Annotated in this window: 66 protein-coding genes and 1 pseudogene (1 of these 67 running past the window's edge); 47 read left to right on the top strand and 20 right to left on the bottom strand. The window is 70.5% G+C overall.

Annotated features, from left to right (window positions below; genetic code table 11):
- The 8 genes from ACFCV8_RS08150 to ACFCV8_RS08115 form a co-directional block, all read left to right on the top strand.
- Window positions 1–1428: the 3' portion of a hypothetical protein gene (locus ACFCV8_RS08150; RefSeq protein ID WP_376684453.1), read on the top strand. 1026 nt of this gene lie to the left of the window's left edge; 1428 of the gene's 2454 nt are visible here — the last part of the coding sequence; its start codon lies off the left edge, out of view; the stop codon is at window positions 1426–1428.
- A gap of 22 nt (window positions 1429–1450) precedes the next feature.
- Complete coding sequence (locus ACFCV8_RS08145) at window positions 1451–1612, top strand: hypothetical protein (protein WP_376684452.1); 162 nt, start codon at window positions 1451–1453, stop codon at window positions 1610–1612.
- Between the two features lie 123 nt (window positions 1613–1735).
- Window positions 1736–2215 carry a hypothetical protein gene (locus ACFCV8_RS08140; protein WP_376684451.1) on the top strand — a complete coding sequence of 160 codons (480 nt, stop codon included), beginning with the start codon at window positions 1736–1738 and terminating at the stop codon, window positions 2213–2215.
- Window positions 2212–2520, top strand: a complete 309-nt coding sequence (locus tag ACFCV8_RS08135; protein WP_376684450.1) for a hypothetical protein — start codon at window positions 2212–2214, stop codon at window positions 2518–2520. Before ACFCV8_RS08140 ends, ACFCV8_RS08135 begins: the two co-directional genes overlap by 4 nt.
- Window positions 2521–3079: 559 nt before the next feature.
- Window positions 3080–4807, top strand: a complete 1728-nt coding sequence (locus ACFCV8_RS08130; protein WP_376684461.1) for an ATP/GTP-binding protein — start codon at window positions 3080–3082, stop codon at window positions 4805–4807.
- Window positions 4808–4829: 22 nt separating this feature from the next.
- Window positions 4830–5249: a conjugal transfer protein TraB gene (locus ACFCV8_RS08125; RefSeq protein WP_376684449.1), complete on the top strand. Its 420-nt coding sequence runs from the start codon at window positions 4830–4832 to the stop codon at window positions 5247–5249.
- 85 nt (window positions 5250–5334) lie between these two features.
- Complete coding sequence (locus ACFCV8_RS08120; RefSeq protein ID WP_376684448.1) at window positions 5335–7482, top strand: chromosome segregation protein ParM; 2148 nt, start codon at window positions 5335–5337, stop codon at window positions 7480–7482.
- A gap of 82 nt (window positions 7483–7564) precedes the next feature.
- Window positions 7565–7753, top strand: a complete 189-nt coding sequence (locus ACFCV8_RS08115; RefSeq protein ID WP_376684447.1) for a hypothetical protein — start codon at window positions 7565–7567, stop codon at window positions 7751–7753.
- Here the strand turns inward: ACFCV8_RS08115 and ACFCV8_RS08110 are convergent, their stop codons facing one another.
- Complete coding sequence (locus tag ACFCV8_RS08110) at window positions 7754–7930, bottom strand: hypothetical protein (protein WP_376684446.1); 177 nt, start codon at window positions 7928–7930, stop codon at window positions 7754–7756.
- A 134-nt stretch (window positions 7931–8064) separates the two neighbouring features.
- On the opposite strand from ACFCV8_RS08110, the gene ACFCV8_RS08105 reads away from it, so the two are divergent.
- The 21 genes from ACFCV8_RS08105 (at window position 8065) to ACFCV8_RS08005 (ending at window position 20673) form a co-directional block, all read left to right on the top strand.
- Window positions 8065–8619, top strand: coding sequence for a hypothetical protein (locus tag ACFCV8_RS08105; protein WP_376684445.1), 555 nt, complete (start codon window positions 8065–8067; stop codon window positions 8617–8619).
- Window positions 8620–9076: 457 nt separating this feature from the next.
- Complete coding sequence (locus tag ACFCV8_RS08100; protein ID WP_376684444.1) at window positions 9077–9283, top strand: hypothetical protein; 207 nt, start codon at window positions 9077–9079, stop codon at window positions 9281–9283.
- A 193-nt stretch (window positions 9284–9476) separates the two neighbouring features.
- Window positions 9477–9941, top strand: coding sequence for an RRQRL motif-containing zinc-binding protein (locus ACFCV8_RS08095; RefSeq protein ID WP_376684443.1), 465 nt, complete (start codon window positions 9477–9479; stop codon window positions 9939–9941).
- A gap of 121 nt (window positions 9942–10062) precedes the next feature.
- Entirely contained in the window at window positions 10063–10572 is a 510-nt protein-coding gene (locus tag ACFCV8_RS08090; protein WP_376684442.1) for a hypothetical protein, read from the top strand.
- Window positions 10572–10739, top strand: a complete 168-nt coding sequence (locus tag ACFCV8_RS08085) for a pRL2-8 (RefSeq protein ID WP_376684441.1) — start codon at window positions 10572–10574, stop codon at window positions 10737–10739. Before ACFCV8_RS08090 ends, ACFCV8_RS08085 begins: the two co-directional genes overlap by 1 nt.
- Window positions 10740–10807: 68 nt before the next feature.
- The gene (locus ACFCV8_RS08080) at window positions 10808–11791 is read left to right on the top strand and encodes an AAA family ATPase (RefSeq protein ID WP_376684440.1); all 984 of its coding nucleotides are present in this window, start codon (window positions 10808–10810) and stop codon (window positions 11789–11791) included.
- An 86-nt stretch (window positions 11792–11877) separates the two neighbouring features.
- Window positions 11878–12684 (top strand): hypothetical protein, encoded by an 807-nt coding sequence (locus ACFCV8_RS08075; RefSeq protein ID WP_376684439.1) that lies wholly within the window; start codon window positions 11878–11880, stop codon window positions 12682–12684.
- A 196-nt stretch (window positions 12685–12880) separates the two neighbouring features.
- Complete coding sequence (locus tag ACFCV8_RS08070; RefSeq protein ID WP_376684438.1) at window positions 12881–13201, top strand: hypothetical protein; 321 nt, start codon at window positions 12881–12883, stop codon at window positions 13199–13201.
- 120 nt (window positions 13202–13321) lie between these two features.
- Window positions 13322–13552 (top strand): hypothetical protein, encoded by a 231-nt coding sequence (locus tag ACFCV8_RS08065; protein ID WP_376684437.1) that lies wholly within the window; start codon window positions 13322–13324, stop codon window positions 13550–13552.
- A gap of 16 nt (window positions 13553–13568) precedes the next feature.
- A complete protein-coding gene (locus ACFCV8_RS08060) occupies window positions 13569–14480 on the top strand; it encodes a hypothetical protein (RefSeq protein ID WP_376684436.1) in 912 nt (303 codons plus the stop codon).
- A gap of 64 nt (window positions 14481–14544) precedes the next feature.
- Window positions 14545–14844, top strand: coding sequence for a hypothetical protein (locus tag ACFCV8_RS08055; RefSeq protein WP_376684435.1), 300 nt, complete (start codon window positions 14545–14547; stop codon window positions 14842–14844).
- Window positions 14845–14933: 89 nt separating this feature from the next.
- Window positions 14934–15656, top strand: coding sequence for a GGDEF domain-containing protein (locus ACFCV8_RS08050; protein ID WP_376684434.1), 723 nt, complete (start codon window positions 14934–14936; stop codon window positions 15654–15656).
- Complete coding sequence (locus ACFCV8_RS08045) at window positions 15653–16096, top strand: hypothetical protein (protein ID WP_376684433.1); 444 nt, start codon at window positions 15653–15655, stop codon at window positions 16094–16096. The genes ACFCV8_RS08050 and ACFCV8_RS08045 overlap by 4 nt, the downstream gene beginning before the upstream one ends.
- Entirely contained in the window at window positions 16093–16362 is a 270-nt protein-coding gene (locus tag ACFCV8_RS08040) for a hypothetical protein (RefSeq protein WP_376684432.1), read from the top strand. Before ACFCV8_RS08045 ends, ACFCV8_RS08040 begins: the two co-directional genes overlap by 4 nt.
- 15 nt (window positions 16363–16377) lie before the next feature.
- Window positions 16378–16560: a hypothetical protein gene (locus ACFCV8_RS08035; RefSeq protein ID WP_376684431.1), complete on the top strand. Its 183-nt coding sequence runs from the start codon at window positions 16378–16380 to the stop codon at window positions 16558–16560.
- Between the two features lie 182 nt (window positions 16561–16742).
- A complete protein-coding gene (locus ACFCV8_RS08030; RefSeq protein WP_376684430.1) occupies window positions 16743–17012 on the top strand; it encodes a hypothetical protein in 270 nt (89 codons plus the stop codon).
- On the top strand, window positions 17009–17704 hold the full coding sequence (locus tag ACFCV8_RS08025) for a hypothetical protein (RefSeq protein ID WP_376684429.1): 696 nt from the start codon (window positions 17009–17011) through the stop codon (window positions 17702–17704). Before ACFCV8_RS08030 ends, ACFCV8_RS08025 begins: the two co-directional genes overlap by 4 nt.
- Window positions 17701–18228 carry a hypothetical protein gene (locus ACFCV8_RS08020; protein ID WP_376684428.1) on the top strand — a complete coding sequence of 176 codons (528 nt, stop codon included), beginning with the start codon at window positions 17701–17703 and terminating at the stop codon, window positions 18226–18228. Before ACFCV8_RS08025 ends, ACFCV8_RS08020 begins: the two co-directional genes overlap by 4 nt.
- 734 nt (window positions 18229–18962) lie before the next feature.
- Window positions 18963–19589 (top strand): hypothetical protein, encoded by a 627-nt coding sequence (locus ACFCV8_RS08015; RefSeq protein ID WP_376684427.1) that lies wholly within the window; start codon window positions 18963–18965, stop codon window positions 19587–19589.
- Window positions 19580–20482, top strand: a complete 903-nt coding sequence (locus ACFCV8_RS08010) for a hypothetical protein (protein ID WP_376684426.1) — start codon at window positions 19580–19582, stop codon at window positions 20480–20482. The genes ACFCV8_RS08015 and ACFCV8_RS08010 overlap by 10 nt, the downstream gene beginning before the upstream one ends.
- Window positions 20479–20673, top strand: coding sequence for a hypothetical protein (locus ACFCV8_RS08005; protein WP_376684425.1), 195 nt, complete (start codon window positions 20479–20481; stop codon window positions 20671–20673). The genes ACFCV8_RS08010 and ACFCV8_RS08005 overlap by 4 nt, the downstream gene beginning before the upstream one ends.
- An 82-nt stretch (window positions 20674–20755) precedes the next feature.
- Here the strand turns inward: ACFCV8_RS08005 and ACFCV8_RS08000 are convergent, their stop codons facing one another.
- The 4 genes from ACFCV8_RS08000 to ACFCV8_RS07985 all read right to left on the bottom strand — a co-directional run bounded on the left by ACFCV8_RS08000 (window position 20756) and on the right by ACFCV8_RS07985 (window position 24822).
- Window positions 20756–21340: a YrhB domain-containing protein gene (locus ACFCV8_RS08000; protein WP_376684424.1), complete on the bottom strand. Its 585-nt coding sequence runs from the start codon at window positions 21338–21340 to the stop codon at window positions 20756–20758.
- 425 nt (window positions 21341–21765) lie between these two features.
- Window positions 21766–22911 (bottom strand): ParB/RepB/Spo0J family partition protein, encoded by a 1146-nt coding sequence (locus ACFCV8_RS07995; RefSeq protein WP_376684423.1) that lies wholly within the window; start codon window positions 22909–22911, stop codon window positions 21766–21768.
- The gene (locus ACFCV8_RS07990; RefSeq protein WP_376684422.1) at window positions 22908–24146 is read right to left on the bottom strand and encodes a ParA family protein; all 1239 of its coding nucleotides are present in this window, start codon (window positions 24144–24146) and stop codon (window positions 22908–22910) included. The genes ACFCV8_RS07995 and ACFCV8_RS07990 overlap by 4 nt, the downstream gene beginning before the upstream one ends.
- A 328-nt stretch (window positions 24147–24474) precedes the next feature.
- Window positions 24475–24822, bottom strand: a complete 348-nt coding sequence (locus ACFCV8_RS07985; protein WP_376684421.1) for a hypothetical protein — start codon at window positions 24820–24822, stop codon at window positions 24475–24477.
- 134 nt (window positions 24823–24956) lie between these two features.
- Here ACFCV8_RS07985 and ACFCV8_RS07980 point away from each other — a divergent pair, with 134 nt between their 5' ends.
- Entirely contained in the window at window positions 24957–25217 is a 261-nt protein-coding gene (locus ACFCV8_RS07980; protein WP_376684420.1) for a hypothetical protein, read from the top strand.
- An 11-nt stretch (window positions 25218–25228) separates the two neighbouring features.
- Complete coding sequence (locus ACFCV8_RS07975) at window positions 25229–26248, top strand: ATP-dependent DNA ligase (RefSeq protein ID WP_376684419.1); 1020 nt, start codon at window positions 25229–25231, stop codon at window positions 26246–26248.
- Between the two features lie 21 nt (window positions 26249–26269).
- Here ACFCV8_RS07975 and ACFCV8_RS07970 read toward each other — a convergent pair whose 3' ends face one another.
- Window positions 26270–26575 carry a hypothetical protein gene (locus ACFCV8_RS07970; RefSeq protein WP_376684418.1) on the bottom strand — a complete coding sequence of 102 codons (306 nt, stop codon included), beginning with the start codon at window positions 26573–26575 and terminating at the stop codon, window positions 26270–26272.
- A 338-nt stretch (window positions 26576–26913) separates the two neighbouring features.
- Here ACFCV8_RS07970 and mobF point away from each other — a divergent pair, with 338 nt between their 5' ends.
- The 5 genes from mobF to ACFCV8_RS07945 all read left to right on the top strand — a co-directional run bounded on the left by mobF (window position 26914) and on the right by ACFCV8_RS07945 (window position 32918).
- The gene (mobF, locus tag ACFCV8_RS07965) at window positions 26914–28821 is read left to right on the top strand and encodes a MobF family relaxase (protein ID WP_376684417.1); all 1908 of its coding nucleotides are present in this window, start codon (window positions 26914–26916) and stop codon (window positions 28819–28821) included.
- Between the two features lie 1384 nt (window positions 28822–30205).
- Complete coding sequence (locus tag ACFCV8_RS07960; protein WP_376684416.1) at window positions 30206–31444, top strand: replication-relaxation family protein; 1239 nt, start codon at window positions 30206–30208, stop codon at window positions 31442–31444.
- Between the two features lie 110 nt (window positions 31445–31554).
- Window positions 31555–31839, top strand: coding sequence for a hypothetical protein (locus ACFCV8_RS07955; RefSeq protein ID WP_376684415.1), 285 nt, complete (start codon window positions 31555–31557; stop codon window positions 31837–31839).
- Window positions 31840–32004: 165 nt separating this feature from the next.
- Window positions 32005–32619: a 2'-5' RNA ligase family protein gene (locus ACFCV8_RS07950; protein ID WP_376684414.1), complete on the top strand. Its 615-nt coding sequence runs from the start codon at window positions 32005–32007 to the stop codon at window positions 32617–32619.
- Window positions 32616–32918, top strand: coding sequence for a hypothetical protein (locus ACFCV8_RS07945; RefSeq protein WP_376684413.1), 303 nt, complete (start codon window positions 32616–32618; stop codon window positions 32916–32918). The genes ACFCV8_RS07950 and ACFCV8_RS07945 overlap by 4 nt, the downstream gene beginning before the upstream one ends.
- A gap of 118 nt (window positions 32919–33036) precedes the next feature.
- On the opposite strand, the gene ACFCV8_RS07940 is transcribed toward ACFCV8_RS07945, so the two are convergent.
- From ACFCV8_RS07940 to ACFCV8_RS07925, 4 genes are all read right to left on the bottom strand, one after another.
- Window positions 33037–33537, bottom strand: a complete 501-nt coding sequence (locus ACFCV8_RS07940) for a hypothetical protein (RefSeq protein WP_376684412.1) — start codon at window positions 33535–33537, stop codon at window positions 33037–33039.
- A 126-nt stretch (window positions 33538–33663) separates the two neighbouring features.
- Window positions 33664–34215, bottom strand: coding sequence for a DUF6233 domain-containing protein (locus ACFCV8_RS07935; RefSeq protein ID WP_376684411.1), 552 nt, complete (start codon window positions 34213–34215; stop codon window positions 33664–33666).
- Window positions 34216–34254: 39 nt separating this feature from the next.
- Window positions 34255–34491: a hypothetical protein gene (locus ACFCV8_RS07930; RefSeq protein WP_376684410.1), complete on the bottom strand. Its 237-nt coding sequence runs from the start codon at window positions 34489–34491 to the stop codon at window positions 34255–34257.
- 114 nt (window positions 34492–34605) lie between these two features.
- Window positions 34606–35193 (bottom strand): hypothetical protein, encoded by a 588-nt coding sequence (locus ACFCV8_RS07925; RefSeq protein ID WP_376684409.1) that lies wholly within the window; start codon window positions 35191–35193, stop codon window positions 34606–34608.
- Between the two features lie 174 nt (window positions 35194–35367).
- Between ACFCV8_RS07925 and ACFCV8_RS07920 the strand changes: the two genes are divergently transcribed.
- The 4 genes from ACFCV8_RS07920 to ACFCV8_RS07905 all read left to right on the top strand — a co-directional run bounded on the left by ACFCV8_RS07920 (window position 35368) and on the right by ACFCV8_RS07905 (window position 39065).
- Window positions 35368–37275, top strand: a complete 1908-nt coding sequence (locus tag ACFCV8_RS07920) for a helicase HerA domain-containing protein (RefSeq protein ID WP_376684408.1) — start codon at window positions 35368–35370, stop codon at window positions 37273–37275.
- 83 nt (window positions 37276–37358) lie between these two features.
- Window positions 37359–38165: a hypothetical protein gene (locus tag ACFCV8_RS07915; protein ID WP_376684407.1), complete on the top strand. Its 807-nt coding sequence runs from the start codon at window positions 37359–37361 to the stop codon at window positions 38163–38165.
- The gene (locus ACFCV8_RS07910; RefSeq protein ID WP_376684406.1) at window positions 38165–38395 is read left to right on the top strand and encodes a hypothetical protein; all 231 of its coding nucleotides are present in this window, start codon (window positions 38165–38167) and stop codon (window positions 38393–38395) included. Before ACFCV8_RS07915 ends, ACFCV8_RS07910 begins: the two co-directional genes overlap by 1 nt.
- 118 nt (window positions 38396–38513) lie before the next feature.
- Window positions 38514–39065 carry a hypothetical protein gene (locus tag ACFCV8_RS07905; protein WP_376684405.1) on the top strand — a complete coding sequence of 184 codons (552 nt, stop codon included), beginning with the start codon at window positions 38514–38516 and terminating at the stop codon, window positions 39063–39065.
- Window positions 39066–39114: 49 nt separating this feature from the next.
- Here the strand turns inward: ACFCV8_RS07905 and ACFCV8_RS07900 are convergent, their stop codons facing one another.
- The gene (locus ACFCV8_RS07900) at window positions 39115–39687 is read right to left on the bottom strand and encodes a hypothetical protein (RefSeq protein WP_376684404.1); all 573 of its coding nucleotides are present in this window, start codon (window positions 39685–39687) and stop codon (window positions 39115–39117) included.
- Window positions 39688–39838: 151 nt separating this feature from the next.
- Here ACFCV8_RS07900 and ACFCV8_RS07895 point away from each other — a divergent pair, with 151 nt between their 5' ends.
- Window positions 39839–40885 (top strand): hypothetical protein, encoded by a 1047-nt coding sequence (locus tag ACFCV8_RS07895; protein WP_376684403.1) that lies wholly within the window; start codon window positions 39839–39841, stop codon window positions 40883–40885.
- Window positions 40886–41013: 128 nt separating this feature from the next.
- Here the strand turns inward: ACFCV8_RS07895 and ACFCV8_RS07890 are convergent, their stop codons facing one another.
- Window positions 41014–41586 (bottom strand): HD family hydrolase, encoded by a 573-nt coding sequence (locus ACFCV8_RS07890; RefSeq protein ID WP_376684402.1) that lies wholly within the window; start codon window positions 41584–41586, stop codon window positions 41014–41016.
- Window positions 41587–41600: 14 nt separating this feature from the next.
- Window positions 41601–42656, bottom strand: a complete 1056-nt coding sequence (locus tag ACFCV8_RS07885) for a helix-turn-helix domain-containing protein (RefSeq protein WP_376684401.1) — start codon at window positions 42654–42656, stop codon at window positions 41601–41603.
- Window positions 42657–42837: 181 nt separating this feature from the next.
- Between ACFCV8_RS07885 and ACFCV8_RS07880 the strand changes: the two genes are divergently transcribed.
- The 3 genes from ACFCV8_RS07880 to ACFCV8_RS07870 all read left to right on the top strand — a co-directional run bounded on the left by ACFCV8_RS07880 (window position 42838) and on the right by ACFCV8_RS07870 (window position 46230).
- Entirely contained in the window at window positions 42838–43236 is a 399-nt protein-coding gene (locus ACFCV8_RS07880) for a DUF6415 family natural product biosynthesis protein (RefSeq protein ID WP_376684400.1), read from the top strand.
- A gap of 320 nt (window positions 43237–43556) precedes the next feature.
- Entirely contained in the window at window positions 43557–44051 is a 495-nt protein-coding gene (locus ACFCV8_RS07875; protein ID WP_376684399.1) for a GNAT family N-acetyltransferase, read from the top strand.
- Window positions 44052–45294: 1243 nt separating this feature from the next.
- The gene (locus tag ACFCV8_RS07870) at window positions 45295–46230 is read left to right on the top strand and encodes a phosphotransferase family protein (protein ID WP_376684398.1); all 936 of its coding nucleotides are present in this window, start codon (window positions 45295–45297) and stop codon (window positions 46228–46230) included.
- Between the two features lie 505 nt (window positions 46231–46735).
- Here ACFCV8_RS07870 and ACFCV8_RS07865 read toward each other — a convergent pair.
- From ACFCV8_RS07865 to ACFCV8_RS07855, 3 genes are read right to left on the bottom strand one after another with little or no spacing between them, the layout of a single operon-like run.
- Entirely contained in the window at window positions 46736–47239 is a 504-nt protein-coding gene (locus ACFCV8_RS07865; RefSeq protein ID WP_376684397.1) for a hypothetical protein, read from the bottom strand.
- Window positions 47236–47418, bottom strand: coding sequence for a hypothetical protein (locus tag ACFCV8_RS07860; RefSeq protein WP_376684396.1), 183 nt, complete (start codon window positions 47416–47418; stop codon window positions 47236–47238). The genes ACFCV8_RS07865 and ACFCV8_RS07860 overlap by 4 nt, the downstream gene beginning before the upstream one ends.
- 59 nt (window positions 47419–47477) lie before the next feature.
- Entirely contained in the window at window positions 47478–48398 is a 921-nt protein-coding gene (locus ACFCV8_RS07855) for a DUF6192 family protein (protein WP_376684395.1), read from the bottom strand.
- Between the two features lie 193 nt (window positions 48399–48591).
- On the opposite strand from ACFCV8_RS07855, the gene ACFCV8_RS07850 reads away from it, so the two are divergent.
- A complete protein-coding gene (locus ACFCV8_RS07850) occupies window positions 48592–48897 on the top strand; it encodes a hypothetical protein (RefSeq protein ID WP_376684394.1) in 306 nt (101 codons plus the stop codon).
- Between the two features lie 100 nt (window positions 48898–48997).
- Here ACFCV8_RS07850 and ACFCV8_RS07845 read toward each other — a convergent pair whose 3' ends face one another.
- Window positions 48998–49273, bottom strand: coding sequence for a hypothetical protein (locus ACFCV8_RS07845; RefSeq protein WP_376684393.1), 276 nt, complete (start codon window positions 49271–49273; stop codon window positions 48998–49000).
- A gap of 133 nt (window positions 49274–49406) precedes the next feature.
- On the opposite strand from ACFCV8_RS07845, the pseudogene ACFCV8_RS07840 reads away from it, so the two are divergent.
- A pseudogene (locus tag ACFCV8_RS07840) lies at window positions 49407–49568 on the top strand (Scr1 family TA system antitoxin-like transcriptional regulator); the annotation flags it as partial.
- Here ACFCV8_RS07840 and ACFCV8_RS07835 read toward each other — a convergent pair.
- Window positions 49532–49723: a hypothetical protein gene (locus ACFCV8_RS07835; protein WP_376684392.1), complete on the bottom strand. Its 192-nt coding sequence runs from the start codon at window positions 49721–49723 to the stop codon at window positions 49532–49534. The pseudogene ACFCV8_RS07840 and the gene ACFCV8_RS07835 sit on opposite strands and share 37 nt — an antisense overlap.
- On the opposite strand from ACFCV8_RS07835, the gene ACFCV8_RS07830 reads away from it, so the two are divergent.
- Window positions 49723–50109 (top strand): restriction endonuclease, encoded by a 387-nt coding sequence (locus ACFCV8_RS07830; protein ID WP_376684391.1) that lies wholly within the window; start codon window positions 49723–49725, stop codon window positions 50107–50109. The two genes, ACFCV8_RS07835 and ACFCV8_RS07830, sit on opposite strands and share 1 nt — an antisense overlap.
- A gap of 235 nt (window positions 50110–50344) precedes the next feature.
- On the opposite strand, the gene ACFCV8_RS07825 is transcribed toward ACFCV8_RS07830, so the two are convergent.
- Both ACFCV8_RS07825 and ACFCV8_RS07820 read right to left on the bottom strand, forming a co-directional pair.
- Window positions 50345–50695, bottom strand: coding sequence for a hypothetical protein (locus ACFCV8_RS07825; RefSeq protein WP_376684390.1), 351 nt, complete (start codon window positions 50693–50695; stop codon window positions 50345–50347).
- The gene (locus ACFCV8_RS07820; protein WP_376684389.1) at window positions 50695–53112 is read right to left on the bottom strand and encodes a Helicase associated domain protein; all 2418 of its coding nucleotides are present in this window, start codon (window positions 53110–53112) and stop codon (window positions 50695–50697) included. Before ACFCV8_RS07820 ends, ACFCV8_RS07825 begins: the two co-directional genes overlap by 1 nt.
- Window positions 53113–53675: the final 563 nt, after the last annotated feature.

Genomic DNA, 53675 nt, shown 5'->3' with positions numbered 1-53675 from the left:
CTGTACGCGGACGCGGTCAAGGCCGCTGCCGAGCGCCGCAGGGAGTCCGACGCGCACGTTGCCGCGGCGCACACCGAGGCGGAACAGACCCGTGCCGAGCTCCGCGGGCAGCTGCGCGAGCTCACCGACCGGTTCGACACGGAGGCGGCCGCCAGCCGCAAGGCCCTGGCCGACGAGCTCGCCACGCTGAAAGAAGCGTGCGAGAAGCAGCGCGAGCGGCTGCGGGAGGAGGCCAAGAGCGTTGCCGCGCAGCTGCGGGAGGCCGCGCGGAAGGAGGCCGACCGCATCACGACGGAGGCACAGCGCAAGGCCAGGGCCGTCACCGAACGGGCGAAGGCCGACGAGGCCCGGGCCCACCGTCTCCTGGACGAGGCCCGCGAGGCGAAGAAGGCCACCTCCCGCTGGCGGGGCTGGCACCACAGCCTCAGCCGTAAGGCGTGGAAGACGGCCCCCTGGATCGCGCTCGCCGCCGGTGTCGGCCTCGCCGCCTCCGGCGAGTACGACCTGGCCCGCATGGTCGGTATCAACCCGTACGTCGCCCCGCTCCTGCCCGTCAGCATCGACGTCTACTGCGTCACCGCCTTCCGGGCCAAGCAGGACATCCCCTACGCGCTGCTGCTCATGGCGTCGGCGAACGTGACGTACCACCTGTCCGAACAGGCCGGGATCGTCCAGGAGGGACACGCGGCACCGTGGCAGCTGACGACGTTCGTCGTCCTGATCTTCGTGGCCGTCATCTGGCGCGTCCACTCGCTCATGCACGGCGACGGTACGGACGGACAGCACGGTGGTACGGACGCACCGGTACAGGGAGGAGACCGTGCCGGTGCGGACGCCCGTCAGGACGGACGGACTGGTACGCAGACCGCCCGTACGGGCCCGTCCGGTACGGATCTGGACGGCACAGCCGAAGCCCGGACGTCCATCCGTACAGGCCATGACGCGACTGGTACAGAGCCTGTACACGGCACCCCGGGAAGCCCCGCCCCGGCAGGGGAGAATGGGGCTCTGACCAGCGCGTACAGCGACCGTACAAGCGGCGTACAGGCCCCGTCCTGCGGGGCGGCGCGAACCGGTACGGAGAGCCACTCCCGTACCAGCGCCGCCGCGTACGAGGGCAGTGCGCGTCCTAGTACGGTCACCGCCCGCACAGCCCCGGCCGACGAGATTCCGACGGCCCGTACCAGTACGACGGACGCCGGTCCGCGTACAGGCCCGGCAGCCGCCGGGCGTACCGGTACAGCCACTCGCCCCCGTACGGACGCCGAGCTGCTGCCGCGTGTACAGACGCTGCCGCGCGAGGACGACGGCTTCGTCAACATCAGTCGTGTCCGTATCGGACTGTCCGTCAACCAGTCCCGCGCGGTCCGGCTGCTGAAGGACGCCGGCCTGCTCCGCCCCGAGGACGCGGACAAGTACCTGACCTGACCGCACCAGAGAGAGGAACGCGATGAGCGTCCTGGAATACGTGATCGGCCTGTCCCTCGTCCTGATCACCCTGGCCGTGCTCCTGGCCACCCCGTTCGCCCTGGCCCACGCCCGCACAACGCGGGACCACGGCCCGGCCTGCTGGTGGTGCCACCCCCGCCTGCTCCCCCGCAAGCGGCGCTGACCAGAAAGTTCGTACAGATCCGGCACACATCAGTGAGGGCCAGCCCGCGGAATTCGGGCTGGCCCTCGCCGCGACTGCCGGAAGCACGTCGAAAGCCTCACCAGCACACCAGGAGGAAACCCCGTGAGCAGCGAAAACGACCCGAACCACCCGCCCCTGCGCGATGTCGCGCAGAACCCGGAGGCAACCGCCCGGTACCTGGCCGATGTCCAGCGGGTCCTGCTGGACATCGGCAACAGCCTGGAGACCCTCGCGCTCGAGACCCGGGTGCACCTGCGCAAGACGCACGTGGAGGGCGACCGCTGGTACCACGCCAGGCTGCGGGCGATGCCCGTGGAAAAGGCCCTCGGGCAGGTCCTCAAGAACCTGAACAACCTCACCGACGGCCTGGAAAAGAGCGCCTATAAACGCCGCGCCCACGATGAGACCGTGGTGAATACGGCCAAGGGCAGAAAGGAAAAAGAGCTGGAGAGGAAGCAGAAAAAGAACCCGCCGTCTCTCCAGGTCGCACCCAGTCCGCCCCAGCATGATGCGCGGGACCAGAATTCCGGGTATGGTGGCCCCACGTCGATTTACGACCTCGGTAGGAGGGAGTCGGCGTGACGCGCCCCCTCAGCAGCGCCGAACGTTCCATTCAAGGGCGGAACGGCTGGCTGCAGGACGAAGAGCGCAGGGCGATCGAAAGTCGCGGGGAAATCGGCCGGATGGAATTCTGGCTCCGCGTTACTCGGTCCGAAATCACGAGGGAAGTCAAAGCCGGACGCGGCGACGTCATCACCGCGTTCACGCTGGTCTGCCGCCTCTTCAAGCTGGTCCTGGAGAAGCGGCAGGCGGGCGACCCGCGGCTGTTCGACCACCTCATGCAGTACGCGGACACCGTCCTGAAGCAGCACGGCCCGCGTAACTGAGTGTCACCCACGAAGGCCCCGCCGGGCTCCGGCGGGGCCTCGCGCGTGTAAAGCGTGCACACGTGCACGTGCACGCGCGTGCACACGAGACCCCACTGTCTGTCAAGTCCCCTGGAGGGAGGTGCCCGTGCCCGACGACCCCGACGACACCGCCGGCGGAACCCTGGTCCGCGGCCCCTGGAGCGGCGATTCCACCTACACGCTGCCGCCGATCCCCGATTTCATCGACACCATTCCACCGCCGGAAGACCCTCCGGCAGCTCCCCCGGAAACCCCGGAGGAGACGACCATGGAACTCCCGGCGATCCCGGCCGCACCGGACCCGTCCACGGCGCTGCGTTCCGAAGGAATTACCGCACCGGAAACCAGTGACGAAGAAAGCGAATATGAGGAAGGCGAATACGGGCAGTCCCGTTCTCTCGCCGACCGTATCGGCGACTGGCTGGAATTCCGCCTGGAAAAAGCGCGGGCCAATCACGAAAGCGAAGCGCCTTTCCGTGAGGCTGAAATAGCGCGGAAGGTGGCGCTGCTGGAGGGGCGCACCGCGCAGGAAGTCGCGATGATGGAGCAGAACGGAAAGCTCCATGCCGCGATGATGAAAGCGAAAGGCGACAAGGCGGCGGCGCACGGAAAGGCGGATGCCCGCGCGAAGCCGTCCGCCTCCGGCCTGGGGGCGGACAAGGGCCATTCGAAGGCCCGCGGCCCAGGCGGCGGCGGACCGTCCCGCAACCACTCCGGCGCCGGGCCGAACCGGCCCGGCGCGCCACGCGGCTCCAACTCCGCCGTTCCCGGCAGCCGTTCGGGGAACGGGCCGGTCGGCGGAGGCGGCAAGGGCGGCACTAAGGGCCCCCAGCAGGGCCCTGGCGGCCGTACACCCGGGTCCGGGCGCGGCAGCCAGTCCGGGGGTTCGAAAGGCTCCCAGACGGGCTCTGGCAGCTCCGGCCGGGGCAGTAATTCCCGGGGGGGCGCCGGCCAGGCGTCCAGCCCCCGTACCGAGCGGGCCCGCGGCCGTCAGGAACGGCGCAACGCCGACCGCGCCGCCGACGTCGCCGACCGGTCCAAGGACCGCGACCAGGCCCGTGCCCAGCGCCAGAAGGTGTGGGAGGACCGCCGGGCCAAGAAGGCGGAGCGGGCAAAGGCCCGGAAGGAAAAACGGGAAGCCGCGGCCAAGGAGGCGAAGGAGGCGAAGGAGGCCAAGGAGGCGAAGGAGGCCAAGGACGCGAAGGAGGCCAAGGACGCGAAGGAGGCCAAGGACGCGAAGGAGGCCAAGGACGCGAAGGAGGCCGCCGCCGAGAAGGTGGACCTGACCAAGGACAAGGGCAAGGACACCGAGACCGGCAAGGGCACCGGCGGCAAGGTCACCAAGGCCGGCAAGAAGGCCCCCGGCGGGGCCTCCGGCGCAGGGAAGGACGGCACGGCGGGCGATACGCCGGGCAAGGACTCCACGGCCGGTGACGGGGCGTCCGGCACCACGAAGAAGCAGCGGCGGACCCGGCGTCGACGCACCGGTGGCAAGGGCCCGGCCGGGCGGCGCGGACGGACCCGCCGCACCGGCCGGAAGGGACGCACCCGTACGGGCCGCACCGGCCGGACGGGACGCGGTCGCACGACGGACGGCCCGTTCGGCACGGGCCACTCCACCCCGACCGTGGAGTGGCCCGACCACCCCGCCCGCCCGCCGCGCACCGGCACCAAGGGCAGCGGCGAGGGCGACATCGTCGACGCGGACATCGTCCCTGACCGCGCGGCCGTGACCACCGGCGTGAAGGGCCTGCCGCCCGCGCCGGAACCCCACACCGCCAGGCCCGGCACCAGCCGGCCGACCAGCACAGAAGGGAGCAGCGTGAGCGGCTCGAGAAGCGGTTCGGGAGTCAGCAAGCCGTCCCGCGGGGCCAGAGGCCTCGGTGCCCAGCACCGTACCGACATCACGTTCGACGAGTACCTGATGACGATGGCGAACATCGCGATCCGGGCCGCCTCCGACCAGGAGCGGGCCGAGGCCCTCGCGGAGGCCCTCGACCAGGCCGCCGACGCCCTGCGGGACATGGCCACCGACCTGGTCGGCGACCACAACGTCAGCACCCAGGTCACCGAACTCATTTCGGACCTGGCCGACTCCGCGGCCCGCATGAAGCAGCAGGCGGAGCGGTGCGCGACCGAGTGCGGACTGGCCCTGGAGGCCGCCAAACTCGCGGCCACGGAGGTCGCCCGCGTGTACGGCCAGGACATGGCCGCCAAGGAAGACGCAGGCCTGAAGCACGTGTCCGCCGCCGCCCACCACGACTAGAAAACAGAAAGGGAACCCGCCGATGAGCAGCGAAATCGCACGCCGCCCCAAGGCCGCGGCGCCCGCCGTGAGCGACGGCGACCACCGCTACAAGGCCGTCCAGGCCAAGCTCAACAGCCTCGGACGCGCGCTCGACAACGCAGGGCTCGGCCTCGAGGAGCTCATGAACAGCGTCCGCAGGAACGCCAAGCGCGCCGAGGACACGGCTCGCGACGTCGGGAACGCCGACCTCGACCCGAAGTTCGTGGAACTGACCAGCCAGGTCGGGGTCGCCCTCGACCTGGCCGGAGTGCAGGTCAAGAAGCTGAACGAGACCGCTCAGGAGACCGCCGACCTCACCCACGAGACCCGGCGCACCCACGCCAGGCTCTACGGCGCGCTGGACGACATCCGCTCCAACCGGCCCGAGAAGACACCCAAGCCCGGGTTCTTCAACGGCTGACCCCCTCCTCTCCCCCACCCACCTCGCTACGGGCGGCCCCGCACACCGCGGGGCCGCCCGTGCCCATTCACCGAAGGAGAAGCCGGTGGCCGTACCGCGCAGTGTCGCGCTCGAAAGCCTCGCCTACACCCTTGCTGCGCCCGTGCTGGCCGTGGCTCCCAACGTGTTTCCCGACAGCCCCGTCAACCAGGTCGTGCAGCTCGCCGGCGTGGCCGGGCTCGGCGGCTGGTTCCTCGCCTACAAGTCCGGCGAGCTCGGCGCCGGGCGCAAGATCCTGCGCTGGTCCCCGCTGGTTCTGGCCGCCGCCGTCGACGTCACCGCTAAGCACACCGCCGGCTTCGGCCCGTACTGGATGGACGGGCTGCTCGCCGCCGGATGGGCGGCGGCCGGCCTCCTGGTGATGCCGTTCACCCAGCACACCCGCCGCCGCCACCGCCCCGCCCTCGCCGCCCCGGCCCCACGACGGCCGGCCCTCGCCGAGACCCCCGAGGCGTCGGTGGCACAGCCGGACGATGGAGCCGACCCGCTCACCCGCGACGCCCGGGTGCTGTGGGAGCAGGCCGGGATGCCCGGCCGCACGCACATCGTCAAGGCCACCCGGCACCCCGGCATGCAGCACGACATGACGATCCTGCTGCGCGCCTCGGAGACCGGACGGCCGATCACCGGTCTGTCCAAGGTTGCGGTCGCCGCACCGTTCGGCGTGCATTCCGGCGACGTGGTCCTGGCGGAGGTCGCCGTCCAGGCCGGCCGTCAGGGCGGCCCCGGCTGGATGGAGGCCCGCATCACCCCCGACGCCAACCAGCGCCGCCGCACCAAGCCGACCGCGCAGGAGCGCTGGACGGACCGGGTCGGCGGACCCAAGGGCGGTGCCCCCGGCTCCGAGCTGGTCCACAAGACCCGCGACGCCGTACGCGGGGTTACCTTCTACCGGGCGAAGATGGCCGACTCCACCGAGACCCCGCGCATCGACCTGGCCAAGGTCTGCCGCGCGCTCGGGCTGCCCGAGGACGACTCCTGCGTGTTCGTCCTCGTCGACGGGGCTGAGTTCCTCATCAGCGCGTTCGACGAGCCGCCGCTGTCGCAGATCTTCCGGGCGACCCGCGAGCTGCTCACCCCGGACGTCAAGGGCATGTACGTGTGCGGGTACACCATCACCGGCCAGCCGGTGAAGACGATGGTGTATCAGCACGACAAGAATGCCCCGGCCCATGGCCTCACCCTCGGGGTGTCCCGGTCCGGTAAGACGCAGTTCTTCGCGATCCACATGGCCGCCCAGTCTCTGGACGGCGAGGTCGTGTGGCTGGGCACCGTCCGCAAGGACGAGAAGACCAGCGTGCTCGGCCGGTACATCGACCGGCAGGGCTCGACCGCGTTGTGGATGGCCCGCTCGCTGCGGGCGGCGAAAGCCCTGTGCGAGATCAGGGCGGAGATGCCCTGGCCGCACGACGGCCAGCCGCACGACTACAAACCGGGTGACCCGCGCTGCCCCTACCGGCAGCTCAACGTCTACGGCGACGAGTTCATGACCGCGGCGCAGGACGCGGACTTCGGCGAGTTCATCCAGAAGGACGGCGAGGACCTCACGGTCACCGGCCTCAAGTACGGCATCGGCTTCAACCCGGCCGGGCAGTCGCCGTTCGCGCACAACGGGTTCTCCACGGAGATGAAGGACAACCTGCGCCAGAACAGCCGCCCGGTCATCTTCAACATGGGCTCGCCCGGCGCCACCCGCAAGGCCGCGGAGGGCACCATGGAGCACGTCTACGACGTGCCGACCATCCCGGCCCGCTACTCCCGCACCGAGGGCTCCGCGATCGAGCGGGCCATGCGCGGCGAGGCCGACCCGGAGAACGGCGTCTCCACGGGCGGCGTCGCGGTCATCGTCCTCGACAACGGCCGCGCCGTGCTGATGCGGTCGCTGTACGCGGACTTCGACACCGACCTGTCCACGCTTTTCCCCGACGAGGTCAACCGGCTCACCGACCACGAGATCGCGGAGCTGACCAAGCGCGGCCTGTGGTTCGACTGGAACGAGCCCGAGCCCAGGCCCGGCGAGTTCTGGCCCGAGCCCGACGAGGACGACGACGGCGACGGCAAGCCCCGTCGGCGCGGCGGAGGCGGCGGCGGGAAGGACGGCGGGCGTAGCCCCAAGGGCCGCGGCCGCCGCTCCGAACAGGTCACCTCCCCCCGCCAGGCACTCGAAGCCATCAGGAGCCTCACCGACGCCTGATCACCCCACCCACCCCCGGGGCCGGCCCGTCCGAGCGACGGCCGGCCCCACCCCACCCTCTTTGTGAAGGAGCACCACCACCGTGGCCCTGTCCATCTCCGCCGCCGTACTGCTGGGCATCATCGTCTTCGCCCTGGTCAAGGGCGGCTCCGTCCGCTTCGCCTCCGCCCTGGCCTGCACACTGTTCGGCTTCACCCTCGCCGCGACCGGCCTGGCCCCAGCCATCACCAGCAGCCTCGCCGCGGTCGCCGGACTGATCTCCAGCTTCTGACTACGCCTCGGTCCACGGCGGATCAGGCGTGTAGTTCAGCCCGTCACAGAAGCGGCAGTCCCACTCCGACGGAATCTCCCACTTGTCGACCCAGAAGCCGACCTGCTTCCCCACGAAGTAGTTGTCACCCTCGCACCACCCGCACTCGAAGACGAACTCCACCCCATCCCCTTCCACGCGCCTGATGATCCGAGGATGCCCGAGACACGGGTGCGCCGACACCCAAACACCCACTCCTCCGCTACACACCGAAGGGCGCCGCCGGACAACACCCCGGCGGCGCCCTTCGGCATCCCCTGCCCGGAGGGCCGATGTCTCACGCCCTGCTCTCCCCCGCCACACACCACCCCACCCCGACCACCCCGACCACCCCGGCCGCGCCGCCGCCGGAACCGAGCCTTGAGGAACGCCTCACCCTCGTGACCGCGGCGATGACCACGCGCCTGGACGAAGCGGCCGTCGCCTACGAGGTCAACACCGCGCACATCCCCACCAACCTGCTGGACCTGGACGACATCGTCACCGTTCCGCTGCCCCCGACGCCCCAGCCACCGCCGGACTCCTACCCGACCCCGGTCGCCGCCCTCCTGCAACGCGCCCACCACCGGCTGCTCACCAGCGGCTGGTGCACCGGAGCCCTGACCCACGAGGACGGCGCCCACTGCATGCTCGGAGCCATCCGGGCCGAGGCACGCGGCGACAGCGGCCTGGAAGCCAGCGCCGCCTCCGTGCTCCTGGACGCGATCCGCCGCAAGTTCACCGGCGTCGACTCCGTGCCGTCCTTCAATGACGCCCACGCCACGGGCCGCATCCCACTCCGCATGGTCGACCAGGCCGCCGGCCTCGCCGACGCCCGCGGCATGTAACCCGCTCCGGGTCCCCTGCCCCGCGCCCGAACCCGCCCGCCCGGGGCCGGACGCGACGCACTGCCTGGCCCTCGCCGCTCCCGCACCCAGGACCGGCGAGGACCGGGCAGGCCGCCCGGCCGCGCCCTCACAACCGCGGGCCCCATGCCCCGCCCGCCAACTCGTCGAGACCAACCGATCCGGCGTTCTCCGCGCCCCCACGCCCGCCCTTTCCTGGCGGCCGTGGCCACGCGGTGTCCGCCCGATCACCCGGACCAGGCGACAGACCCTCACCGGAGGCCACCGTGCCCCTCACCATCCGCCCGCTCACGGACGCCATCGCCGCCCGCCTCGGCTGGCGCCGCATCTACGACGACGCCCAGACCGAGGAACTGCTCACCGAACAGGACGCGGCCGCGAACGCCCTGGCCGCCGAGCACGCGGCGCTCGCCACCACGAAGAACCGCACCCCCTCTACGTGCAGCCCTGCGTCCTGGACACCCGCGGCCGCGTCCTGCACGACGTCGCCTACCTGCAGGGCCTCCTGACCGGCGCCCGCACCCACGACTTCCCAGAAGACCTCGTCGAGCGCCTGGCCGTCGCCGTCGACCGCGGCCACGACCTGGCCGAGCTGCTCGCCACCACCGCCCGCGCCACCACCGCCCGCGGTACTGACTGCGGCTGAAGCGCCCGGCTGACGTCCGGCCCGGCCGTTCCGGAGCCGGCCGGGCCGCAGCACTGCCCGCCATCAACCCTGTTGGAGGACAACCCGTGCTCATCCCCCGCCCGCGCCGCCGCATCGGCCGCCCCCGCCCGCAGCGCCCCGGACCCCGCTACCCCGCGCCCCAGCGCCGGCTTCCCGGCACCTGGAGCCGGTGATGCCCCGCCCCCGGAAGAAGGGGCGCCGCCGCGAGCTCAAGAAGGTGCCGCGCAGCACCGCGACGCTGGAGGAGTTCGACCGGCGCTCCTGTCCCGAGGGCCTGGTCACCCGACGCCAGCTGCGCGAGCGGGGCCTGAGCCCCGGCGGGCACGGCCCCGTCGCGGTCCTGCGCTGCACATACTGCGCCTACCGGCCCGACCAGTCGTGCAACCACCCCACCCGGGCCTGGCTTTACGACGTAAAGAACGCCCGGCCCAAGCGCGTGCCGACGCTGGCGCAGGAATGGGCGCTGGACCGGGCGATGGCCGCGAGGTCCACGTGCCCGCAGTGCCTGCGCCGGTACTACTTCTGCCTCCCGCTGCGCACCCAGGGCTGCTGTGACCCCTGCGCCCGGGGCTACGAGCCCAGCCCCGACACCTACGCCGCGTCCACGGCGCCGGTGACCCACCGGCTCGCCGCCTGACCAATCCGCTCTGAACGACCAGACCCCGGCCGGTGTGGCCGGGGCCGGACCTCGAGTGGCCGCGCGTCGGCAAGGGCCGGCCACCCGCTCCCTCACCCATCGAGATCAGGAGAAACCCAGCATGACGCATCGCCCCGCCGTCTTCGCCGCCCTGCTCGGACTGACCCGCGCCGCCAGCGTCATCGGAGATTTTTGGATTCAGGACGACTTCTGCGCCCGCGTGAAGGGGGCCTCCGACGACCACCCGGTCACCTACGTCGACCCGGTCACCGAGAAGAAGACGACCCACGGCACGGCCGGCGGCCGTGCCGCCTGCCTCCACCACTGCCTGACCTATACGGCCACGCAGGCGATCGTGGCCGGGGCCGGCGCCCGCGCGCTCGGCATCCGGGTCCACGCGGCCGCCGCCGCGGCCGCGCTCGCCCTCTCCTTCGGAACGCACTACGCCGCGGACCGCAGGGTTCCGGGCAAGGGCCTGCTGGAGAAGATCGCCACCAAGACCGGCAAGGGCGGCTTCTGCAAGCTCGCCGACTTCGGCATCAACGGGGCGTTCCACCTGGACTCCGCCTGGCACCACGGCTGGGAGACCGTCGCCGCGCTGATCGCCACCACCAAGTCCACCACCCGCTGATGGCGAGCACCACGGCCACGAACCCGCCCCGAGGGCAGTGCACGCAGTGCTGGTTCCACGCGTACGGCAGCCGCCAGGCGCACGCCGGGCTCGGTCCGCGTGAGGACTGCCCGCAGTGCGTGGACCACATGAACAACGGCCACCCCGACCACCTGATCGTCCGCTGACGACGCGAAGCCGCCGGGCAGCGCTCCATCCGGGCTGCCCGGCCCCCTCACTCGCAAGGAGATGTCACATGACCGAGCTGATCTGCTACCCACCGATGCCCGAGCGCAGCCTCGTGATCCTCATCGGTGCGTCCGGCGCGGGCAAGTCCACGCTCGCGCGCACCTGGCCCGCCTCGCAGGTCCTGTCCCTGGACGCCCTGCGGGAGGTCGTCAGCGACGACCCCGGCGACCAGGGCGCCACGGCCGATGCCGCCGACGTCCTCAAGCTGATCCTGGAGCGCCGGATGGCCCGCAAGCTGAACACGGTCATCGACGCGACCAACGTCGAACACGGCGTGCGGGTGGAGCTGGTGATGGCCGCCAAGAGGCACGGGATGCCGACCGTCGCGGTCGTTGTCGCCACGCCGCTGCCGGTTTGCCTGGAGCGGCAGGGACCGCGGCCGGACAACCGGCGCGTGCCCGAGGACGTCGTCCGCTCCCAGCACCAGGCCATGGTCCACTCGCACCAGAGCCTCGCCGCCGAGGGCTTCAACACCATCGTGTTCGCCGATGCCCTGTACCGCCTGGAGCCGTTCCTGAAGCGGCTCTCACAGATGCGTGAGGCCGACCTCGGACTGGACGGCAGCGAAGGCCTGGGCGACCGGTGGCTGGCCCGCCGCTTCTTCGGCCCGGAGATCCTGCCGCTGTGGCGGTGGCGGCCGGACTCGGACCTGGTGAGCGGCCGGGACCGTGCCGCGGAGATCCGCCTCGGACAGCAGTCCCTCACCCTCGCGCAGCGCGAGGACGTCGACGGCGAGGGCGACTTCGGCTTCGACGTCCTGCTGCCCTGCCCCTTCGACCCGGGATGCGACGGGCAGGCGTGGGCGCCGGCCTACAGCATCAGCTGCCTCTTCCGGGCGCTGACCGGTGACCTGGACAACGACCCGGACATCGTCTGCACCGTCCATGGCGACGGCGTCGACCAGGAGGTCGACGAGCACGCCTCCCAGGACGACGACCCCGGGGACCGCGCCGATCTGGAAGCGCAGTACGTGGACGCGGTCCGCGCGTGAGGCGTACTGCCTCGCCGACCTTCGCCGGGCCGCCCGCCGCTGACCCGATCAACCCGCACGTCCTGACCCGACCTGGAGGAATTCCCATGGCACACAGCGCCCGGCCCGTCGTCCACTACATGGCGACCCGGCCCGACGGCACCGTCCCGCCCACCGACAACTACCTCGCCCGCTACTACAGAGGCCTGGGCGAGACGATCCCGACCGTCAACCTCGCCGACCGCATCGGTGAGACCGTCGACCACCCCAGCCCCGGCGAGCGGTGGTACACCGACCGGCCCTTCGGCTACTTCCACATGTACACCCGGCCCGGCGAGATCCTTGAGCGCATCGAGGACGGCTGGCCGGTGCGGCTGTTCGTCGTCGAGCCGCTCGGTGAGACCGGTAACTGGGGTGGCATCAACTACCCGTACTGGCTGATGTCCCAGCAGATCCGCGTTGTGGAGGAGACGGACTCCTGGCGCGCGTTCGGGCACCGCGGCGTGCAGGTCCTGGCGGTCCTTGCGCAGCTGCCCGACCTCGCCCGGCAGTGGGCCACCGAGTGGGCCGCCGACCCCGAGAGCACGCTCCGTGCGTACAAGGCGTGGGAGAAGCGGGTGGACCGCACCCGGGCCCTGACGGGCTGGGCGTTCTGCCGGGCGCAGTACTCCCGGCGCGAAGCCGCTCTCCAGGCAGCAAACCAGCCTGCCGGGGACGCTGCCGCGCAGGCCGCGACCGAGGCCGGCGCCGACCCGCACGCCGCTGCCCTGATCCGGCTGCGGGCCCGCTGCTTGGTCGCAGGCCAGCTCATGCACGACCGGATCCGCAACGGCGACTACGAGCAGTCGATCCGCGGCCTGCTCCTCGGTGCCGGACTCAACACCCCTGACGTGGCGCAGGCCGCGAACCGCTGATCACCCGCGCGTCGCGCGGCGTTCCTCCGTGCCGCCCCGGCTCACCGGCCGCGGCGGGCCGCGGCCGTGGGCGCTGACCTGCACCAACAGAAAAAGCATCCTTGGAAGATGCCAAACTTTAGAAATGCATCGTTCGAAGATGCATTATGGATGTGCGGGGGTCACCGGGCCCCGCCTCTCCGACCAAGGAGTCACCTTGAGCACCTCCCAGACCTTCACCGCCACCGCCGCCGGCGCCATGTGGACCGACACCGCCAGCCACATCGGCACGGTCACCGTCACCATTGACCCGACGCTGAAGAACGCGGCCGTCATGGTGAGCACGGGCGACGACGAGGGCCCCCTCGCCGCCGAGTTCCGCGCGAACACCGTCGACGGCGACGTCCGAGTCAGCGCGACCCCGGCCGCCTACGGCTCGATCGACGTCAGCACCGTCGCCGGTGACGTCACCACGCGCGGCACGAGCCAACTGCGTGAGCGTGTGAACACCGTCTCCGGCAAGCACCGCCGCCACTGACGTCGCCCCGGGGCGGCCGCCACAGTCGCCAAACTTCACCGGCCGCCCCGGGCCTCCCAACCCGCTCCAAGCAGGAGCAGAGGGCAGACACATCTTCCCTCAGATCCCACTGGAGCAGCCATGACCCCACGCCCCGACGACCAGGCCCGCGAAGAGCTCCACGAACTGGTAGCCCAGGCCAAGAAACGCCGCGAGGACGGCCACGACCGAGTCGAGACCGACTTCTGGATGGCAATCGACGCCCTGCAAAAGCGCTACCACGGCGCGCAGCAGGACATCGCCGACGCCCTCGGCATCAAACGCAACCAGGTCCTGAAGCAGACCAAGCGCTACCGGACACCCACCGACTGACCGAAGGAGATTCCCCGTGACGGCGAGCATCACCACCGAGCACTTCCCCACCTCCCCGCTGGCCCTCCGCACAGCCGACCCCGCCAAGCAGGCCCGCATCAGGACCTTCGCCGCCGACCAGGCCGCAGCCGCCAGCACTGTCCGGGACACCCTCACGAAGATGCTCGCCGCCACGGACACCCTTGCCAGGCGCACGGCCGCCCTGCACCTCGCCCACCAGGACGTCACCACCTGGCGGTACGAGACCGCGCTCCGCGCCGGCGACCGGCTCGGCACCGGCATCACCTACAGCGCCGAGCGGTTCCGCACCCCGATCACCGCGGACACCACCAACTACGACCGGCTCGGACCCGTGGGCCGACTGCGCGACGGCGCAGTGTGGCACGAGGATTCCCGCACCTACCAGGGCGGCACCGCCACCCCCGCCTACGACGCCATGGCCGTCTACGGCCAAGCCGCCACCGAACGGTTCACCGCCGAGAGCGTCACCGGGGACGTCCTCCAGAACTGGATCCGCCTCCCAGACGGACGCCGGGTGGCCGGCAACCGCATCATCCGCGGCGCCACCGCCCGACAGATCGGCACCGAACTCGCAACCCGGATCGCCCGCCGGGGCCTCGACGCCTCCCGCATGGAAACCGGCGGCAACCCCATCTACACCGCCACCCCCCACCCCACCGACGCCGACATGCTGTTCGTCGCCGCGATGGAGATCCTCGCCGACCCCCAGATCACCCCCGAGGACTTCGCCACCGCCAGGTACCTGCTCTTCCAGGCGCCACGCTGCAAGAAGGGCTCCGACGCGGTCACCCGCACCTTCACCGTCGCGGCCGGGGCCGCGCTGCTCGGCGACGACGCGCCGGCCCTGCCCGCGGACGCCGACCTGCGCTGCTACGTCCTCGGCCAGGCCACCGCCGCCCGACCGTAGCCCGCCAGCCCGGCCACACGCACCACGACCACCGAAGCCGACCACTGGAAGGAGATGGGCCGTCATGCCGCTGGAGCCGTACGAGGTAGACGTCCCGATACACACCACCGACTGGGCGCTGCACGGCGTGCATGTCTTCACCGGCCAGGCCGCCTCACGCACCGAGGCCCTTGCCCGCGCCCACCAGGTCTACGCCCAGGCGCTCTCCGCCCACCACGCCAGCCGCGCGAACCCCGGCCGCCAGGACGGCGGCTGGGGAGCAAGCGCAGTACGCGACGGCTGGGAGCTGGACTGGGCGGCGGCGAAGGCCAGCCCCTGGTCCAACCCGAGCAGTTGGACCCGCAAGAACCCCTACGAGCTGTAGATACGCCCCGAGGCAGACGCTCACGGCCTGGTAACCGACGTCTGCCTCGGGCCCCCATCCCGTACGAGACGAGAGAGGGAGAGACCAGTATGGCCTCCGCCGCACGCTTACACGCCCCTTCGCCGACGAATCGCGCTCTGATCATCACCAGCCTCGCGTTGCCGCTGACCGGCTGGGCCGTCCACACCGTCAGCCTTCACCGCAGGATCGCCGTCGCCCACCGCAGGCTCGCCGCCGCCCATCGCGAGCTGGCCGCCGCCCGCCGCGATCCGCTCACCGGACTGCTTGGACGCGACAGCTACACCACCCAGGCCCGGAAGATCACCGACCGGCACGGCGACCACGCCCTGGTCGTCCTCGTCGACCTGGACCACTTCAAGCAGATCAACGACGGCGGCGGGCACGCCGCCGGCGACCGAGTCCTGGCCGCCACCGCGACCCGGCTCACCACCTGGGCGGGAAGCCGCGGCGCGGTCGGCCGCCTCGGAGGCGACGAGTTCGCAGCCACGGTCCGAATCAGCCCCGCCCGCCGCGACCTCCGGCTCACCCAGCTCACCAAACTGCTCGCCCAGCCCGTCCAGATCGACGACGGCACCCTGGTCGACGTCGCCGCCTCCATCGGCGCCGCCTCCCCCGACATCATCGGCACGACAGACCTGTCCCTGCTCCAGCGGGCCGCCGACGCCGCCATGTACACGGGCAAGCACACCGGCCGCCCGGTCCTCGCCGACCGCTCGCACGCCGCGGCGCCCTCCATCAACGGCCGCCGCGCCGGACGACCGGGCACCAGCACCCTGAGGCGGGCGGCATGAGCCACACCACCGCCGCCCCGGGCACCTGGATCCGGGGCATCACGATCCGTCAGCCCTGGACGACCTGCATCCTCGCGGGGAAGGACGTGGAGAACCGCCCGACCGCCTGGTCCTGGCGCGGCTGGCTGCTGCTGCACGCCGGGCAGGCCACCGAGCGGGCCCCGCTGCGCGACCCGCTGGTCGCCACCACGATCCGCGGCCGCGCCCTGCACACCCGGGCCGTGATCGGCGTCGCCCGCCTCACCGACTGCCACCAGGACCCTGCAGGCAGCGTCCTCTGCTCCCGCTGGGCCCAGCCCGACATGCATCACCTGGTCCTCGCCGACGTCCAGGAACTCGCGCTCCCCATCCCGTGGCTGCACGGACAACTCGGGCCATGGCGCCCGCCACAGGACCTCGTCGACCAGGTCCTCCAGCAGGTGCCCGGCCTGCGTCCATGACCCGCAGAGACGACTGGGGGCCAGGCCTCGTCCCGGCCCCCGGCCAGCTCCTCGACTGGCGCGACAACCGCCACTTCGACCGCTACCAGACACACCCCTGCACCCTGTGCGGCACACCCACACCCCTGCGCTCCCACTCCGGAGAACCCGCGCACAAAACCTGTGCCGAAACCTGGATCGCCGAGAACCCCACCGAAGCCCGCCGCGACGGCCGGTTCGCCTCCGACATCCAGCCCCGGAGCCGCCACGACGACGACCACGCCTGACCCGGAGGCCCCGTCATGAACAGCGCCCCGCAGCCCAACGCCGACCAGGCCCTCGCCTACCCCGAACCCCCCGCCCACCCCCTCTGGCACCAGCACGGCCCCCGGCCCCGGCCGGTCACGGCCGACCAGCAGCGCCGCAACCGCGACCTCCTGCTCCTGGAACTCGCCACACGCCCCCACCACCCCCTCGCCGCCTAGAACCGGTCATGTTCCACCGACCCCAGGCACGTCCACGAGAACGCTGACCGGCCACCACCTGACCACCCGCAGAAGAACTCGACGGACTCGACGTCGCGCAGCACACGACACAGTCAAGCCCTCGACCTGACACCCCACCAGCACCGGGCCCTACTCCGCCCGGACGACCCCGAAGGAATCCCGTGAACGCCACCCCTGACATGCCCGGCCAAACCGATCTCGTACTGATCCGGTACGTATCCATCGGCGCGGCCTACGTCGACATCATCGGACCCGGCGACGACTCCACGCACAACCGCTGGTACTGCGGCGGATGCAGGACCACCTCGGCCCCGGGCTACGCCCTCATGTCCGTCCTCCGCGAGGGAGCCAACGCACACGCCGCCACCTGCCGGGCCATCCCCTTCACCCCTCAGCCGCACACCACCGTGGCGGCCGGGGGCACCCGATGATGCACCTGATCCGCCGCTTCCGCCGCCGCAGCACTGGCCCCGACGCACTCGTCATCGAGGACCAGACCATCATCGACCAGCTCCGCACGATGCTCACCGCCCTGCGCAACCCCGAGCCCTGGACACCCGGCAGCACCCAGGACATCGCCGTGCACGTCGGCCCATTCATCGAGCGCGCCCACACCCGCCCCGGCGACAACCACGGACCCGACACGATCGCCATCGCCCTGACCCACCCCGACACCCCGCACGCCCACGCCTACCTCCACGGCCACCAGCTCGGCTACACCGAACACGGCTGGCTCCACTGCAACACGACCGCGATCCTCGGCCTCTGGCAGCCCAGCTACACGACACTCACCCACGCCGCCGCGAACCTGCCCCTGCCCGAAAACACCGGCATGGACCCCGCGCACTACGCCCTCCACATCGAGGCCCGCAAACGCGACGACAACCACGACAGCTACACCCTGCTGCGCCTGGGCCCGTATACCCAGACCCGGCACGCTCAGCAGGACTACGACCGGATCGCCGCCGCGCTGGACGGACGCGAGATCACCCTCGTGCCCGGCCACCGCGTCTCCGCGAGGGTCGGGCCGTTCTGCGCGAGCGGTCACCGGCTGTTCGCCGACCCCTACGAGGCTGATGCCGTCGCGCTCCTAGACGCCGCCGTCGCGGAGGTGAGCGCGTGACCACCACCGGCCTGTACGAGATCGAGACCAGCGAGGGCGACGACGGCACGATGCATCCCGTCGAACAGCTCTGGGTGCCCGGCGAGGACGCGGCGGTGCACGGCTTCCTCGCCCACCGCGACTTCTACGTCACTGGGATCGACGGCCCCACCGACGATCACCTCTACCCGGTCGCGTTCCTCGTGCTCGGGCACCAGCGGTGGGCCGACGTCATCGAGGCCGCCGCCGCGTACATGGCCCGCGTCCACGGCTGGCGGAACTTGCACCTGTACCCGGGCGACGACCCGGCGGTCCTCATCCCCCGCATCCCGCGCGCCGTCCACGCCCACGGCACCTTCTTACGGCACCCGCACCCCGATCACGGCTGCGGGTGCGAGTGGGACGCCACCTGGCGCATGGTCTGGGCACCCGACACCGAACCAGGCGCCATCCCGATCACCGCTCTGCGGCACCCGGCCGCACCGGTGACTGCCGCAGGCATCCCCAACCCCGACGCAGACGCGCCCGCAACCTGGGCGGCCTGACAGCCGAAGGCCCGGTTTCCCCGCAGGTGATCGCGGGGGAGCCGGGCCTTTTTGCGTTTCCGCAGAAGCGGGCGATCCGGGGCGTCGGACCAGCCCGGGGTCTCCTGGGTTGTTGTCCGCGGACAATAAACTCATTGTCTCCTGGGAGGGGGCGCGGGAGGCGGGTGACATGTTGTCCGCGGACAACGACCTCGCCGGGGCGTCTTGCCGGAGCGCCTGGCGTCCCACCTCGATCAGGCGTTGCTGCTCTTGGCGCTGCTGGCCGGCCGACTCCCTGACGGACGAGAGGTGATCGGGAAGGTCTTCCGCGTTCAGGCCAGGGTGGTCCTTCAGATGCCGGGCCAGCACTCGGCCGTCGCGCTCGCCCGCCCCGCTGTCCCGCCGCTCCCGCCCGGCCCAAACATCACCCCGCCTGCGGCCGTCGGTACGACCGGTGCCGCGGGCGCCGAGTACGGGACGGTGCCGGGCCTGCCGGGCTCCGACCCGGCGGTGCGCGCACTGCCTGCTCGGGTACGCCGCCGCCCGGGCCCGCGCGGGCGGCGACGAGGTGGTCGCCACCGCGCGCGGCGTGCACCTGTCGCTCTTGCACCACCACGCCCGGGAGTTCACCGCCGCCCGCCCCGGGCTGTACGGCCTTCGCCCCCGGCCGGCCGTCACTGGCCGCCGCGTGGCTGCGCTGGGGAGGGTATGACTCGCTGCTGACCGCCCTTGGCCCCGGCCGGCTTCTCGACGCTGTGCGCGGGCACCTGCCCGGCGCCGACCGGCATCTCGCCCGCGCCCTGCTCACCGGCCCCGACGGCGCGGCCGCCCGCCTCCTGGCCGCGCTGGCCGCGCTCGCCCCGCGCCGTCCGGGCCCCGCCGATGCCCCGCCGGAGCGGGCCGCCCGTACCGCGGTGGCAGCGGCCGCACGGTGGTGGACCGCAGCGCTGGACGCCGGCCTGCCGCCCGGCGCGCTCGCCGCCGCCGCCGGCGACTTCGTCGACATCGCCCTCGACGGCGAGGTGTGGCTGCCGCCGACCCGCCACAGCGCCGCCCACACCCCGGCCCACCCCCGCGCCGGCGGCATCGCCGCCCGCACCGCCGCCCACCCCCGCGAGAACGACGCCCTGCTCCTGGCCGCGTACCTGCTCACCCGCCCCGCCCCCGACCCCTGGCACGATGTCGAGGTCCGCGTAGAGGCCGCACCCTGCTCCTGGCCGCCGGGGCCCTGCCCGCCCCGGCTGCCCTGCCACCACGGAAAGGGGACACTCCATGACGCTGACTCGCCGGAAGCAACTTCCGCTCCGAAACCCACGTCTGCCAGTGGGAAAGGGACCGAACCCCACCGACCCATACATGAACGGAGCTTTCGGTGCTCATAGGACTGCTCACCGCCGTGGCAGCATCAATCTGCTACGGCACGGGCTCCGTCCTGCAGGCCGTCGGATCACGGAAGTCGGCCCGCCGGGAGGCCGCCGCAGGCAGCGTGACCCAGCACGGTGGCCCGAGCCTGTCGTCCACCGCGAAGGCGGCAATGACCTGGGAGTTCATCGTCGGAACCATCCTGGACTTCATCGGCTTCGGGCTCGGCGTACTGGCAGCCCGCCTCCTGCCGCTGTTCCTGTCGCAGACCGTGATCAGCGCCAACCTGGTGATCACGGCGGTGCTGAGCATCAAGCTCCTCGACATCCGCCTCAACCGAGCCGAGTGGACCTCGATCGCTGTGGTCTGCTCCGCGCTGGTGCTTCTCGCGACTGCGGCGGGCCCGGAAGGCACCGGCGACACCCCGATCTCCACGCACTGGTGGCTGCTGGGGATCTCGCTGCTCCTGATCGTGGGCGGCACCGTGGCCGTACGCCTACTGGGCGCGCGCGCCGCGATCCTGGCCGGCCTGCTGTCCGGACTCGGCTTCGGCGCCCTCGGCGTCGGAGTCCGCGTGCTGAACGGCATCGACCCCTTCGATCCGGCAGCACTGCTCTGCGACCCGGCGCTCTACGCGATCCTGGTGGGAGGCATCGGCGGCATGTACCTGCACACGGTCGCCCTGCAGGTCGGCTCGGTCAACGGCGCCACCGCCGCGCTGGTCGTCGGCGAGACCGTCCTGCCGGGCATCATCGGCGTGCTGTGGCTCGGCGATGCCTCCCGTCCCGGCTTCGCCTGGGCGGCGATCACCGGCTTCGCGCTCGCCGTATCAGGCGCGGTGGCAGTGGCCTGGTTCGGGTCCCCGACAGGGCACGACAGCGACCTGAGGCGCCCTACCGGCTCGACTCCGTGAACCTGGACCCGGACCAGCGTCTGCTGCGCGTACTGCTCGACGACGACCAGACCCAATTCGAGGAGGCCATGGCCGATCGGCTGCTTGAGCACCGCGCCAGCGCCGGCACCGACCCGGCGCCCGCACACTGCTCCCGGTCAGGACCATCGCCCTGGCCGCTCATGCGTCGCTCGCGCATGGATGGCAGCTGAGTATCCGCTCCCCGTACCTCCCCGCCTCCCTCCCCTTACTACCCCGGGAACTGAACCGTCGGACGGGCCCGGAAACAGCCCATCACCCCTCGGGTCTCCGACCCGCTCGCCTCTCCGCCCCGCTCAGAATCGTCTCCACCGCGAGTACCGGGTTGAGAGGCTCCACGAGCTCTTTGGTGGCGACGGCCACGAGCCGCGCGGGCGCATCACCGTCCAGTAGTGCGCTCACATACTCGATGGCCTCCGCAGGCGAGAGCATCGGCAGCCTCTGGCGCAGCGCCCGCACGGCATGCATGCGTCCGCGTGCAGCGGCGACTTCGCACAGCGCATCGTGCAGATCGTTTACGGCGGTCCGCACCGGTAGCCCTCGTATTCGGGCTCGATAGTCGGCCTCCCACTCCCCAGTCACCGCGGAGACGACACCGACCTGGTGCAGTCCCCCGTCGACACGGTCGACCAGGTAGGGCCCGTTGCCGGCCAGCATGAACTCCGGGTTCCGGGTGCGTACGAACTCCTCGGAGGTCCAGGAAACGATCCACACCAGCTCGTGCTCCTCGACATCGACCACTGCCATCCGCATCGCGTCCACGCCCGCAGCCCGCCACTGCTCATAGTCGCGCTCCAGCTGGTTCTCGACAGCCCGAACGGCAGCCTCTCGCTCGATCACGCTGCAGCTTCCCGCACCGACCCCTCCCCCGACCACCAAATAGGAGCGATCCGTGCGGGCGAGCCGATCGCGTGGGGTTGTGGGGCCACCTACGCCTCGGAGAGGCCACGTGTCGGTCATTCGTCACAGCGCAGAGCGCGCTTGCCGCCCGCTCGTAAATCGGGTCGATCCTTAGGATCGTTCCTGACGAAGAATCGGAAGAACCCTCCGTTTCGTTCGGCCAGAGCGAGTGGATCACCACGCAACGGCGCGGTCGATCCCGAGAGTCCCGATGAGCGTGGACGGCGCCGTCACGGGGCGAGTGCCTGAGTACACGAGATGAGGCCGCCCCGTTTGCCCGCGGTCCGGGCAACGGGGCAGCCTCATCTCGTGCTTCTGGGGCGATCGATTGACTGCCGACTTCGTGCAGACGTTCTCCGATGCCGCTACTGAGCAGCGGACTGGACTGAGCTGCGGCGATGCTCAGCCATCTTGGCCAGCGTATCCACGAGGATCAAGAACTGGGCATCGTCCATGCGGGCGTTGAGGAACTCGGCAGCCTGGACGGCGTTGTCGTAGGGAAACTTGATACCCGTGGCTACCGGGTGCGGAGCCCCGATCCCAGGCTGCCCTGTACCCGGTGCGGAAGGCCCGGGCTTAGCCAGGGCCTGCTGATTGTCTTCGCCACCGTTGGAGAAGGTGTTTGCAGACCCGGCGCCGCCCGGCTGGTCCGGCAGTTGCTGGCCCGGCCGCTCCGGGTGGTCATTGTCAGAGAGCGTCTCGGGCGAGGGCTTCAGGGTTTCTGCTCTGCCAACTTTGGGAGCCGTCTGCTTACTGCTACTAGCCTTCCTCCGCGCGGCCCTCGCCCGCTTCTCGGCTGCTTCCAGCGCCTGCTGCTCCTTCAGGCGTTGCAGGTGAGCCTCCTGCTCATCGGCGTTCTTCTTCCCGACCTGGCGAAGCAGCGCTGCGGACTCCTGCCCAGACTGCAGCCTCTGCTTCAGGTCGGGTGTCAGGGTCAACAGCGCGAGGCGCTGGGACACCCAGCCTTGGGAACGATGGAGTCGGGCAGCGAGGGCTTCCTGCGTGCCGTGGACTTTCAGGAGCTGCTCGAGGGCTTTGGCTTCGTCAAGGTGGTCGAGGTCCTGGCGGTGAATGTTCGCTACAAGAGCGGATTCCAGTATCTCGTCGGGGTTGCCGCCGAGGTCGTCGTCGAGCATCACTCTGATCTCGGCGAGCCCTGCATCTCGTGCTGCGGCAAGGCGGGAGTTGCCGTCGATGACGACGTACCGGGTGCCAGGCTCGAGGTCGCCCTCACGCCCGGGGTTGCCCTCTAGATAGGCATACCGTCCCATGATGCTGATCGCGGTCTTCTGGCCGTGATCCCGAAGGCTGGCACCAAGGTCGGTCAGATCGCCAAGTTCGGATCGCGGGTTGTCAGGGTTGAGGCTGATGGCACTGACAGGAAGTTTGACGGGGGGCGGCGCGCCCTCTGTCGGGGCACTGGTGCTTGCGTCAATCGCGGCGCGGCGAGCGCTGATTCCTTGTGCTTGGCCAAACGAAGCGCCGGCTCCGAGTTTGCTTGCCTTGCTCATGAGATCTCCCGGGCCAAGGCCCGCATGCCGACGGACTGGTCACAGCGGGGCGAGTAGGCGAGCAGGGGCTGCTTCACACGCACCGCTTCCTTCTGTTCTTTGAGGTCTCCGATGACACCGACCACGCGAGGGTCCTTTATGTCCATCCATGATTGGAGGGACGAGGTGGCGATGTAGCCGCGCCGTGAGTCGTACTGGTTCACGACGAGGCCGAGGTAGTTGAGATCAAGCCGCATGTCGGCGCGAAGGTCTTCGATCTGCGAGGTGAGGAGCCCGTACGCGTCGGCGGAGCTGTCCTCGGCCTGGACGATGACGAGGACACCGGAATTTCCTGGGGCTTCTCCTTCGCGACGGCGACCGTAGTACGCGGCAGCGTCCATGGTGAGGCCGAGACTGGGTGGGCAGTCGATGATGACCGCGTCGTACTCACCTTCAACCGCTGACAGCGCCCTCTCGAGTGCCGCTTCGCGGGCCCGGACACCGGACAACTTCACGTCCAGGAGGAAGGCGTCGGTGCATGCGGGCAAAAGGTGGAGACGGTCTCCGAACCGGGGGTCGTTGATCGGCACGATGAGGTCGTGGAGCTGCCCCTTGGCTTCGCCAGCCATGTGCTTGGTGAGGCTGTCACCCTCGATCGGCAGCGGTTTGTGGCCGAGCTGTTTGGTGAGGTGACCTTGTGGGTCGAAGTCGACCAAGAGGACACGTTGGCCGAGGCCGGGCAGGTCCTCGTAGTCGAGCGGGGAGTCGGGCTCTACCTCAGGGAGCGCGGCAGCGAAGTGCTTGGAGATCCGAACGGGGTGAAGCCGGTTGGGGTCTTCAGCGAGGGCTTCACCGATCCCTGCGGTGATGGCGGTCTTCCCGACTCCCCCTTTCTGGTTGGCGACGATGATCCGCCTGGCATGTGCTGGCCGGGTCACTGTGGGAGCCGGGTTCGTCTCCAGCCACATCTGCACGGACTGGGCCAAGCCTTGGATGAGTGAGACGCCGCGGGCCACACAGTCATCACGGAAGGTGTCCCAGTGTCCCGGCGGAAGGAACGTCGCGAACGATTTGGCGCCGGCAGTGTCGATGGGCTCGAGGTTGGAGCCGAGTCGACGCCATGCCTCGATGCCAGCTTCGACGGCGTGCTGGATGTCAGTGCCGTGTTGAGCTGCCCGGACCTTCAGGTCTTGCTGCAACGCGGCAGGCAGTTTGGAGACGACCTTCTCGCGGTCGCCAGGGAAAGACGAAATCATGAAGGACACCTTACTAACGCTCAAGATCAACGAAAGCATCGACACGTTAGCTCTTGGCTTCATTGGACGAGTCAGCCTCGCGCGCCGCAGTATTACGCCGTAATCCAGGGGACGTTGGCTGTCGAGCTTCGCGAGCCTTTCCAGCGCGACCGCCCCCTATTACGGCGTAATAAGTCGCTGGTGGTCTTCAGCCAGGCACTGGAGGTCATGGGCTCTGCCCCGGCCTCGAGCCCGGTGAGCAGGAGCGGCGCTACCCGGCCGAGAACCGTGCGGCGGCCTCCCTACTCAAATACCTGATCCGCTCCCACGAGGTGGCCAGCATGATCACTTACGAGGCCGGTGAGCAGGCCTCGGCGACCACGGGCAGGGCGCTCGGCGCCGACGCCGCCCTCCGGGAGGCACTCGACTGGAACCAGGCCCCGATCTTCGGGAGCTGCTTCTCGTCGCCGAGCGCGCGGCGGGCGACCTCGGGCAGGGCGTGGTCGCAGCCGGTCATGACCGCGAGCAGGTCGATGACTTGTTCGTGCCAGATCGTCACCCCGTAGGTGTCGCGCGGGACCGGCTCCAGGTCGGGGCGCGGGTAGGAGGGCGGGGCGCCGTGGCGGGCGGCGAGGTCGTGTACCCCAGCGGTGGGTGGTCCACCAGCCGCCCGCCACGTCGCGTGCTCCCGGTACAACCGCCCCCCTTCTTCCGATCGGGTCCGCCCAAGGCCACGCTACTGCCGGGGTGGTACCACCCCGGCGCCCCGTCAGAGACCCGACCGGCCGGTACCGACTCGCCGCTCCACCCGTCCCGGGGCAGGCTGGGAGCGTGAGCAGCGCGCCGATCGTCGTCCACCGGCCCACCAGCTCGGGCGGCCGACGGGTCACCGTGCACAGCAGCGGCCGGGAGGAGCCCCTCGGTACCGCTTTCTCCGACCACGACCTGGTCGTGCTCCTCGAAGGCGCCGGCGTCGATGACCCCGAGCGTGTCCTCGACGACCCGCGGTGGGTGGAGTGGCGCGGGGGAGACCCCCACGACTACAGCGCTGCGCCGCCGCCCTCGGAGCCCGGCCCGGTCACGGGGCGATGAGGATGGTGCGCGTGCCGGTCCTTCGTCCGCCGGTGGAGCCGATGTTGGCGCAGGCCCGGGACACGGTGCCCGGGCCAGGCGCGCTGCCCGGCGAGTTACGACTTCAGCCGAAGTTCGACGGCTACCGGGCGCTCGTCTTCACTCCGTGGCCGGCACCTGGTCCGGTGCTGCTGCAGTCCCGCCGTGGCAGTTTTCTGCAGGACCGCTTTCCCGAACTCGTGGACGCGGCCGCGGCCCTGCCCGACGGTCTGGTCCTCGACGGTGAGCTGGTCGTCTGGGCGGAGGGCCGGATGTCGTTCGAGGCGCTCCAGCGCCGAGCGGCCTCCAGCGGCCGGACCGCTGCCCGACTCGCCCAGGAGGCCCCGGCGCACTTCATCGCATTCGACCTCCTCCAGGCCGACGGCCAGATGCTGCTGCACGTCCCCTACGGTGAGCGGCGTACCCGGCTGGAGCAGCTGTTCACCGACCGCGGGCTGAGTGCCCCATGGACGCTGTGCCCGGAGACGACCGACGTGGCGACGGCCCAGGAATGGCTGACGTCCTGGACACAGGTCCCCGGTATCGAGGGGCTGGTGATCCGGGGGAGCGGCCAGCGGTACCTGCCCGGAGCCCGCGCGCTCTACAAGGTGCGCCGCCGTGACACCACCGAAGCCGTGATCGGCGCGGTCACCGGCACCGTACGGGGGCCGCAGACGCTCGTGCTGGGCCGCCTCGACGCGGAAGGCGTGCTCCGGCCGGTCGCCCGCAGCACGCCGCTGCGGCCGGACGCGGCGCGGGACCTGGCCGAGCGGCTGACACCGGCAGGGCCCGGTCACCCGTGGGAGGGCGCGACGTTCACGACCTCCTGGGGGTTACGGACACCGCTCGACGTCGTACTCGTTGACCCGGTGCTGGTCGCCGAGATCACGGCGGACACGGCGCAGGAGCGCGGAGCGTGGAGACACCCGGTGCGCTTCGCCCGGCTCCGGCTGGATGCCGCGGTCACGGACGTCCCGCCCTTCGGCACGGGCGCCGAGCCCACCAGCGGCTGACCGTTCCCGGTGGGGACGGCGTCACGGGCTGGTGAGGATGGAGTGGGTGCCGATCCGGCGCCAGATCACGTGCGGTGTGCCGGAAGACAGGGCAGTCCCGTACTGCCAGGTGGCACGTCCTGCGGGGCCGGTGCCCATGGACCAGGTGAGCTCGTAGACACCGGTCGCTCGTTGGACGCGCTTGACGCGGAGGCCAGCGCGGAAGCGTCCCCCGGCGCGCAGATCCTCGATGAAGGCCGTCACGGTCTGGCGGAAGCGGCGGCGCTGTTCTGGGGTGAGGCGGTCCAGGTCGGTGGTGAAGCGGGGCAGGGTCTCGTAGGTGGGCACGTCGGTCCTCCAGGCAGCAAGAAGCCCCCGGCGTTGCCGGGGGCGAGAGACGGGGTGACGTGGTGCAGGCGGCGGTGCTCTTGGCCGACGCTCGGGGGAGCGGTACGTGAAGGTGCGCTGGATACCGCTGGAGTCGGTTACTTGGCGTTTTCGGGGTGTGTGAGGCGTGTGGGACTGGCGGTCGCGCAGCATTTGCATGGCCCGGGTGGCGTCCGCCGGGCGGGCGCGGTGCCTCCGGAAACGCCCGCGGTACGGGATCGGCCGTGAAGTTCCGGTGAACTGTCCCGCCTCACAGGATCGCTCTTTTCCGCAGGTCAGAGCCGGTGTCCCCTGTGGGGATGCTGAGTGTCGCGAAGGTCCAGAGGCGTAACGCCTGGCGTTACTACGTGCGCGGAGTCGCCTTCGGGGACGGCCGCCGCCCGGTCGGCCAGCCCCTCAAGGACGCCCAGGAGGCAGCCGGCCTCCCACCGGGGCGGTGGTTGGGCCGCGGCCTGGCCGCGCTCGGGCTCACCGCGGGCGCGGAGGTGTCCGAGCGGCAGATGGAGCTCGTCTTCGGGCAGGGCCGGCACCCGGACGCCGACCGGATCGAGCAGCACCTCCTGGACGACGGCGCCGACGCGGCCACCGCGCGGCGGGCGACCGTGCTCGGGCAGCCGATCGAGGAGATCGAGGCCCGCAAGCAGACCCCGCTCATCGCTCTGGACTTCACCTTCCGTCCGCAGGCGTCCTTGCACGTGCTGTGGGCGCTGGGAGACGCCCACACGCGCCGGGTCATCGAGCGGGCGCACGAGCGGGCCATCGACAGGGCGCTGCGCTGGCTCGAGGACGAAGTCGCCGAGACCCGATGGTCCTCCGGCCATGGCCGCGCGAAGACACCGGCCCTCGTGGTCGCGGCCTGGAGGCACTTCGAGAATCGAGATGGCTTCCCGCTCCTGCACGAGCACTGCCTGATCCTCAACCGCGTGCAGCGCCTGGACGCTGACGGTGATCCGGTGTGGGGCGCGCTGGACACCTACCGTCTCTACCGGCACGTGGTGGCCGCCGGGACGCTCTACACCCTCGCCATCACGACCGAGGTGTGCGAGGAGCTCGGGCTGGCGACCGTGCCCCGGGAGGTGACCCCGGGCCTGCGCCCGGTGATGGAGATAGCCGGTGTCGACTCCGAGCTCATCGACTGGTCGGCCACCCGCCGCCAGCAGATCGAGGACGTCCTGGAGGGCCTCACCTACAAGTACGCGCAGAAGCACGGGCGGCTGCCCGGCGAGAAGGCCCGGGAGGGCCTGGGGTGGTGGGCGGCGCAGGACACCCGCCGTGAGAAGAAGACCCCGCGCCCGCTGGAGCAGCTGCTCGTGTGGTGGAAGGCGTCCGCGCTCCTGAAGTTCGGCCAGCAGATGGTCGACGGGCTCCTCCAGCGCTGCCGCGCGGCGGGTGCGGCGATCCGGGCCCGGGTCGACCCGCACGTCGATGTCGTCCTCGCCGCCGTCGACGTCGCCGCGGTGGTCTTCACCGTGCGCGGCAGGTTCGCCCGCCGCCACGTCCTGGCCGAAGCGCGCCGACACCTGCTGGAGACCCTGCGCGGCCGCGAGGTCACGCGCGGCCTGGACGACTACATCGCCAGCCGCGCCCTGTCCGACCACGGCCGCCAGACCACCGATCCCCAGCCCGGCCGCCGGGCCCCGGCCGCCGACCAGATCTTCTACACCGCCGACTTCCCCGAGCCCGACCCCTGGTTCATCGCGGGCGCCGGCGGCAAGCCGCCCCGGGAGTCGTCCCGCTACGAGCGGGCCCGGGTCGCCAGCCTCGCCGTACGCAACGCGATCCGCGCCGCCCGCACCACGGCCGCCGGGCAGGCCGACGCCCCGGCCGCGACGTCGGCCGCCGCGCACACCGGCGAGCAGCACCACGATCCGGCGTCAGCCCCGCCGCACGCCGTCGACCACCCCGGCCGGGACGCCACCCCCACCCCGGCGCAGCGGGCCGCCGCCATCCACGGCCACCAGCAGGCCGCGATGCCCGAGGAGTACCTCGGGGGCCGCACGACCGACGCGGGGACGTGGCTGCGCACGCCGAAGAACCTGGAGCGGCTCGCCGCCTTCACCCGCGCCGCCGATGCCCGCCGCCGCGCCTACGAGGACAGGAAGCCCCCGGCCGGGCCCGAGGCCCCCGCCGCCGACGGCCGCCGCCAGGAGCATGAGCAGCAGAACCGGCAGCCCGGTCACGGCCAAGGCCCCGGTCCCCGGCCGTGACCGCCCGGCGGGACGCAGATCGAAGCCACCGCGCGCCCGCGCCGCCGCTACTTCTGGTGAGTGGACACGGCGGACCCCACCGCCCACCCGGTGGGCGATGGGACCCCCGGAGAGTGGAGCCCACCGCGAGGCTCCACCCGAGGGAGTGGAGTCCACCATGAAGCGCACCGGGCGGGAGTGGGCTCCACCGGGACATCGGGTGGACTCCACTCCGGCGCACCCGACCGGCAGGCCGCGGGCACCCGCCACCAGCCCCTCAGCATGTGACCTGCCGCACAACGGGGGTCCGTATAGCGCGCATTCCGGACTCCGGGCAGATCGCGGTCAAGGGGTCGTGTGATACAGGAACCCGGCTCCGGCCGGGCTCCCCTTGGTGACGGGGCCGCACACCGCACCGGGCCGCACCGTACGGACCGGTGCGCACCACCAGGAACGCGTGGCGCACCGCACCACCACACCGGTCGCGCACCACCGCCCGAACGGTGCGCGCACCGACCGCACCCGCACCGCGGTGGTGCGCGCACCACACCGCACCTCCGCACCGGCGAAGCGCACCGAGCGCACCGTGGTCGCGCACCACCGCACCGGGAGTGGACTCCACTCGGTGGACTCCACCGCACCCGCTGGCCGGACGGAGCGGACTCCACTCGATCAACGGCATCGGGTGGGAGCGGGTGGCATCGTGATCGCGGTGGGGGAGCGGACGCCATCCGATCCACCACCCACGGTGGGCCACCCCCCTTGTCGATCTCTGCTACCTCCGACATCACCACCGAAAACGGGCGGCGCCCGGGGGAGGTGAGATCTCCGTCCCCGGGCGCCGCCCCGGCCGGCCCGGCTCAGGCCGTGGCTCCCTTGGTGCGCCGGCCGGGCACCCGCTGCGCCCGGCCTGTCGAGCACACCCTCGGAGTCGGGCCCTGTGGACAGAGGACGCGCACGCGGAGACGGTGCCACCGCATGTGGCGCTGGTCACGGACAAACCCGCACGACATGGGGGTGGTCAAGGAGGAATCGGGCACCCGTGGTTGCTGACCGTCAGACGACGGTCAAGGGGTGCTTCCTCACGGTGGCCCCGGCCCGTGCGCACGTCCGCGTGCGGGCCGGACGACTGCCGACCCGGCCCGCAGGCCGGGGGGAAACCGAGGACACCGTGCCCGCCGACCACACACCCCGCCCCGCTCAAGCCCTTCGCAGCGTGCCCGGCCAGGCGCCCGCCAGCGACCTGGACCAGGTCCCGCAGGCCCCCTCCACGGGCCCCTCCAGCGCCCCCTCCACGGCCACTTCGCCTGACCGGCGCGTATCCGCAGGTCAGCCCCGGAAGTCAAGGCCGGACGACGCGTTCGACAACCCTTCTAGGTCGACACAGGTCTGGAAGCCGACCGGAGTGCGACGCAAGGAAGTGCTGAAGGCTCTGGGGATCTTCCAACGGGCTACCGCCGATCAGCTCTGGCGGATGCTGCGCCCCACCGACCGGCACGACCGGATCACCAGGGACACCCTGAACGCACTGAAGAAGACGGGCCTGGTCCGGGTGGAGACGCGACTGGAGTCCGGACATCAGCTATGGGTGCTCACCGAGAAGGGCCACAAGGAAGCCAAGGTGCTGCTGTCGAAGAACGTACGGGTCTCCGCGCTGCGCAAGCTGGAGTACGACGACGAAGGCCAGCCGGTGGAATCCGACGGCTACGACGAACACGCCGCCGCCGTCACCTCGACCGCCGCCGTGCTTACCGGGGCCGGGTACGGCACCCCGCTGTCCTGGCAGACGGAGATCGCCCACAAGCTCCCGTACGGGTACACCCAGTACGCCGACCTGACGATGCGCGCGCCGGACGCCGGGGTGCCCGCGATGCTCCTGGAGGTCGACCGCGTCACCGAGCCCGTCGACGACTTGGTGGACAAGCTGCGCCGGTACACCGACTGGTTCGAGCTCCTGGCGCCGAAGGCCGACCCGATCAAGGAGAAGGCGGCCAGGGGTGCGGTGGTGCACGACTTCCGGCTGTGGTCGCGGATCTACCCGGCGACCGGCCGCGAGGGCTATCCGCCGGTGGCGTTCGTGTTCACGGGGAAGACCGCCGCGCAGCGCAAGAGCCGGATGCGGCGCCTGGAGCAGGCCGCGCGCCGCTACTTCGCCGGCACCCCGTACCCGTGGGCCGGGTTCACGGCCGTCGACTACCACCAGGCGGTGCCCGTGGTCGTCACCGAGCTGGAGCGGATCACCGCCGACCCGGCCGGGGCCGCGGGGAAGGTGTGGCGCAGGATCGGGCGTCAGGAGTGGCAGGCGCTGTCCGAGGCCCTGGACAACCCGGACGGCGAGCGGCTGTACCGGGTGCAGGAGGAGCAGAACCGCCGGCGGCAGGCGGAGCGCAAGGCCGCGGAGCGCGAGGCGCGGCGGCCGGTGTGCGCCCGCTGCGGAACGAAGTTCACCGACGAACGCCGGCAGTCGGTCATCCAGACCTCGTGGCGGAGCGACGGGGACGACCTGTGCGGGCCGTGCTGGCAGGAGGACGTCGACCGGGCGGAGGCTGAGCGGGTGGCGCACCGTGAGGCGGAAGAGGCCGAACGCGCGGCGGCCGAAGCGGAGGCGAAGAAGGGGCGCGGCCTGTTCGGGCGTCGACGGTAGGCGCAGGACGCGACGCTAACGAATCCGGTCCTCTACGTTCCGCCCGCTCGGTCCCGCGACCGCGTCTCCACCCGGGAGACCGGCGCGACCGGGCGGAAAGGAACGCCACCATGCCCCTCATCGAGCCCGGCCTGTCCGTACGCAACGGCTTCGCCGAAGGACCGCTCGCGGATGCCGCGCTGTCCCGCGCGGCCCGCGCCGCGCAGCTCCTCGACGACCTCCAGGAGCAGGCGCCCACGCTGACCGACGCCCAGCTGCGCGACGGCGTGCACCGGGCGCTGCTCCGCTACGCCCAGGAGCAGCCGCCCGCCTGCCGGGTCGACAGCCTCACCGCGCTGATCCGCCGCGGGGTACGCATCGACTGGCCCGTCCCCGACCGTCTGCCCTGCGCCTGACGCCTGCCGGGCGGGAGGACCCTGCCAAGCCCTCCCGCCCGGCAGGAGGGGCCGGACTATCTGGCGCGAGTCCATCCTTGAACCTGATGTTCCTTGGCGAATCCGGTACATGGGGTGCGTGGAAGGTGGCAGGCTCTGGCGAAAGATCCGGGGGAGAGGATGCGGGTGGAGAACTTTTTCGAGCGGGTGGCGAAGGCATGGCCGGTGGGGCGGCGTGACCTGCACTGGCACATCCTCCCGGCGGCGAGCGAGGCAGACGAGCTGCTCGCGTCCTACCCCGAGACCGTGTTCTCACGGCCGGGGCTGAGCCGGGTGCCGAGTGAGTGGCTCCATTGCACCCTCCTGCACGCGGTCGGCCTCTCCGCCGCCGACGTCGACGTCGGCGCGCTCGTGAGGGACGCGCGCGCACACGTCCAGCAGATGGAGCCGTTCACGCTCACTTTCGACAGACCGGCCATTGGCCCCGTCGCGATCGAGATCAGCGGCTGGCCCGGAACGCCGTTCACCCGCCTGGTGGGCAGCATCACCCAGCTCACGCAGGAGCAGCACACCGCCTTCCAGCCGGCGGCCAGCCGCTACCCCCACATGTCCATCGCCTACACCGGTCCGGGCTCCGAGACAATCAACCCCGTCGACCTTCGGGAAGCGCTGGCCAGCATCGAGGAGCCTCTGTCGCACACGGTGCGCGCTGACCGCATTCACCTCGTGGAGCAGTGGCACGACGGCGCGACGATCAAGTGGGAGCCGATCGCGTCGATTCCCCTGAAGGGTTCCGCATGAGCTTTCCTGGCACTCGCCCGATCCATGGCGACCGTGTTGACCTGATCGCGGCGGGAACGTCGTTCACCGCGGTGGGCGCGATCACCGTCCAAGGGGTGCTGAAGGACGGGCGGGGGTTCGTCGAATTGGTGCTGCCCGATGCCGACCCGCAGCAGCGCCGGGATCTTGAGAAGGTGGCGCAGTTCCAGTACCGGCTGTACCGCGATGGCGCACTCCTCTACGCCTCGCCGCCACTTCAGGTGAGGGACATACGCCGGGCCACCGACGACGGAGCCCTCATCCTCACCGGATCACCCTGACCAACAGTCGCAAGCCCGAAGACGGACTGCATGCCCAGATCCGGTTTCCGTGCGGGTCGCGAGCGGCGCGGGTTGTCCTGGCACTGCGCGCAGCGACCAGCGGCCGATGGCCCACTTCCTACTTCGCCGGGGTCGGATCGGGGCTCCTGTCGATCAGGGCCACGACCGCGCCGGGCAGGGCCGGCAGGAGCGCGCACAGCAGCGTGATCAGGGCGGTGTGCCAGATCCACCACGGGACGGTCTGAGGGTGCACGGCGGGGATCATGCCCCAGTGAACGCCGTAGAAGACGATGCCGTACGCGGTCAGGGCAGGGGTGTCGATCACGAAGTGCCGATCCGTTCGGAACGGCAGAAAGCCCGACCAGACGACGACCACGCCCAAGAGAAGGACAGTCACCGGAACGGAGGCGCCGCGCATCCCCTGATCCCGTTCCAGCCAGTCGTGCAGCTGGGTGCCCGTAACACCCAGCGTGGCCAACAGGCCGAACATGCCTAGCATCGCGAGCGGGAAAGCGGCGTGAGGCTCGATGCGCTCCAGCAGTTTCATCCAGCGTTCGTCCCAGTCCAGCTTCTGCCCGGGCTCGTCGGTCTCCCCCAGCTCGGTGGCGACGTCGGTCATGGTCTGCTCCCCTCCAGGCGGGCACGGGCGGCCGCGCCCGAGCGGACCGTACGGGCAGCGGGAGGCAGGCGTCCGAGAAACTGGAGCGCGTGATCCTTACGGGTGAGTGGAGGGTCGGACGCAGTGTCAGGAGTCGGAGATCTGATCGAAGCCACGCAACAGCGGTGTCAGTTCCTGAGCGCACCCGCACAACGTGCACAGCCGTGTCCCGGGGTTCTCCGCGACGTTCAGCGCGTGCTCCACATCGAGCAGCGGCGCGCCCTGCGGTGCCTCTTCGCAGTCCGGCGCGTGCAGCACACCACGGGCCGGGCCCCGGCCCTCACGCACCTTCGCCAGCACCCAGCCCGAAGGCCGGTGGTCCCCGAGGACCTCGCGGACCACCGACCCCGGCGACGGCTCCAGGTGCTCGGTGGCGACCTGGTCGTAGTCGACGCCGTCGACCGGCCGCACATGGCCGGGAGCCCGGACCCACACCCGGTACTCCGCGGCTTCCACGCCGCCGTCCTCAAGATCCCGGTACGACGGCAGCCCCACGAGGTACAGCCAGCCCGTCTCGGTCTGCCGCCGCTTCCACAGCCGCGCGACGACTTCCTGTTCCGGGTGCCCGAGTACAGGGTCGGCGGGCAGCACGACGCGCACCGGCACCGGCCTGGCCGCGTCATCGGAGGAAGTGGTCACGACCCCACGGTAAGCACCGCCGCTGCCGGCTGAAGGACGTCACCGCTCGGGCAGCTTGCGGCGGAGACCGTCCATCGACTTCTTCACGTCCTCGAGCTGGTCGCCGAGAACCCGCATGCGCCACTGCACGTGCTCCATCCGCGCGGACATCGCCAGCGCGGCAAACGTCTGCGCCAACTCCGCCGCACCCGCGTGGCCTTCCTGCGCCTTCTTCGTCCAGCCGACGGCCATCCGCTCGTACGTTGTAGCCCGCTGGGAGGCATCGCCCGCAGTCATCGTCGTCCCCCTCCTGTAGATCAATCAGACTTTCCGTTGTACCGGCCGCGCCGTCGGCAGGTGTGCGGCGAGAAATCCAGGCCGGAACCATTCCAGCCCGGGGTTCGTGTCCGGTCAGTCGGTCGTCGGCGGGCCGATGCGCAAGGACCAGTCGCCGGTGTATTCGTCCAAGTCGATCCGCAGGGGCTCCAAGGCGTCGGCGTCGTGGACATCGGCCCGGATGATGCGGCCGGTGCCCAGGTGCAGTGAGACCCGAAGCTGCCGGCCTATTCGGTTGGGCACATCCAACCCAATGAGCGGCAGCGACACCACAGAGCCGGCCTTGAGGACCAACGGCAGCTCGATGCGCTCAGCCTCGTTGCCGACCTGCACCGGCGCCGCGAAGTGCACCGACGGGCTGAACAGCATCTGGGTACGCCGTGCCCTCTTCCAACCCACGCGCTGAATGGCCCGCAGCCGCCACAGCGCCCGCTTCAGGCGATGGCCGGGGATGTCACGCCAGACCGAGTAGCCGACGATCGTCACGTCCAGGCGGCCGACGTTCGAGACATCAGTGCGCACCCACCACCGGCCTTCCCGCTTGAGCCGGGTGGATAAGACCTCCACCCGGCCGCCTGTGAGGTGGTGACTCCACATCTGCCAGCCCAGGCCGCTGGCCCCGGTGACGGCACCGAAGATCGCCAGCGCATTCGTCCAGTTCATGATCGGAGCGTAGGAACCCTCACCACAGCCGTCCGGTGATCGGCCGGATCAGGCCCGATCTCAGCGGAATCTGTCCACAGGGTGATCGCTCTAGCGTCCGTGTCCGGCGTGGGTGTCCGCTTCTCGCGGCACTGTTGCGCCCCCGCACACCCGGCACGAAGGGCGTTCAACAGCATGGCACAAACCAAGTTCGACAAGCAGCTGGAGAAGGAAGCTGACTCCCTCGCGCGCGGAATCGGCAGGGTCCTGGCCGGCCGGGACCTGGACGGGGTGAAGCGCACCGACGCCACGTTCTGGCGCGCGGGCACCCGAGTCCTGCCGAAGGTGGAGGGCAAGGTCCGGCGCCGCTCCTACAAGCCCGGGTGGCACCGGCTGTCCTTCCGCCTCGCCCTCGGTGCGGGCGTCGCGGAGAGCGGCTACCTGGCCACCCAGGACCTGGACGCCACCGTGCGGACCGTTCAGGAGCTGTGGGAGAACCGGGAGGCGGCGCTCGCCGCGCTGGAGCCCGGCGGGATCGGCGCGGCCTCCGTCCTGACCATGGGCAGCGCCGCGTACATGGTCCTCACCCGTGAGCGCCGGGAGCTGATGCGCGAGTGGGTCCAGCCGCTGCACGACGCGATCCACCGGCCGCTCGGCCTGGCGGAGCAGACCGACCCGCGCCGCTACCTCCACGTCCCGAAGAACTTCAGCGACGACGACGCGGAGATACGCATCGACCTGCCCCGGCATCTGGGCTTCTCCCGCGACGTCGTCGCCGACCTCATCACTCAGAAGCTCGCCCTGGAGGGCGTGACGTTCGACTGGCACCCCGAGGGCCGCAAGCCGTACGTGCGGGTGAAGAAGACCCGCAAGCCTCCGGCGAAGGTCCTCTTCAAGGACCCCAAGACGCGGGAGCTGGTGGCCAAGGCCAAGGAGTCCGCGCCGATCATCGGGTTCGGTGCCGGCGGGCAGATCGTCTCCGTCGACCTGGACGCGGAGTCCCCGCACATCCTGGTCAACGCCTCCACTGGCGGCGGCAAGTCGGTGACCCTGCGGTGCATCGCCTGCCAGATGCTCCACCACGGCTCGCTCGTCGTCGTCCTGGACACCAAGCGGATCTCCCACCCGTGGGCGTCCGGCCTGCCCGGCGTCACCTACCGCCGCGACATCGCCGACATCCACGACCAGCTCATCGCCCTCGGCATGGAAGGCCGGCGCCGTACCCGCGTCGCCGACGACCTGGGCATCGACGCCGACCCGAAGGCCATCGGCCCCCGGCTGCTGATCCTCCTCGAAGAGGCCAACGCCACGATGAAGATGCTGGCCCGCTACTGGGAGAAGATCCGCGAGTCCGGCGACCCGAAGGGCTCCCCGGCCGTCGACGCGCTCAACGAGATCCTCTACATGGGGCGCCAGCTGCGCATGCACGTCCTCCTGGTCGCGCAGTCCGCCACCGCCCGCGCCCTCGGCGGGCCCGAGGTCCGCGAGCAGTTCTCCACGCGCATCCTCGCCAAGTACAGCGTCAATGCCTGGCGGATGCTTGCCCCCGAGGTCTATCCGGCGCCGAAGTCCACCAAGCGCCGCGGCCGCGCCCAGGTCGTCTCGGGCGGGTCCGCGCGCGAGACGCAGGTCCTGTTCTTCACCGAGGCCGAAGCCCGCGAGTGGGCCACCACCGGCAAGCCGGCCGCCGACGGCTCCGCCCCGGCCCCGGTGCAGCTGCACAAGCCGCCCGCCGACACCCCGCCCAGCACGGGCGAGCTCCCGCCCGTCTCCGAGCCGCCCGCGGACGAAGGCCGGTCCGCTGACGCCCGGAACCCGGCTCCCCCGTCCGGCGAGCTCGCGGCCGACGCCACGGCACCGCCGCCGGCGACCCCGGTCCCGGCCGTGGTCGACGAGGACCAGGCGGTGGGGCTCCGTGAGGCCGCCGAACACCACCTGCCCGGCATCACCCTGGCCGCGCTGCGCTTCGCCCGCGCCAACGACCCGACCTTCCCTACCCCGGTCGACAAGCGCGGCGCCGAACTCCTTTACCGCGCTGGCGAGCTCAAGAAGTGGGCCCGCAACCGGCCCCGCGCCGCCACCGGCACCACCGACCTCGACTGAACGGCCCAGGCCGCTCCAGCCGACACCACCGCCCGGAGAACACCCAGCTCACCAGGCACAGCACAGAAAAGGAACACCCCGCCATGTGGAAGACCAAGCAGAGCATCGTCCCGCAGCAGCTGCGCCTCACCGACCCGGGCGTCCGCGAGCAGCTCGAAGGGCTGCCCGCCTCTCAGGTCCTCATCGGCCGCAGCACCGACGGGCAGCCGCTCTGCGTCGACCTGGACAACGAACCGCACGTCCTGGTCTGCTCCGCCTCCGGCGGCGGCACCTCCACCGCCCTGCGCACCCTGGCCGCCCAGTTCCTGCACCACGGCGGAGACGTCCTGGTCCTCGACACCAAGCGCATCTCCCAGACGTGGGCGCACGGTCTGCCGGGGGTGACGTATCGCAGCGACATCGCCGATATCCACGACGCCCTCATCGGCCTCCGCGCCGAACTCACGCGCCATGTCGACGAGCACGGCGAAACCGTCGACCTGCCGCACCTGGCGGTGGTGTTCGAGTCCGCCGGCCACACCCTGCGCCAGCTGGCCCGCCACTGGGACAAGGTCCGCCAGGCGGGCGAGCCGAAGACGTCCCCGGCCGTGAACGCGTACGAGGAACTCCTCTTCGCCGGGCGCGAGGCCCGCATCCACATCCTCGCCGGCGCCCAGAGCTACAGCGCCGCGCTGGGACGCGAGCAGTTCTCCACCGTGCTCCTGGGCCGGGTCACCACCCCCACCTGGAGCCAGGCGGCCCCCCAGATCGCCACCGTCCCCAAGGCCAGCACCCACCCGGGCCGCTTTCACACCGTGCAGCGCTCCACCGCCCACCCCACGCAGGTCCTGCACCTGAGCGAGACCGAAGCCGCGGCGTGGGCCGCCGTCCCGCAGCCCGACGCCAGCTGATGCCGAACCGGCCGGACCGGGCCCTGTCCGGTTCGGCCGTCCTGGCCCGGGTCTCCGCTACCACCTGGCAGCGCCTCGCCCCGCTCGCCGACCCGGCCCCGAAGCCGAGCAAGCACCGGGGCCGCGGGCACGTCATCCAGCACGGCGAGGCCCACACGACGCAGACGATCTGGATGACCGACGCCGACGTCGTCACCTGGCTCACCGACCCGGACGACATCCAGAGCTGACCCGAGCGCCGGACACACCACAGGCCCCGGGGAATCAGCCATGACATCCCCGGGGCCCGGCTCTATGGGGTGTGGCGCTGCCTGCAGTCGGAAGTCAGGCGGAGCACAATACGGGGTCGTGCACACTAAGCCCTCTGAAGACCTTCGCGATCAGGAACTCACCGAACTGGGCCGCTATTTCACGCCTGGCGAGGCTGTCCGCGCCCGCGCTCTGGCCACGCAGCTCGGCACGTTCCTCCTGCACCAGCACGCCAAACGCCTTCGCAAGCTCAGCGCGCGCTTCAGCGACCGCCCCCGCAAAGCCGCGGCACTGAAGATCTGGCTGGCCTCCCTCTCAAAGGAGAGACAGGGCAGCTTCGCCGAACTCGCCGCCTTCGAAGCCGCCGCCCTGGTCCTTCCCGCGAACGTCGACAGCGCCCACTGGTACAGCGGGTGGAAGATTCTCCAGGACTACCCGGGCTCGACACCCGACAGTCTGTGCGCTCAGGCCAGTGAACTGGAGGGCCTGTACGCCCAGGCGGTGCTACGCCGCAGCAAGGGAGCACAGACCGGGGAACAGGCCCTGGAGGGCGAGGCATCGGTGACGGAAAGGATGCCGGGGCGCAGAGGTTCGCGTTCGGCCTCCAGGCCCGTCACGACGCTCGCTACCTACGAGCCCGCCGGGAGGTGACGGAAGGGAGGGACGCCGACATTGGCGTCCCTCCCTTCCGTTCTGCGGCTCACGCGGTGGCCGGCTCCGGCACTTCGAGGACTTCGGCCACCCGGCGGGCCATCGCGGCCACCTGCGGTGGCAGATAGCTGTCCAGCGAGTCGACGTCGTCGCACAGCTTCGCCTTCAGCCCGTGCAGGCACGCCTCGGTGAACAGCTTCTGCGGGTCGTCCTCCAGCTGCTTCGCCTGTTCGGCATGAGTCCGGCCGCTGTGGAACTGCATGCTGGGCCAGCTCGCCGCCTCGCCTACGCTGGCAGGCGCGTCCTCTCCCAGCAGACCCGCCAGATGCGCCCACTCGCCTTCGCTTGGTCCCGCGGCCCGGTCACGCTGCTGGAAGAGTTGGAGATACGACTCCAGCGTGTCCTTCGACGTGCCGGTGCGCTGGCTATACGCGGCGATCAGCATGGCCAGCATGTTCATGGTGTCCGCTGCGTCCGTGGCCCGGTAAAGGGTCATCCGTTTCCAGGTGTGGGCCTGGTCGGGCTCGGTGTACCGCAGCACCTCCCGGCAGTTCTGCACGCCCTCGGAGACCAGCTGGTGGATCGCCCGGCGCAGCGGCTCGGGCATAGGGGGGAAGTCCATGCCCCGCACGGTAGGGCTGCCGCGACCCCCACGGCCGTACGTGGGACAAGCCGCATCCCCGCCTCACTCGGCCAGGCCAATCCCAAGAGCAGACCATGCCCTGTCAGTACCGTTCACTACGCTTCAGCCAGTACGTCGCGAAGGGGACGAAATGGCCAGCAGTAAGATCGATCAGCGTGCGATCGAGAAGCACGTGAAGGAGATCAACAAGGCGTACGAGCGGGCCTTCAAGAAGTACCCGATCACCGTCCCCCTGGGCAGCAGGGGATTCACTACCTCGGCCGGAATTTCCGGCGTGGGTGTAGGCATCGAGCAGGACCCGCAGTTGGTCCGCTACCTGATCTGGCTGGGCCAGCTGCCTGAAAGCCGATTCGGGAAACAAGGCGACTACGCCGAGCACTCGGGCACGCCTCCGGAGGACGTTGCGGTCCTGGCCGCCGAGCTGGAACGGGACGGCCTGGCCGATGCCATGGGCTCCTTCGGCTTGCCCGACTGTCACAGGGTGACCGCCGACGGACGAGTAGAACTGCGCCGCCTCGCACGACTGCGCAGCGCACCCGCCGCCCGGCACCGCTACGCCACCGACGCCTTCCTGCGCTGGCTGTACGCCACCGCACACGACCAACGCCCCGCGAGCCCGGCCGCCTTTCTGGACACCGACGAGTCGCACTTCGCTGGCGGCGCCCTGTCGGAAACGGAACTGGATTACGCCCTGGCGCGCCTGACGAACTCCGGACTCGTCGAAGAAGCCAACACCGAACCCAAGACCGTCACCATCACCCTTGACGGCATCGACTGCGTACTTTCTGGAGCGACCGTGAGCGACTACCTCAACCGAACCCGCCCTGGCGACTACTACAGCATCAACGGCACCAACATCGTTGCCGGATCCCAGGGCAAGGTCGAGCAGCACAACCACAACCACGCCTTCGACCCCGGCGTCATGCGCGAGTTCGCGGCCCTGGTCCAGCAGCTCGCCCCGACCTACGGCCTCGATCCTGTGCAGCAGGCCGAGCTCATCCGCGACGCCGAAGTCCTCGATGAGGAAGCCAGCAGCGAGACCGCCCAGCCCGGACGTGTCCGCGCGGCGTACGACACCGTTATGGGCCGACTGACCCAGATCGGCGCCGCATCGGCCGCCCTGACCACGACCATCCAGCAAGGACAGCAGGCGTACACCGCGGTCTTCGGCGGGTAGAAGCCGCGCGTGCCGACGCAGGGTGACCGTGGTGAAGCAAGGCACGAACGGCGGCGCCTCAACAATCGGACGCGGAACAGCACGAGGCCCCCGGCGCTGCCGGGAGGCCTCGCTGCGGACGGTGCCGATTAGGGCAGGAAGTTCTTCTGCCACTGGAGCGAGTCCATGCTCAGTGCGGCGTCGGCCAGGGCCTTCGCGGACGGGGTCTTGAGCGATGCGAGGCTGGTGTCGATCCAGTTCTGGGTGAGGCTGTAGCCCTGTTCCCGGTACTCCACCGCCTGGATCAGACATTCGAGCTTGTCGGCGTCGCGGGCGACGATCGCCTCCGGTGTTTCGGCGGCCTCGTACTCGTCGACCGCGCCCTGTACCCCGCTACGGACTGCCGGGTGGGCGTTGGCGACCTGGTCGGCGGTCACCTCGCTGTTCGGGGCGGCCCTGATGTACTTCCGGCCGATGTGCGCGATATCCCCGATCCGGGTCTCCTGGGAGTCGTGGAACAGGCACATCAGCGCGACCCGCGCCGGGTCGGCGCCTTCCATCATGGCGAGCACCGAGCCGATCACCCCGACACGGAAGGAGTGCTCCGCCACGGACTCGGGGGCCTTGTTGCCGGTGAACCACCAGCCGGTCCGTGCGACGCGCTTGAGCACGCCCATCTCGGAGATGAAGCTCGCGGTGCCCCTGGTGGTGTCATCAGCCATGCGGTCCTCCGGTGTCAGCGTTTATGGTCGAAAACGTAGTGGACATGAGCCAGTTCGCGCCGAGATCTTCCCGAGAGTGCTGCCCCGTCCAGGAGCTGACCGGTCCGCTCGCGCAGCGGGCCGGCCAACTGCCCGGCCGCCTGCGGCAGCCACGGGAACGCGATGAGCAGCGCCCACAGTGAGTGCGCGTACAGGTCGACGTAGCCGGGCGCGAGGTGCAGCCCGCGGGCCAGGCCCCGCAGCAGGGTCACCGGATCCCAGCCCGACAGATCCCGGTCCCGCATGAACGCGTCGTTGGGCTGCGGCAACGCCAACGCGCCCAGCCACAGCGCCCAATAGTTCAGGTTCGCGGCCTCAGCGGTGTCGTCGTCGGCCAGGGCGCGGTCGATGAAGTCCAGCAGCGGCTGCGGATCTCCGAGACGGGCGAGCGCCGTGGCGGTGGACCGGGCCTCCGCCCAATGCGGCGTCCAGCCCCGCCGGGCCAGCACGTCACGACGCCGGTGAAGGGTGTGCGCGGTCCACGCGGCCGCGTCCGGCCCGTGGTCGTACGAGGCGAGGTAGAGCGCCTGGCGGTGCAGCAGCACCCCGCCTTCGCCCTGCCGGGCCGCCGCCTCGGTCGTGCCGCGCAGATGGTCGAAGAACACCGTCCGGTCCGCGGCCGCCAGCCGTGGTGCGACGGCGACCGGACCGCGCCGGGGCCGGGGTAAGCGTCCGGCGAGCGCTGGCGGAACCGTGCCGTTCAGCGCCCAGGCCAGCATGTGCGCAGTGTCCCGGGTGTGCACCCACCCGGCCAGCGGGTGCGGCCCGCCGACCTCGCCGACCAGCCCGGTCGCGATGATCCGGTCCGCGTCCATCGCCGCGTCCAGCCACGGCACCAGCGCCACGTCCGCACCGAGCGCCGGCAGCCGCCTGCGCAGCTCCAGCAGCGCCCCGGCCCGCATGTTCGCCAGCGGGCGCCGCCCAGACTCCCAGCCCTGCACCGTGTCCACGTCCACGCCCAGAACCTCCGCCAGGGCGGCCTGCGTGCACGGGACCGACTCGCGGATCAGACGCAGCACGAAGCCAGTCACCACACCTGCTGACATTCGTCGCGGCCTGCCCATACCGGCCTGCCCCCTGACTGCCCTGCACACCCAAACCCGTACTCACGGTCAGTCCTACCGCATCGGGTCCTCTCATACGGTCAGGATGCGGTCGACGTCCGACAAACGAGACCGTGCCGCCCGCGACCCACGACCCGGCGAGGCACCGATGAGCAGCACACACGTGGTTCTCCACGACCCCGAAGGACGCCTCGAAGCGGAACTACCCCTGGACCGGGAGCTCCACAAGGGTCTGGTCAAAGCCGTCCTGGGATGGACCGGCGACCCCGGCCTGCCGCCTGCGGACCTGAAGCAGATCACGCTGCTGCTCACTGGCTCCGCCCGCGCCGTCGCCGCCGACGTCCGCCGCGCCGCGGACCTGTTGCCCCAAGACCACGCCGCCCGCGTCCTCGCCGACGTCGTCCTCGAGGAAGCCGACCGACGCCTGTCCGTCCCAGCGGAGGGCACCGCGCGCTGTACCCAGCGTCACGCCCGCCTCGTACGCGCCCTGTACGAGCGCCTGGACCGCCTGGTCAGCGTTGCCCCCGAGCCAGCCAAGACCCCCTGAGACCGCCGCGCACCCGGACGGGACCAAACGACCCCGGGTGCGCGGCGCGCGGCAGGGCACCACACCCGTTCCGCCCGGACGGGGCGAGTACCACTGGAGCCTGGGCACCTCCCTTTTCTGGTGCTGGACCGGCCACTGCCCCGTCGCCTACGACGACACCACCGACCGACTGGAGAAGCTGGCTGCCATCGCCAAGGGCACCACCCACCGCGCCGCGCGTGGTCCGGCCGTGGCCGTTCCCCAAATTCGAGAAAGCCATCACTGCGTGCCTGGCACCCAACCCCCGCCGACCGGCCCACCGCGAAGGAGCTGACCGCCGCATGGTGACCCTGCGCCCCCTGGCCCTCGATGACGCCCCCGACCTCACCCGCATCTACAGCGGCGCCTCCGTCCGGCACACCACCGGTAAACCCCTCACCCTCGACCAGGCCCAGGAGAAGATCCGGGCAGCCCTCGCCCGAGCCGCCGAAACCCCGCGCGCCCAGTGGTCCTGGGGCATCCTCCACGAGGGCGACCTGATCGGCCTGATCGCCCTGCGCCGGCGCACCCCGGTCATGGGCACCATCAGCTACATCCTCCGCGAGGACACCTGGGGCAACGGCTACGCCACCCACGCCGCCCAACAGGTCACCGCCCTCGCCTTCACCACCGCCGGACTGACCCGGCTGGAGGCCATGCACCACCCCGACAACCCGGCCTCCGGCCGCGTCCTGGCCAAGGCCGGGTTCACCCGCGTCGGCACATCCGACCGGTACACCGAGGACGGGTCCACCGTTCCGTACGAGCTGTACGCCCTGGAGAACGACAGCATGTAGCCCACTTCAGCGCGAGCGCGGCGCGCGCCGGCCGCGGCTTCGAACGCCCGCCCGCCACCCGTCGGTGCGCCGCGCCGGGCCGGGCCTCCCGATCCGTTGCCTCTACGGTGACCAGCCTCAGATGAACCCTGTCAGCCTCCAAGTCCACCTGCGGAAGATCGGCGTCCCGCCGCAGCGCGGCAGGACCTCCGCGATCCGCCAACTCGTCCTCCAGGCCCCGGCCCCGTCATCGCGAAGGCTCTCGGTTACCACGACAAGACAGCCCCCCCCGCCTGGTCACCGAAGCCGGAGGAACCTGGGCCCGATACACCCCCGGCGACCACTCACGGTGACGCGAGGACCGACCTCACCGAGGGAAGAGTACGAGGAGCACCCCAGTCGGTTGAGCTGCACATCATCCCTGCTCGACGCCTCTGTCTAGCAGGCCCAGAACTGAGTACAGCGAGATGGAGAGGGTCATCCATACGACGAAGGCCCCACCACCGCAGAGCACTGCACGTGGCACGCTTCCGTCCGCTGCCCAAGACAGCACACCGGCGATGACTGCGACTAGCAGGGACAGGACAGTTGCCAGGGCGACGAGCAAGAGGCGCGTCAAAGGTCCGGAACTCAACGGCCGACATCCTTCTGTGAGGGTGGCCGTTCCGAGACATGCCGTCTCAGCCCGACCACCGAAGCACGATGGTTGGCTGAGACGGTGTAACCCCTGGGAAGCGGCGGACCGTCACGGGTCCGCGCAGCCGCGAGGTCACGCCCTCAATCAGTTCTCGGATGATAAGTGACTCCAGGAGAGCACGCCAGAGTGTGGTCAGAGCGAGGATCATCGGCCGTCGCCCAGGGTGACCGCAGGGGTGACCCTGGCAGGAAGACGTGGCACTTCAACATGCGAGCCCACCAGTCCCAAGGCCGTGTGGGGCTGGCACCCTCCCGCCGCCCTGCGTGCCGCCGGGGCCGATCACCTCCTGCCCGAGCCCGCCAGCATTGGGCCGTCCCTGCTGCACCACCTGCCCCTAATCGGCAGCACATGACCCAACCGGGCCACTACAGTGAAGGGGCGCCCCGACGGGCGCCCCTTTGCACTTCTGATTCAGAGGACACAGGCGAATGCGCGTGATGCGGCGACGAGCGCCCGGCGTCGAGCTGGAGCACTGAGGACCTCGTTCCTCAGCCCGACTCGCGGTCCGGCTCGGCGCGCACCCCATCCCCCCGCCACCCATTCCCCGGACCTCTGAGAGCTACCCCGATGCCTGTACCGCCCACCAGCGGCCGTCTGCAATGGACCGACGTCCCCGCGCTGCTGCGCGCCTGCCTCGAAGACGCCCTCGGCTCGCCCGTCACCGACGCGGTCACCCCGCCCGGCGGCTTCGGCCACCAGCTCGCCGCCGCGCTCACCCTGGCCGACGGCACACGGGCCTTCGTCAAAGCGGCCCCCGACGACGACCCGCTGACCGACGCCAACGTCCACGAGGCCGCCGTCCTCGGCTCGCTGCCGCCCGGCGCCCCGGCCCCGGACCTGCTGGGCATCCACCGCGCCGCCGACTGGACCGCCGTCGTCATCGCCCACCTGGACGGCCCGCACCCCGACCTCTCCCCGCCCTCCGCCGATGCCGAACAGACCTGGGCGCTGCTGGACAAGCTCACCTCCAGCCCCGCCCCAGCCTCCTACACCGCAGCGGTGAACAGCACACCCTCCACCACGGCGGCCCTGCACGGCTGGGACGAACTGCTCGCCGATCCGCCGGCCGACCTCGCCCCCGCCGCCCGTGACCGCCTGAAGCAGCTCGCCGAACTCGAGGCGGCCTGGCCCGGCCTCGCCCACGGCGACCGCATCGTCCACGGCGACCTGCGCGCCGACAACATGGTCCGCGACCACCACCTCGGGGTGACCTTCGTGGACTGGGCCCACGCCACCACAGGCCCGGCCTGCATCGACACCGCCTCCCTCGCCCCGCAGCTCATCCTCGCCGGACACGCGCCCGCCGACGTCGCCCGGCTGCTCCGCGATCACCCCGCCACCGCCAGCAGCCCCGAGACCACCACAGCGTTCCTCGCCGCGCTCACCGGCCACTGGCACCGCAACGCCCGCCAGCCCGCACCCCCCGGCGCCCCCGGACTGCGCCCCTACCAGCACCGCGCGGCGGCAGCCGGCCTCGCGCTCCTCAGCTGCCGCCTGAGCTGAACCGCAGCTGTCCCGCCCTCGTGCCAGTGGCTGGTTGGCCCCGTATCAGCGACGTCTGACCAGCCACGACGAAGGCAATCACCCCACGCTCCGTACCGTAGTTGGCGAAGGGGGAGCGGCCCGAAGATCCCAGAGCCTATAAGCACTCCAGTGCGATGCCGCCGCGCCGGTGAGGCGGCCATTCTGGGGCCGAACACGCCGCGCACGCCACACTCGTCGGCCCGGTGCTGATCGCCGAGATCACGGCACAAGAGCGCGGGGGCACCCGGTGCGCCTCGTCCGGCTCCGGCTGGATGCCGCAACCACGGATATCCCGCCCTTCAGTGCGGTCCAGAGCGAATCAGGTGGCCGCCTCGCGCAGGAACGTGGTGTGCGTTCGACTCCTGCCGCCAGCCTGCCGTGCGCAATATTGACCCCGGGTTGCGGGGGCCGGTTGCCGCGGTGACTCTCGACGTTAGCGGGTCGGGCCCACCCTTGCTGTGGGCCCGACCCGTGCGCTTCGGGTTCAGCGCCGTTTGGTGGCCCCCGACGTCTTGCGGCCCCTTGCCGATGACGTGGATGCCTTGGGTTTCTCCTGTATGGCCTTTGCTGCGGCGTCCGCCGAGAATCCTGCCTCGTCGAGGAACTTCATCGCACGGAAGATGTCGTCGCACGTCTTGAGCAACACCATGATCGACAGGTCACTCTGGGCCTCCGGCGGGAGATTCGCGAGGGCGCACTTGTAAACGCGCACGACCGACTTGTACAAGCTGTGCAACCGGGCCGATGCGTAGAGCTTGTTCATGTCGACGTTGTTCGTCGCCGCATAGTGGCTGTGGACCAGGACGAACCCGGTCTTCTCGTTCCCGCACTGGTAGTCCCGGATCCACGCCTTGCCCCGTTCGAACTGGGCGGGCGTGTTCCGCCCCATGGCCTCCTCCCGAAGAAGGCCGCCGTCACCGGCACCGACCACCCGATTCCATATGTCCTCTCCACTGTCGTGCGCCGCCTGGCGGCGCGTCGTCGTCATAGCTGCTCGCCTTCTTCGTCCTTGATGCTCGTCATGGTGTAGCGACCGTTCCGGACGATCTTCGTCGTGCTCGGCGGCGGGTGGTCGCGGATCCACGTCTTGCCCTGCTCGAACCGGGTGGGCGTGAGCCGCCCCATGGCCTCTTCTCGAGAAAGACCGCTGTCACCGGCCTTGGCCACCCGGCCAAGGATTTCCTCGCCAAGGTCGCACGCCTCCCCGCGGCGCTATGTGGCCACGGTTACTCGCCCTCTTCGTCCTCCAGCAGGCTCGCCAATGCCTTGTCCATGTCGGTACGGCCCGTCTTGACGGCGCTCTCGCACCAGTCGAGGAGCATCCGCGCTTTGTGGACGTTGTCGAGTACCGCGGCCTTCGTCTCCTCGTTGTAGTCCTGGGCGTGGATCTCGGGGATGATCCGCTGCAGGGAGACGAAGAACGACGCGAACGCCCCGATCAGTCGCAGAATCTCCAGAGGCGCCTCCTTGTAGTTGACCAGCGGTTCCTCTTCCTCGACGAACTCCTCGACCTCCTCGGCGTCCTCGGCGGGCGCGAGCTCGGCTTCGGTTTCGAGCTCCTCGTCGACCTGCCGCCAGTGCTCGCGGTGAGCTTCCCGCAGTATGTTGCGCGACCGCGGGTCAGCCACTACTCGACTGCGAACCTCGGGCCGGGTGATCATCTCCTTGACGACCTCGGCCGCGTCCTCGTCGCTGTGCAGGAGCCGACGGGTCCTGGCCAGTCGCTCCTCCTTGTTGCTCGGGGTGTCAAAGTTATGGTTTGCGACCTTTTGGGCCTCATTCTCAGTCCAGCGGTTCTCTTTCGAGATCGGGTCGTACGGGTCCTTCTGGATCATGATGTAGCGGCTTCGGACATAGGCGAGCACCTTGTGGACGGAGTAGGAGACGTCCGTGCGGCGCTTGTCCTCGGGCCACTGCTTCGCGATCTCGTAGTGGTTTCGTAGCGTCGCCGAGTTGATGCCGATCTGGTGCGCCAGCAGCTCGACGACCTCGCCGACCTCGCCCCAGCGCCGGGGATGGCCCTCCAACGCTTCGATCACGAGATCACCCAGCGAGAACTGGATGCTGGACTTCTGCTTCACCAGCTTCCGGCCCTTGCGGACGATCGGCTCCCATTCGGCCTTCGTATAGCCAGTGGGAAGTGTCATGGTTGCCACGAGGAGCCTCCTCACCCGTGAACACGATCGAGCTGACACCCGGCCCGCTGCCCGTTCCTGGGCTGTGGGAAGCAACAACACCCCGCGACAGCCGCGAGTGCCACCTACAAACAAATCTACCCCCGCCGAGCACTACCACGATCTGAACAGTGGCTGTCGCTGCCGTTGGGACGCCGAGAGAGGGATGCTGGAGTCGACGATCCGGCACGGCAGCAAGGAGGCGTCCTCGATGCACGACTCTCCCGCGATCAACGACATCGACCCCGCCGTCTGGGAAGGCATGGTCCGCCAGGGAAAAGCTCTCGTGCAAAAGCAGCAGAGACTACGACTGGAACTCGGCAACCTCGTCCTCGAGGCTCTCGGACCTTGCTCAGAGGACGACGAGGATCTCCTGCTCTTCGCTCGCCAGGTCGGCATGACCCCTGCCACACTCTCCTCCCTCGCGAGGCTCGCTGCCTCCTCCTGGCCACCCGAAGCACAGCCCTTGTAGCAGCGAGCTGGTGAACCTGCCGTACCCCCTATGCACTCGATCAAGAACCCCGCGGCGATCCACGCGATGTTCGCGTGCCAGCCCGCGAGGCATCACCCTTTCAGCCGTTGTTCCAGGTAGCGCCCGAGCCGGTGAACGAACCGGACACACCGCTGTCGTCGGACCAGACCCAGAAGTCGGAGTGCTGGATGCCGTCGGCGCTGACGCTGGAGTCGGCGCCGGCCAGTCCGGCGCCGTTCTGGTTCGCGACGAACTGCCCGTTGCCCCAGTTGGCGTCGAGGCCCTCGTCGGCCGAAGCCAGGCCGGCGCAGCCGATCAGAACCGGGACGGCGAGGGCGCCGACGGCCAGGGCTCGCGTGAAAGTGCACATACGCATAGGAACCAACTCCATGAGCGAGGAGTGCACAGACCCCAAACAGTATCTGTGTGTAGTTGATCCAATACTCTTGGTGGTCGATCTGTAAGGGGAGCACGCTGGCCGCTCTCCACCTGCGCGGCGCGGTGACGACGTCGCCGCGCGCGTCGCCCGCTCCCGGTTCCTCTACGAGGGCGGCCACCGCTACGTCGTCCTCCTCGAGGAGTCCGTCCTGCGCTACCGCACCGCCGGCCCCGAGGCGATGCGCGGCCAGCTCCGTCACCTCCTGGCCGTGATGCCGCTCGCCTCCGTCAGCCGGAAGACCGCGGTCTCCAGCCGCCCGCCTTCGGCCAGCCCTCCCCGGCGCTGATCGCCCGCGCCGACCGCGGCTACGCCCGCTTCCTCGCCGCCCAGACCCCGGACGCCGACCTCGGTGACCACGACCAGGACGACGACGCGGCGGGCGCCCAATGAGCGACACCCACGTCGTGCTCCACGACCATGACGGCCTGATCGAGGCTGAACTGCCCCTGGACCGCGCCCCGCACGAGGCCCTCGTCACCGCCGTCCTCGTGTGGAAGGACCCGGACCTCGCGCCCCGCGACTACGAACAGATCGCCCTCCAGCTCACCGGCCACGCCCGCGCGGTCGCCGCCGACGTCCAGCGCCTCGCCGCCGCCCTGCCCAAGAGCGACGGCCGCGGCGCCCTCGCCGAACTCATCCTCCGCGAAGCCGACGGCCGCCTGTCCGCCCCGCTCAACGGCACCGCCCGCTGCGTCCAGAACCGCGCCAGGATCGTGCGGTCGCTCTACACCCGACTGGACCGCCTCACCGAACCCGCCCCGGCCACCCCGTAGTTCGCCGGGGGAGCACCCCGAAGATCCCAGGACCTACACGCACACCAGTGCGATGCTCGCGGCTCAGAACCCCCGGGCATCGCACCCCAGTGCGTGTAGGTCCTGGGGACGGTGCCGCTGGCCCCGGGCAGCGAAGAACCCCGAGCGCCCGTGCGCTCGGGGTCCTGTCGCTCCTCTCGCCGCCGCTCACCAGTCGTCAGGTGCGCTGCCCACCCACGCGATCGGCCGGCTCTCGCTAGTGCGGCCCCAGTGCGGTTCCTCCATCGAGGTCTCGTGCCCGTCGGGCAGGACACAGATCCGGCCCCAGCGGCCGTGCTTGCCCGGACAGAGCCCGGCGAGCCCGTCCGCGTAGCCTTTCCACCACGGCGTGGTCGTAGCGGTCCTGGAACGGCTGGAGACGGGCGCACAGCTCCATACCGAGCTCCGTCTCCGCCGCCTCCACCCGCTCCCGCGCCTCCTGGACGCCGGGGTCGGACAGCACGGCCGAGATGACGTCCTCCGCCTCCGCGAAGGCCCTGGTGCGGGCGTGCCGCCGCCCGGCGTCCTGCACCCGTTGCTCCGGGGCCTCCTGGTCGCTCGCGCCCATCACGCTGCTCCTTCCGTGGCCGCCCACTCCAGCCCGAGCTCGGCGAGCGCCTGGAGCTTGTCGACGGTCAGTTTGGCCCGGCGGCTCTTGCTGTTGGACAGGAACACTCCGAGCTTGACCTCCGTCCCGTCCGGCAGCGTCTCTACGTGGCCCCTGGGGACCTTCACGGAGCCGGTGCGGGCCTTGTACTGCGCCAGGGCCGCCACACCCTTCTCGAAGGCACTCAGCGCCTTCGCGGGCACGGTCGTCCCCGCCCCGGGCGGGAGCTCCGGGAGCACGGTCACGGGGAGCGGGGTGACACCGACGGCCTCCAGGCGCTCGCGCTGTCCCTCCGCCAGGGCAGCCCACACCTCGGACTTCCTCTGCCGGGCCAGCCACTTGCCCACGTCCATCCCGTGCACGGTGAAGCCGGGCAGGACCTCTGCCGGGCCCTCCTCGTCGCGTACGAGCTCGCGTAGTGCGGCGTAGTGCCGCTGCCACTCCGCCGACCACGACGGGTTCCAGTCCCCGTCCACGGCCTCCAGCGCCGCCTTCCACTCCGGGTGCCCGTCCAGCGCACCGGGACGACGCAAGTTGGACAGCCACTGCCCGATCGGCCGGTCGAGCATCGTCGCGGACCGGGGAGCACAGAGCGTCCAGTGCAGCTCGTAGTACGCCTTCGCGGCCTCCAGGTTCTCCTGGAAGCGTTCGTCCGCGACAGACCAGACCATGCCCAGCTTCTCCAGCCTGCGGGCACGAATGCCGGTCATCTGCCCCGCCCCGTACGCGCGTCGCTGCTCCGCGACCCAGGCCCCGAGCGGGAACGGGCCCTCCTTGTGCCCGTACGGCGCCCGGGCGTGCCCCTCGCGGTCGACGAAGCGCTTGAGGGCCGCCCAGCCGCGCGCCCAGTCCTGCCGCTCCGTGTCGATCACATTGAAGCTGACCCAGTTTGCGACCATCACCGGATCACGCGGGGCCGCAAAACGCAGCAGCAGACGGGATTCTTCCTCGCCGTCCTCGGGCGGCGGACCGATGTATTCGGATGGCTGCACCATGTCCTTCTGCGGCTCCTGCGGAATCGCCAGCAATTCCACGGCCTCTTCATCGTGAGCCCGCAGACCCTCAAGAACTTTCACCAAAGGCCGGTACGAACCGGAGGTGAACATATCCTCCGGCGATTCACCGGGCTGAAGGAAAACCGGCACGATCAGAGAAGCGAGCTTTTTCTCTCCGGGCTTCTGACGCAGCGCGCGGCCGATCGCCTGCACGATGTCGTGCGGCGCCCCCTTGGGGTCCAGCAGCGCCACCGAGTCCACGGCCCGGATGTCCACCCCCTCCCCAAGAACACGGCAGTTGGAGAGCACGGCCCGCCGGGCGGTGGAGCCGAACTTGCCCAGCACCTCCCGCCGGCGCTCCGGGACGTGTTCCCCGCACAGCCAATCCGCCCACACCGTCGCCGGGTACTTCTCGGGCTGGTCGGCGTGCAGCCGCTCGGCCACGCGCTCCAGGCCCTCCGCATACGCCTGTGCCTCTATCGTCCGGTGGTGGAAGGTGATGCACGTCGACAGGTTGTGCTGCTCCATCGTGTGCAGCAGAGCCGCCTGGAGGGCGCCCAGGCGCTCCCCACGGACCTTCTCGGTGTGCCGCTCCTCGCCCATCAGACGCTCCGGGGTGACGACCGGGTCCTTCAGCTCCAGGACGATGATCTGATACCGCGCCAGCAGCTTCCGCGACACCGCTGACGCCAGCGAGAGCTTGTAGAGGACCGGCCCGAAGACCTTCTCGTCGTCCATGGAGGCCGCCATCTCGCGCGGCAGCGGGTCGCGCATCCCTTCGGCGACCTCCCTGTTCAGCCGCTCCTCCCAGATCCGCGGCGTCGCCGTCAGGTACAGCCGGCGGTGCGCCGGGATCTTCGTCTGGTCGTGGATGTCCGCCCACGCCTTCCCCATCGACCCACTGGTCCGGTGCGCCTCATCGACCACCGCCAGGTCCACCGGGGCGAGCTTCTGCCCGTAGGTGCCCTCGAATGCCTCCGTGAGCACGGGCAGGGAGTGGTAGGTGGCGTAGATGGTCACCGGCCCCGTGGAGTGCCACAGCGCCAGCTGCACCGGGTTGGTGGTGCTCCGCACGCCCAGGTGCCACAGCTCCGGGTCGTCCAGCGGCGAGCACACCATGACGGCCGGCCCCTTGTGCCCGGCGCCGCTCCACGCCTTCACGGTCTGCGCCAGGAGATCCAGGGTCGGCACCACCACGAGAATGCGGCCCTTGGGCACGATCCGCTTTGCGGAGGCCGCCGCGATGATGGTCTTTCCCGTTCCGCACGCAGCATTCACCTGCCCGCGCAAGCCATTCCAGGGAATGCCGCCCGGCGGAATATCAAGGCCGCGCACGATGGCGGCTACGGCCTCAATCTGATGTTCACGCAGTTTCACGGCCATTCCCGTATTCTCCTTTTCGCGGAATGCGACGCGTAATAGGAATGAGAGTCCGGCGCGATGAGTGGCGAGCCGGGGTGATGGTGTCTGGTACCAGACTCTACACATCCAACTTCCGTGATGCATCACTCACGCGACAGCTTCCCCCTGGAGACTGATACTTGGCTGAATATTGCCCCGCACGTACAGTTCATGGGGTATGCTGGCCGGGTATTGGTAAACGTGAGCGGCCGGTTTCGAGAGTGGGGGAGGGGTTCGGGTGGAGCGCAGCGGAGCCCGTCACTGCGGGTGGGCCGGCACTCCGTCAGACCGATGGTCCGTCACTCTCATTGCGGGGCAGTGGGCAGGAACCCCAGGCCCTACACAGTCCCGCGCGTGATGCACCTCCCCTCATAGCCAGCCTCGGTGATCGCGCTTGCGCGGTCGCCTCCAATTCGCGCTTGCGCGAATTGCATTCCGTCCGGAATTTCGTTTACGGAATTCCATTCCGGCGCTTGCGCCGGAATCCGAATTGCGCTTGCGCAATTCGCGCTCTATGCCCCGGCTTGCCGGGGCATATCCCGCTC

Source organism: Streptomyces sp. NPDC056347 (assembly GCF_042262625.1).
Lineage (GTDB): Bacteria > Actinomycetota > Actinomycetes > Streptomycetales > Streptomycetaceae > Streptomyces.
This window is presented reverse-complemented; position numbering and strand designations above follow the sequence as displayed.

Excerpts from the sequence above, each read along its gene's own strand:
- ACFCV8_RS08145 (WP_376684452.1), top strand. The coding sequence starts at position 1,451 with ATGAGCGTCCTGGAATACGTGATCGGCCTGTCCCTCGTCCTGATCACC.
- ACFCV8_RS08130 (WP_376684461.1), top strand. The coding sequence starts at position 3,080 with ATGATGGAGCAGAACGGAAAGCTCCATGCCGCGATGATGAAAGCGAAA.
- ACFCV8_RS08125 (WP_376684449.1), top strand. The coding sequence starts at position 4,830 with ATGAGCAGCGAAATCGCACGCCGCCCCAAGGCCGCGGCGCCCGCCGTG.
- ACFCV8_RS08105 (WP_376684445.1), top strand. The coding sequence starts at position 8,065 with ATGTCTCACGCCCTGCTCTCCCCCGCCACACACCACCCCACCCCGACC.
- ACFCV8_RS08095 (WP_376684443.1), top strand. The coding sequence starts at position 9,477 with ATGCCCCGCCCCCGGAAGAAGGGGCGCCGCCGCGAGCTCAAGAAGGTG.
- ACFCV8_RS08090 (WP_376684442.1), top strand. The coding sequence starts at position 10,063 with ATGACGCATCGCCCCGCCGTCTTCGCCGCCCTGCTCGGACTGACCCGC.
- ACFCV8_RS08085 (WP_376684441.1), top strand. The coding sequence starts at position 10,572 with ATGGCGAGCACCACGGCCACGAACCCGCCCCGAGGGCAGTGCACGCAG.
- ACFCV8_RS08080 (WP_376684440.1), top strand. The coding sequence starts at position 10,808 with ATGACCGAGCTGATCTGCTACCCACCGATGCCCGAGCGCAGCCTCGTG.
- ACFCV8_RS08075 (WP_376684439.1), top strand. The coding sequence starts at position 11,878 with ATGGCACACAGCGCCCGGCCCGTCGTCCACTACATGGCGACCCGGCCC.
- ACFCV8_RS08065 (WP_376684437.1), top strand. The coding sequence starts at position 13,322 with ATGACCCCACGCCCCGACGACCAGGCCCGCGAAGAGCTCCACGAACTG.
- ACFCV8_RS08055 (WP_376684435.1), top strand. The coding sequence starts at position 14,545 with ATGCCGCTGGAGCCGTACGAGGTAGACGTCCCGATACACACCACCGAC.
- ACFCV8_RS08050 (WP_376684434.1), top strand. The coding sequence starts at position 14,934 with ATGGCCTCCGCCGCACGCTTACACGCCCCTTCGCCGACGAATCGCGCT.
- ACFCV8_RS08045 (WP_376684433.1), top strand. The coding sequence starts at position 15,653 with ATGAGCCACACCACCGCCGCCCCGGGCACCTGGATCCGGGGCATCACG.
- ACFCV8_RS08040 (WP_376684432.1), top strand. The coding sequence starts at position 16,093 with ATGACCCGCAGAGACGACTGGGGGCCAGGCCTCGTCCCGGCCCCCGGC.
- ACFCV8_RS08035 (WP_376684431.1), top strand. The coding sequence starts at position 16,378 with ATGAACAGCGCCCCGCAGCCCAACGCCGACCAGGCCCTCGCCTACCCC.
- ACFCV8_RS08025 (WP_376684429.1), top strand. The coding sequence starts at position 17,009 with ATGATGCACCTGATCCGCCGCTTCCGCCGCCGCAGCACTGGCCCCGAC.
- ACFCV8_RS07995 (WP_376684423.1), bottom strand. The coding sequence starts at position 22,911 with ATGAGCAAGGCAAGCAAACTCGGAGCCGGCGCTTCGTTTGGCCAAGCA.
- ACFCV8_RS07990 (WP_376684422.1), bottom strand. The coding sequence starts at position 24,146 with ATGATTTCGTCTTTCCCTGGCGACCGCGAGAAGGTCGTCTCCAAACTG.
- mobF (WP_376684417.1), top strand. The coding sequence starts at position 26,914 with ATGCTGAGTGTCGCGAAGGTCCAGAGGCGTAACGCCTGGCGTTACTAC.
- ACFCV8_RS07955 (WP_376684415.1), top strand. The coding sequence starts at position 31,555 with ATGCCCCTCATCGAGCCCGGCCTGTCCGTACGCAACGGCTTCGCCGAA.
- ACFCV8_RS07945 (WP_376684413.1), top strand. The coding sequence starts at position 32,616 with ATGAGCTTTCCTGGCACTCGCCCGATCCATGGCGACCGTGTTGACCTG.
- ACFCV8_RS07940 (WP_376684412.1), bottom strand. The coding sequence starts at position 33,537 with ATGACCGACGTCGCCACCGAGCTGGGGGAGACCGACGAGCCCGGGCAG.
- ACFCV8_RS07930 (WP_376684410.1), bottom strand. The coding sequence starts at position 34,491 with ATGACTGCGGGCGATGCCTCCCAGCGGGCTACAACGTACGAGCGGATG.
- ACFCV8_RS07925 (WP_376684409.1), bottom strand. The coding sequence starts at position 35,193 with ATGAACTGGACGAATGCGCTGGCGATCTTCGGTGCCGTCACCGGGGCC.
- ACFCV8_RS07920 (WP_376684408.1), top strand. The coding sequence starts at position 35,368 with ATGGCACAAACCAAGTTCGACAAGCAGCTGGAGAAGGAAGCTGACTCC.
- ACFCV8_RS07915 (WP_376684407.1), top strand. The coding sequence starts at position 37,359 with ATGTGGAAGACCAAGCAGAGCATCGTCCCGCAGCAGCTGCGCCTCACC.
- ACFCV8_RS07910 (WP_376684406.1), top strand. The coding sequence starts at position 38,165 with ATGCCGAACCGGCCGGACCGGGCCCTGTCCGGTTCGGCCGTCCTGGCC.
- ACFCV8_RS07900 (WP_376684404.1), bottom strand. The coding sequence starts at position 39,687 with ATGGACTTCCCCCCTATGCCCGAGCCGCTGCGCCGGGCGATCCACCAG.
- ACFCV8_RS07895 (WP_376684403.1), top strand. The coding sequence starts at position 39,839 with ATGGCCAGCAGTAAGATCGATCAGCGTGCGATCGAGAAGCACGTGAAG.
- ACFCV8_RS07890 (WP_376684402.1), bottom strand. The coding sequence starts at position 41,586 with ATGGCTGATGACACCACCAGGGGCACCGCGAGCTTCATCTCCGAGATG.
- ACFCV8_RS07880 (WP_376684400.1), top strand. The coding sequence starts at position 42,838 with ATGAGCAGCACACACGTGGTTCTCCACGACCCCGAAGGACGCCTCGAA.
- ACFCV8_RS07875 (WP_376684399.1), top strand. The coding sequence starts at position 43,557 with ATGGTGACCCTGCGCCCCCTGGCCCTCGATGACGCCCCCGACCTCACC.
- ACFCV8_RS07870 (WP_376684398.1), top strand. The coding sequence starts at position 45,295 with ATGCCTGTACCGCCCACCAGCGGCCGTCTGCAATGGACCGACGTCCCC.
- ACFCV8_RS07865 (WP_376684397.1), bottom strand. The coding sequence starts at position 47,239 with ATGACGACGACGCGCCGCCAGGCGGCGCACGACAGTGGAGAGGACATA.
- ACFCV8_RS07855 (WP_376684395.1), bottom strand. The coding sequence starts at position 48,398 with ATGACACTTCCCACTGGCTATACGAAGGCCGAATGGGAGCCGATCGTC.
- ACFCV8_RS07850 (WP_376684394.1), top strand. The coding sequence starts at position 48,592 with ATGCTGGAGTCGACGATCCGGCACGGCAGCAAGGAGGCGTCCTCGATG.
- ACFCV8_RS07845 (WP_376684393.1), bottom strand. The coding sequence starts at position 49,273 with ATGCGTATGTGCACTTTCACGCGAGCCCTGGCCGTCGGCGCCCTCGCC.
- ACFCV8_RS07830 (WP_376684391.1), top strand. The coding sequence starts at position 49,723 with ATGAGCGACACCCACGTCGTGCTCCACGACCATGACGGCCTGATCGAG.
- ACFCV8_RS07825 (WP_376684390.1), bottom strand. The coding sequence starts at position 50,695 with ATGGGCGCGAGCGACCAGGAGGCCCCGGAGCAACGGGTGCAGGACGCC.
- ACFCV8_RS07820 (WP_376684389.1), bottom strand. The coding sequence starts at position 53,112 with ATGGCCGTGAAACTGCGTGAACATCAGATTGAGGCCGTAGCCGCCATC.